The 57,671-nt window shown below is 55.2% G+C and carries 43 protein-coding genes and 1 pseudogene (2 of these 44 cut by a window edge); 9 read left to right on the top strand and 35 right to left on the bottom strand.

Features of this window, described 5'->3' with window-relative positions:
• From BLQ24_RS02750 to tgt, 4 genes are all read right to left on the bottom strand, one after another.
• Positions 1-160 carry the beginning of a GyrI-like domain-containing protein gene (locus BLQ24_RS02750; RefSeq protein WP_090162416.1) on the bottom strand. Its footprint begins 479 nt before the window's first position, so only the first 160 of its 639 coding nucleotides appear in the window; its start codon is at positions 158-160; its stop codon lies off the left edge, out of view.
• Between the two features lie 5 nt (positions 161-165).
• Positions 166-1,077, bottom strand: coding sequence for a helix-turn-helix transcriptional regulator (locus tag BLQ24_RS02745; protein WP_090162414.1), 912 nt, complete (start codon positions 1,075-1,077; stop codon positions 166-168).
• Between the two features lie 167 nt (positions 1,078-1,244).
• A complete protein-coding gene (gene rlmD, locus BLQ24_RS02740; protein WP_090162412.1) occupies positions 1,245-2,558 on the bottom strand; it encodes a 23S rRNA (uracil(1939)-C(5))-methyltransferase RlmD in 1,314 nt (437 codons plus the stop codon).
• A 17-nt stretch (positions 2,559-2,575) separates the two neighbouring features.
• Positions 2,576-3,703, bottom strand: a complete 1,128-nt coding sequence (gene tgt, locus BLQ24_RS02735) for a tRNA guanosine(34) transglycosylase Tgt (RefSeq protein ID WP_242869568.1) — start codon at positions 3,701-3,703, stop codon at positions 2,576-2,578.
• Positions 3,704-3,899: 196 nt separating this feature from the next.
• Here tgt and BLQ24_RS02730 point away from each other — a divergent pair, with 196 nt between their 5' ends.
• The 4 genes from BLQ24_RS02730 (at position 3,900) to BLQ24_RS02715 (ending at position 8,665) form a co-directional block, all read left to right on the top strand.
• Positions 3,900-4,628 carry a response regulator transcription factor gene (locus BLQ24_RS02730; RefSeq protein WP_090162456.1) on the top strand — a complete coding sequence of 243 codons (729 nt, stop codon included), beginning with the start codon at positions 3,900-3,902 and terminating at the stop codon, positions 4,626-4,628.
• An 11-nt stretch (positions 4,629-4,639) separates the two neighbouring features.
• Positions 4,640-5,686, top strand: a complete 1,047-nt coding sequence (locus BLQ24_RS02725) for a sensor histidine kinase (protein WP_090162406.1) — start codon at positions 4,640-4,642, stop codon at positions 5,684-5,686.
• A gap of 164 nt (positions 5,687-5,850) precedes the next feature.
• Positions 5,851-6,624, top strand: a complete 774-nt coding sequence (locus tag BLQ24_RS02720; protein ID WP_090162404.1) for an ABC transporter ATP-binding protein — start codon at positions 5,851-5,853, stop codon at positions 6,622-6,624.
• A complete protein-coding gene (locus BLQ24_RS02715; RefSeq protein ID WP_090162402.1) occupies positions 6,611-8,665 on the top strand; it encodes an FtsX-like permease family protein in 2,055 nt (684 codons plus the stop codon). Before BLQ24_RS02720 ends, BLQ24_RS02715 begins: the two co-directional genes overlap by 14 nt.
• 83 nt (positions 8,666-8,748) lie before the next feature.
• On the opposite strand, the gene BLQ24_RS02710 is transcribed toward BLQ24_RS02715, so the two are convergent.
• The 5 genes from BLQ24_RS02710 to ruvC all read right to left on the bottom strand — a co-directional run bounded on the left by BLQ24_RS02710 (position 8,749) and on the right by ruvC (position 13,494).
• Entirely contained in the window at positions 8,749-9,858 is a 1,110-nt protein-coding gene (locus BLQ24_RS02710; RefSeq protein WP_090162400.1) for a hypothetical protein, read from the bottom strand.
• Between the two features lie 189 nt (positions 9,859-10,047).
• Complete coding sequence (gene queA / locus BLQ24_RS02705; protein ID WP_090162398.1) at positions 10,048-11,094, bottom strand: tRNA preQ1(34) S-adenosylmethionine ribosyltransferase-isomerase QueA; 1,047 nt, start codon at positions 11,092-11,094, stop codon at positions 10,048-10,050.
• Between the two features lie 49 nt (positions 11,095-11,143).
• Positions 11,144-12,190, bottom strand: a complete 1,047-nt coding sequence (gene ruvB, locus BLQ24_RS02700; RefSeq protein ID WP_090162396.1) for a Holliday junction branch migration DNA helicase RuvB — start codon at positions 12,188-12,190, stop codon at positions 11,144-11,146.
• A 12-nt stretch (positions 12,191-12,202) separates the two neighbouring features.
• Complete coding sequence (gene ruvA / locus BLQ24_RS02695; RefSeq protein WP_090162393.1) at positions 12,203-12,799, bottom strand: Holliday junction branch migration protein RuvA; 597 nt, start codon at positions 12,797-12,799, stop codon at positions 12,203-12,205.
• A 119-nt stretch (positions 12,800-12,918) separates the two neighbouring features.
• Positions 12,919-13,494 (bottom strand): crossover junction endodeoxyribonuclease RuvC, encoded by a 576-nt coding sequence (ruvC, locus tag BLQ24_RS02690; RefSeq protein WP_090162391.1) that lies wholly within the window; start codon positions 13,492-13,494, stop codon positions 12,919-12,921.
• Between the two features lie 229 nt (positions 13,495-13,723).
• Between ruvC and BLQ24_RS02685 the strand changes: the two genes are divergently transcribed.
• Both BLQ24_RS02685 and recN read left to right on the top strand, forming a co-directional pair.
• The gene (locus tag BLQ24_RS02685) at positions 13,724-14,191 is read left to right on the top strand and encodes an arginine repressor (RefSeq protein ID WP_090162389.1); all 468 of its coding nucleotides are present in this window, start codon (positions 13,724-13,726) and stop codon (positions 14,189-14,191) included.
• Between the two features lie 4 nt (positions 14,192-14,195).
• Positions 14,196-15,842: a DNA repair protein RecN gene (recN, locus tag BLQ24_RS02680; protein WP_090162387.1), complete on the top strand. Its 1,647-nt coding sequence runs from the start codon at positions 14,196-14,198 to the stop codon at positions 15,840-15,842.
• Positions 15,843-15,853: 11 nt separating this feature from the next.
• On the opposite strand, the gene holA is transcribed toward recN, so the two are convergent.
• From holA to BLQ24_RS02660, 4 genes are all read right to left on the bottom strand, one after another.
• Positions 15,854-16,909 (bottom strand): DNA polymerase III subunit delta, encoded by a 1,056-nt coding sequence (gene holA, locus BLQ24_RS02675; RefSeq protein ID WP_090162384.1) that lies wholly within the window; start codon positions 16,907-16,909, stop codon positions 15,854-15,856.
• A 2-nt stretch (positions 16,910-16,911) separates the two neighbouring features.
• Positions 16,912-19,893, bottom strand: coding sequence for a putative bifunctional diguanylate cyclase/phosphodiesterase (locus BLQ24_RS02670; protein WP_090162382.1), 2,982 nt, complete (start codon positions 19,891-19,893; stop codon positions 16,912-16,914).
• A 133-nt stretch (positions 19,894-20,026) separates the two neighbouring features.
• The gene (locus BLQ24_RS02665; protein WP_090162380.1) at positions 20,027-22,372 is read right to left on the bottom strand and encodes a DNA internalization-related competence protein ComEC/Rec2; all 2,346 of its coding nucleotides are present in this window, start codon (positions 22,370-22,372) and stop codon (positions 20,027-20,029) included.
• A gap of 107 nt (positions 22,373-22,479) precedes the next feature.
• Positions 22,480-23,421, bottom strand: coding sequence for an alpha-hydroxy-acid oxidizing protein (locus BLQ24_RS02660; RefSeq protein WP_090162379.1), 942 nt, complete (start codon positions 23,419-23,421; stop codon positions 22,480-22,482).
• A 356-nt stretch (positions 23,422-23,777) separates the two neighbouring features.
• On the opposite strand from BLQ24_RS02660, the gene BLQ24_RS02655 reads away from it, so the two are divergent.
• Entirely contained in the window at positions 23,778-26,810 is a 3,033-nt protein-coding gene (locus BLQ24_RS02655; RefSeq protein ID WP_090162377.1) for a transglycosylase domain-containing protein, read from the top strand.
• A 100-nt stretch (positions 26,811-26,910) separates the two neighbouring features.
• Here BLQ24_RS02655 and rpe read toward each other — a convergent pair whose 3' ends face one another.
• The 12 genes from rpe to BLQ24_RS02595 all read right to left on the bottom strand — a co-directional run bounded on the left by rpe (position 26,911) and on the right by BLQ24_RS02595 (position 39,038).
• Positions 26,911-27,564: a ribulose-phosphate 3-epimerase gene (rpe, locus tag BLQ24_RS02650; protein ID WP_090162375.1), complete on the bottom strand. Its 654-nt coding sequence runs from the start codon at positions 27,562-27,564 to the stop codon at positions 26,911-26,913.
• A gap of 84 nt (positions 27,565-27,648) precedes the next feature.
• Positions 27,649-28,518, bottom strand: coding sequence for a ribosome small subunit-dependent GTPase A (gene rsgA, locus BLQ24_RS02645; protein WP_090162373.1), 870 nt, complete (start codon positions 28,516-28,518; stop codon positions 27,649-27,651).
• 44 nt (positions 28,519-28,562) lie between these two features.
• Positions 28,563-30,362: a Stk1 family PASTA domain-containing Ser/Thr kinase gene (gene pknB, locus BLQ24_RS02640; protein WP_090162371.1), complete on the bottom strand. Its 1,800-nt coding sequence runs from the start codon at positions 30,360-30,362 to the stop codon at positions 28,563-28,565.
• A complete protein-coding gene (locus BLQ24_RS02635) occupies positions 30,355-31,110 on the bottom strand; it encodes a Stp1/IreP family PP2C-type Ser/Thr phosphatase (RefSeq protein ID WP_143004226.1) in 756 nt (251 codons plus the stop codon). The genes pknB and BLQ24_RS02635 overlap by 8 nt, the downstream gene beginning before the upstream one ends.
• 3 nt (positions 31,111-31,113) lie before the next feature.
• Positions 31,114-32,415, bottom strand: a complete 1,302-nt coding sequence (gene rsmB / locus BLQ24_RS02630; RefSeq protein WP_090162367.1) for a 16S rRNA (cytosine(967)-C(5))-methyltransferase RsmB — start codon at positions 32,413-32,415, stop codon at positions 31,114-31,116.
• A gap of 25 nt (positions 32,416-32,440) precedes the next feature.
• Positions 32,441-33,151, bottom strand: a complete 711-nt coding sequence (locus tag BLQ24_RS02625; RefSeq protein ID WP_090162365.1) for a zinc metallopeptidase — start codon at positions 33,149-33,151, stop codon at positions 32,441-32,443.
• 2 nt (positions 33,152-33,153) lie between these two features.
• A complete protein-coding gene (locus BLQ24_RS02620; protein ID WP_163427423.1) occupies positions 33,154-33,687 on the bottom strand; it encodes a PaaI family thioesterase in 534 nt (177 codons plus the stop codon).
• A gap of 41 nt (positions 33,688-33,728) precedes the next feature.
• Positions 33,729-34,712: a methionyl-tRNA formyltransferase gene (gene fmt, locus BLQ24_RS02615; RefSeq protein ID WP_090162361.1), complete on the bottom strand. Its 984-nt coding sequence runs from the start codon at positions 34,710-34,712 to the stop codon at positions 33,729-33,731.
• Between the two features lie 3 nt (positions 34,713-34,715).
• Entirely contained in the window at positions 34,716-35,210 is a 495-nt protein-coding gene (gene def / locus BLQ24_RS02610; RefSeq protein ID WP_090162359.1) for a peptide deformylase, read from the bottom strand.
• Between the two features lie 47 nt (positions 35,211-35,257).
• On the bottom strand, positions 35,258-37,267 hold the full coding sequence (gene priA, locus BLQ24_RS02605; protein ID WP_090162357.1) for a replication restart helicase PriA: 2,010 nt from the start codon (positions 37,265-37,267) through the stop codon (positions 35,258-35,260).
• An 87-nt stretch (positions 37,268-37,354) separates the two neighbouring features.
• Positions 37,355-38,365, bottom strand: a complete 1,011-nt coding sequence (asnA, locus tag BLQ24_RS02600) for an aspartate--ammonia ligase (RefSeq protein WP_090162355.1) — start codon at positions 38,363-38,365, stop codon at positions 37,355-37,357.
• A 106-nt stretch (positions 38,366-38,471) separates the two neighbouring features.
• A complete protein-coding gene (locus BLQ24_RS02595; protein ID WP_242869567.1) occupies positions 38,472-39,038 on the bottom strand; it encodes an epoxyqueuosine reductase QueH in 567 nt (188 codons plus the stop codon).
• Between the two features lie 84 nt (positions 39,039-39,122).
• Between BLQ24_RS02595 and mnmL the strand changes: the two genes are divergently transcribed.
• On the top strand, positions 39,123-40,166 hold the full coding sequence (gene mnmL, locus BLQ24_RS02590) for a tRNA modification radical SAM protein MnmL/YtqA (protein ID WP_336433254.1): 1,044 nt from the start codon (positions 39,123-39,125) through the stop codon (positions 40,164-40,166).
• Here the strand turns inward: mnmL and BLQ24_RS02585 are convergent.
• The 3 genes from BLQ24_RS02585 to BLQ24_RS02575 form a co-directional block, all read right to left on the bottom strand.
• Positions 40,112-42,820 (bottom strand): EAL domain-containing protein, encoded by a 2,709-nt coding sequence (locus BLQ24_RS02585; protein ID WP_176755849.1) that lies wholly within the window; start codon positions 42,818-42,820, stop codon positions 40,112-40,114. The genes mnmL and BLQ24_RS02585 overlap by 55 nt on opposite strands.
• A gap of 156 nt (positions 42,821-42,976) precedes the next feature.
• Complete coding sequence (locus tag BLQ24_RS02580) at positions 42,977-44,650, bottom strand: cadherin-like beta sandwich domain-containing protein (protein ID WP_090162351.1); 1,674 nt, start codon at positions 44,648-44,650, stop codon at positions 42,977-42,979.
• Positions 44,651-44,918: 268 nt separating this feature from the next.
• Positions 44,919-45,557 carry a thymidine kinase gene (locus BLQ24_RS02575; protein ID WP_090162349.1) on the bottom strand — a complete coding sequence of 213 codons (639 nt, stop codon included), beginning with the start codon at positions 45,555-45,557 and terminating at the stop codon, positions 44,919-44,921.
• 253 nt (positions 45,558-45,810) lie between these two features.
• Between BLQ24_RS02575 and BLQ24_RS02570 the strand changes: the two genes are divergently transcribed.
• Positions 45,811-46,707 (top strand): 4Fe-4S cluster-binding domain-containing protein, encoded by an 897-nt coding sequence (locus tag BLQ24_RS02570; RefSeq protein WP_090162347.1) that lies wholly within the window; start codon positions 45,811-45,813, stop codon positions 46,705-46,707.
• Positions 46,708-46,841: 134 nt separating this feature from the next.
• Here BLQ24_RS02570 and thiM read toward each other — a convergent pair whose 3' ends face one another.
• The 7 genes and pseudogenes from thiM to BLQ24_RS02535 form a co-directional block, all read right to left on the bottom strand.
• Positions 46,842-47,675 carry a hydroxyethylthiazole kinase gene (thiM, locus tag BLQ24_RS02565; RefSeq protein WP_090162450.1) on the bottom strand — a complete coding sequence of 278 codons (834 nt, stop codon included), beginning with the start codon at positions 47,673-47,675 and terminating at the stop codon, positions 46,842-46,844.
• Between the two features lie 158 nt (positions 47,676-47,833).
• Positions 47,834-49,666, bottom strand: coding sequence for an ATP-dependent helicase (locus BLQ24_RS02560; protein ID WP_090162345.1), 1,833 nt, complete (start codon positions 49,664-49,666; stop codon positions 47,834-47,836).
• Positions 49,663-50,823, bottom strand: a complete 1,161-nt coding sequence (locus tag BLQ24_RS02555; RefSeq protein WP_090162343.1) for an iron-containing alcohol dehydrogenase — start codon at positions 50,821-50,823, stop codon at positions 49,663-49,665. The genes BLQ24_RS02560 and BLQ24_RS02555 overlap by 4 nt, the downstream gene beginning before the upstream one ends.
• Positions 50,824-50,850: 27 nt before the next feature.
• Entirely contained in the window at positions 50,851-51,477 is a 627-nt protein-coding gene (locus BLQ24_RS02550) for a class I SAM-dependent methyltransferase (protein ID WP_173327691.1), read from the bottom strand.
• 164 nt (positions 51,478-51,641) lie between these two features.
• A pseudogene (gene clpB, locus BLQ24_RS02545) lies at positions 51,642-54,233 on the bottom strand (ATP-dependent chaperone ClpB).
• Between the two features lie 155 nt (positions 54,234-54,388).
• Positions 54,389-56,590: a Tex family protein gene (locus BLQ24_RS02540; RefSeq protein WP_090162336.1), complete on the bottom strand. Its 2,202-nt coding sequence runs from the start codon at positions 56,588-56,590 to the stop codon at positions 54,389-54,391.
• Between the two features lie 76 nt (positions 56,591-56,666).
• Positions 56,667-57,671, bottom strand: partial view of an ATP-dependent helicase gene (locus BLQ24_RS02535; protein ID WP_090162334.1) — the 3' portion only. 1,149 nt of this gene lie beyond the right edge of the window; only the last 1,005 of its 2,154 coding nucleotides appear in the window; the start codon falls outside the window, past its right edge; it ends in the stop codon at positions 56,667-56,669.

Raw genomic sequence — 57,671 nt, 5'->3', positions numbered from 1 at the left:
CGTACAGAAGACCTATCGCCTGTTTGTACTCGCCTTCCTCATCATTAGGATCCCCGCTGCCGCGTACCGCGATAAAATTCATTTCCGGCACAGTTACTATTGAAGGTGTTCCTTTCGGCATATAGAATTCTCGGTATTCTTTTTTGAAATCAAATGCCATAAATGTTAATCCTCCTCATAAAGCTGTAATGTCTCCTCTGCATTTCTGCGGATAATATCCCGCGCTTCTGCCGGCTCCAGCACTTCAGCCTTCGCTCCGAAAGTCATGAGCCAGGTCACAAGGTTTTCCATATCCGTGTAGTCCGCTGTAAAGAGCAGTCTTCCATCATCCGCTTCTGTAAAGCAATCAGGTCCGAAGTCTTCGATCAGACGCCATTTCATATCCGGTGAAAAAAACGCCTTAACCTTAATCTCACCCGGAAATATTTTTTCAGCTGAAAGATCCGGCATAGGTGCATCTCGACAGACAAATTCTTTATCCGTTTCTGTAACGCGATCCATGCGATTCAGCTTAAACAATCTGTAATCCTTACGATCCATACACCAGCCCCAAAGGTACCAGCTTGACCATCGAAATACCAGATAATAAGGTTCAACCGTCCGCTCGCTGTCACCGGACGGAGCATAATACCGAAACCGGACCATGTGCCTGTCTCCGATCGCATCCTGTATCGTTTCTATCTTCGGCGCCAGCGAATCCCGATACCACGATGACAGATCGATCAAAATGGAATCCCGTCCGCTGATGAACTCAGAAGATCCCGCCTGTATTTTTTCCATCAGCTGACCGTAATAACTGCTCCCGCTCACGCTGTCCAGGCTTCTCAGTCCTGCAAGGATCATCTGCATGTCCCTTGATGTCAGGATCGTCCTGTCCATCCGGTATCCGTCCATAATACTGATCCCGCCGCCAGTGCCCTGAACTGTACGAACAGGAATACCGGCCTTGCAAAGGTCCTCAATATCTCGGTTAATCGTTCTGCGAGACACTTCAAACCTTTCTGCCAGTTCCGGAGCTGTTGTCTTGTCTTCCTGCAATAAGATTGACAATATTCCTATCAGCCTGTCTATCTTCATGTTCTCTTACGCTCCATTTATATACTAACGCATATAACACGACATCTGTATGTCATGTTTATTATATCAGAGCAATGCAATTTCAGCAAAAGGAAAACCTGTGGAAATCCCATATCACGGTTCATTCCACAGGTCTTTTCACATACTCTTCAAACTTTAGTAGTCTGTCAAAGGTCTTTCTCTGAACTCTTGATCCTGTAATAATCCTCAGCATCAACGCTAATCTCAACACAGTCCTTCGGCTTCGCATTTTTCTTGCTCAAGAGACATACTGTCTCCACGTGCCGCGTCATCGGGAAGTTATCGAACGGCTTCACGTAGGACACGGTATACCCCAGCTCCTGATACTGGGCCAGATTCTGAACCAGCGTCTTCGGGTTGCAGGAGATGTAGACGATCTGGTCCACGCCGTAGCCGGCGATCTTCTCCACGGCTTCCCGGGACATGCCGACCCGGGGCGGGTCCACCACGATGACATCCGGCTTTTCCTCCCGTTCCTCCAGAACCCGGAAGACGTCGCCGCAGACGAATTCGCAATTGGTGAGTCTGTTCAGGGCGGCGTTGGTGCGGGCCGCCTCCACGCTTTCCGGGACGATCTCCACGCCGAGAACGTGTTTGGCGGAACGGGCCAGAACCTGGGTGATTGTTCCTGTGCCGCAGTAGAGGTCGAAGACGTTTTTTCCGTCGACATCGTCGATCAGGGACAGGGCGTGGGCGTACAGCCGCTCCACCGCTTCGATGTTCGTCTGGAAGAAAGCGTACTCATGGACGGTGAAATGGAGGCCCATGATCCGTTCGTTGTAATAGTCTTTTCCGAACAGGGTTTTCATGTCATCACACTTCACCGCATCGGCCATGCTGTCGTTGAAGGTGTGCAGGATGCCGACGATCCGGTCCTCCAGCTCCAGGGAAAGCAGGCCGGAAACCCAGGCCTCCTCGTCGAATCCCGGCTCGCTGGTGGAGGTGACGATGTTCAGCAATAATTCGTTCGTATGAACGCCTCTGCGGATCACCAGGTTGCGGAGAAGCCCTTCATGGGATTTTTTGTCATACTTCACATAGCCCCGGGTACGGCAGAACGCCAGAGTATAGTCCAGGATCCGGTTGAAATCCGGGGAAACCAGCTGGCACTGGTCGGTGGTGACCACGGACATGAACATTTTCCGCCGGTGCATCCCCAGGGTCATAGGGCCCCCCTTCACCAGGTCGCCGAAGGTGTACTCCATTTTGTTCCGGTAGGCCAGCCGGGAGTGCTCCGGGCATCCCTCGATGGGAGCGAAGTCAGCAGGCTGAATTCCCGCCTTTTCGAAGAGGGTGCGGGTCTCGCTCTCCTTCGCCTTGAGCTGTTGTTCATACGGCTCTCCCTGATAGATGCATCCGCCGCAGAAGCGGGAATGGGGACAGCGGCCGTCCTGGAAAATCTCCGCTCCGGTTTCATTAATATCCAGGGGCGGTCTGCGTTTTTTCTTCGTATGTGACATAGATTCCTCCGGGTTCGTTAGTCGTTGATACCGTATTTTTCGTAGAATTCCTGCTTGTATTCCAGGAACCGGTCTTCTTCGATGGCTTTCCGCATTTCCTGCATCATGTGGATCAGGAAATGGAGATTGTGCTCCGACAGCAGCATGGCGGACATCAGTTCGCCGGCCTTCAGGGTGTGCCTGATGTAGGCTTTCGTGTAATGGCGACAGGCATAGCAGTCGCACTCTTCGTCCAGGGGGGTGAAGTCCCGGGCGAATTTCGCATTTTTCAGGTTGATCCGGCCGTGGGATGTCATCGCCACACCGTGGCGGGCGATCCGGGTCGGCTCCACACAGTCAAACATGTCCAGTCCCCGCTCCACACCTTCGAAGATGTAATCCGGTGTACCGACTCCCATCAGGTAACGCGGCTTCTCCGCCGGCAGCAGGTCCACGCAGTAATCCAGGACTTCCAGCATTTTCGCCTTCGGTTCTCCGACCGAAAGTCCGCCGATGGAGTATCCCTGCAGATCCATATCCACAATCCGGGCTGCGCTCTCCCGGCGAAGATCCTCGTACATGCCTCCCTGCATAATACCGAACAAAGCCTGTTTCTCCGGACTGGTCTGGGCATCCTGACAGCGCTTCAGCCAGCGGCAGGTCCGCAGCATGGAATCTTCGATATACGAATGATCCGCCGGATACGGTGCGCATTCATCGAAAGCCATCATGATATCCGAGCCCAGAGCCTCCTGGATCTCGATGGCCTTTTCCGGTGTCAGAATATGACGGGATCCGTCGATATGGCTCTGGAACCGGACCCCTTCCTCCGTGATTTTTCGCAGTTTCCCCAGGGAAAAAACCTGGAATCCGCCGCTGTCCGTAAGGATCGCCCGGTTCCAGTTCATGAACTTGTGAAGTCCTCCCGCTTCCCGGATCAGTTCGTGACCCGGCCGGAGATACAGATGGTATGTGTTGGACAGAATAATTTCCGCCCCCATGTCCCGCACCTGTTCCGGACGCATGGCTTTCACCGCCGCCTGGGTTCCCACCGGCATGAAAACCGGGGTCTGGATATCCCCGTGAGGGGTGTGCACGACGCCCCGGCGGGCGCCGGTTTTCTTGTCCCGGTGCAGTAATTCGTATGTAACAGCTAATTTGCTCATTGATTCTCTCCTGTTTTCTCTCTTTTGCATTGCAACCAGTCTATTATAACAGAGTTCTGCATGAGATATGATGGAATTCTGCAAGTTTCTGACCGCTGTGGTAGAATGTGTTTTGTAGGACAAAAAATAACGAAGCAGGCGGCCGCCGGAGGGGCGTACTAATATGAATGATCCAGGATATCACAATCCTGCAGCCATGCAGGGATCTTCAGAGCCGGTGCACAACCGGATTCTGATCACCGAAGACGATCCGGTGATTGCAGAAGCAACTTCCCGTCACCTCAGGACCTGGGGGTGGGAAACATACTGTACCGAGGACTTCAGCGATGTGCTGGGGGAAGTGAATCGGTTCCGCCCGGATCTGATTCTCATGGATGTTTCCCTTCCCTTTTTCAACGGATACCACTGGTGCCAGGAAATCCGGAAGGTTTCCCGGGTGCCGGTGATCTTCATCAGTTCCTATTCTGATAATATGAATATCGTCATGGCGATGAATATGGGCGGGGATGATTTCATCGCGAAACCCTTCGATCTGAACGTGCTGACGGCGAAGATCCAGGCGCTTCTCAGGAGAACCTACGATTTCGGCGCACCGGCAGAAGAAAACCGGCTGTCTGCGGGCGGGGCGGTACTGGATCTGAAGGACGCTTCCGCATTCATTAACGGGACCCGGCTGGAACTGACCAAGAACGAATTCCGGATTATGGAATGCCTGATGAAATCCCCCGGCAGGGTGATCAGCCGTGATCAGATCATGATGGCGCTCTGGGAGACGGATTCCTTCATTGACGATAACACACTCACAGTGAATGTGGCCAGACTGAGAAAGAAGCTTTCTGCGGCGGGCCTGAACGGGTTCATTCTGACGAAGAAAGGTCTCGGCTACTATATTCCGGGGGATAAACCGGAGAATTCTGAATCATGAGGTGAGAAATTATGGAAAAGCTGCGGATTGTTCCGTATCTGAAACAGTTTTCTATGCAGGGGATCACCTGGGCCGTCACTTCAGGGATTTTCCTGCTGCTTGGTGCACTGGAGAATCTGGACCCTGCCGTCTGGCGGTACGCTCTGCTGTTAAGCGGAACTCTGCTTGTTCTTTCTATTTTCACCCAGTGTTCCCGGGAGCGCAGGAAGACGGAAGCGGTGACGGAATGCCGGCTCCAGGCGCCGGAAATCACCGCCCCCCTTCCCGTCCCCTCTTCACCTTCAGAGCAGCAGGAACAGCAGCTCATTGCCGCTCTGCAACAGAGTCTGTTCGAACAGGAAAGCAGGACGAAGAACCAGCAGGACGAAATGCTGAACTACTACACCATGTGGGTACATCAGATCAAGACGCCGATCGCAGCACTGGATCTTCTGATTCAGGGAAGTGACTCCGAGGCTTCTTCAGACATGGACCTGGAGCTCCGGCGGATCCGGCAGTATGTGGAAATGGTGCTGAGTTATCAGCGGCTGGGATCTGAGCAGACGGACTTCCTCTTTCAGAATACGGATCTGGACCGGGTGATCCGCACCTGCATCAAGAAGCAGTCTGTATTCTTCATCCGCAAGCATCTGTCCCTGGACTTCCGGCCCACAGGAAGAACAATCAATACGGACCGGAAATGGCTGTCCTTTGCCCTGGAACAGATTCTCTCCAATGCGTTGAAGTACACCCGGGAAGGTGGAGGGATCCGGATTGCAGAGGCTCCCCCGGAGAAGACGCTGCCGCCGGCGGACCGGCCGGCCGAAAATGGTTTCTCCCTCGTCATCGAAGACAACGGCATCGGCATCCGGGAGGAAGATCTTCCCCGGATTTTCGACCGGGGATTCACCGGAAGAAATGGAAGAGAGCATCAGAAGGCGACCGGGATCGGGCTCTATCTGACCGCAGAGACGCTGAAGCGCCTTGGATGTGGGATCTCCGCAGAGTCGGAGCCCGGAAGGGGAACCCGCATATTCGTCTATTTTCCGGAAAGCAGACGGGGAACGATGCTGGAATAGCCCGGGAACCTTACAGCAATGTAAGGTTCTCTTCGTTTTTTGTAAGGCAGATCTAAGGCGCATCCCGTTCCTTCCTGTTAGGATAAGGGTGTCAATGGGAAGTATGCAGCCCCGCAGGGGGCCATGCTGAATGCAAACATACGAAAACAGGAAAGGAGCGCCTGATGGCATTACTGGAAGTAAATAATCTGAAGAAAACTTACAGCACAAGATTCGGAGGGAACAAGGTGGAGGCTCTGCGAAACGTCACCTTCTCCGCTGAAGAGGGAGAATTCACCGCAATCATGGGTGAGTCCGGATCAGGAAAAACCACCCTGCTGAATATCCTCGCTTCTCTGGACAGGCCGACAGGCGGTGAGGTTCTGCTGAACGGCCGGGATATCACCAAGATCACGGAGAAAGAGATGGCCGGTTTCCGCCGGGATCATCTCAGTTTCATATTCCAGGATTTCAATCTGCTGAACACGCTGACGCTGAAGGACAATATCCTTCTTCCTCTGGTTCTGCAGAAAACACCATACAAACAGATGATTTCCCGCCTGTCCCCTCTGGCGCAGAATCTGGGAATCAGCGAACTGCTGGACAAGTACCCGTATGAGGTCTCCGGCGGCCAGAAGCAGCGCGCAGCAGCAGCCAGAGCTCTGATCACCCGGCCGGAACTTCTGCTGGCAGACGAACCGACCGGTGCCCTGGACTCCCGCTCGGCGGACATCATGATGGAACTTCTGGCAAAGGTCAATGAACAGGGGCAGACCATCATCATGGTCACCCATTCCATCAAGGCGGCGAGTTATGCGAAACGAGTCCTCTTCATCAAGGACGGTCAGGTATTCCACCAGATCTTCCGGGGAAACCGGAGCAATGAGGAGATGTTCTCCATGATCGCACAGACACAGACAGTACTGATTAACGGAGGTGATCTGAATGACCGGCAGTAATCTTTCATGGACCCTCGCCCTCGGAAATATCCGGCGTGAGCGGAAATTCTTCGTCCCGTATATCCTCGCATCAACCGGAATTGTGATGATGTTCTATCTTCTCGTGTACATCTGGAAGGATCCGGGGCTGAAGAAGATTTCCACCGGAGAGACACTCTCCGCTCTCATGGGATTCGGAACGGTTGTGGTCGGCGTCTTCGCAGCCATCTTCCTGCTCTATATCAATAATTTCTTGATGAAGAGGAGGAATAAGGAGCTGGGCATTTACAATATTCTGGGCATGGAGAAGCGCCACATCGGACGGATCCTGCAGATGGAATCGCTGATCACCTCTGTTATTTCCATCACAGCAGGCATCCTGCTGGGCGTTGTTTTCAGCAAACTGGTGCAGATGATCATATTGAAGATTCTAGGCGCAACGGATCAGCTGACAGGAACCGTCAACCTGCAGGGAGTTCTCTACAGCGTGATCTTCTTCTCGGTGCTGTTCGAACTGATTCAGCTCCGCAACCGGTTCCGGGTGCAGTTCTCCAGACCGATTGAACTGCTGAAGGGATCTGATTCCGGCGAACGGGAGCCGAAAGGAAACATTTTCCTTGCGCTCACGGGTGCCGCTTTCCTGGTCGCAGGATACACTCTCGCACTTCGCGTTGACGATGTACTGAGCGGAATCAGTTTCTTCTTCATTGCCGTGATCCTGGTCATTGTCGGCACATATCTGCTGTTCACCAGCGTCAGCGTTGTGGTTCTGAAGCTGCTGAAGAAGAGCACGAATTATTATTATAAGCCGGGGCATTTCACCTCCGTCTCCGGAATGCTGTTCCGAATGAAACAGAATGCCGTGGGTATGGCCAACATCTGTATCCTGGCGACGATGGTTCTGGTGATTATTTCCACCACCGTCTGTCTGAACACCGGCATCGACAAGACGATCCAGAACCTCACACCGATGAAGGCCTCCCTTTCCGGGACCATGAGCGGAATCAGCAAAGAAAATGGTCTGAAACTGATATCCCCTGCTTCCCAGAGCGAAGTCAGACAGCTGGCGAAGAAGACTGCCGAAGAGAAGAATTCCCGGATCCAGGATGTGATGGTCTATACCGCCTACTGTCCTCAGGTAAGATATCATTCGAAAAATAATACGATATCCTACCATCTGAGATACAGTACGAAATCCTATACGGGCAGTCTGATGATCATTGACGAACAGCAGTACAAAGCGATCACAGGAAAAGATCTGCATCTTTCCGGGAGAGAAGTACTAGCGCATACGCCGAGCCGTGCGAATCAGGTGAGAATCAATGGAAAAGCCTTCAAAGCACGCTGCACAACAGAGAACTTCCTTCCGACCACCGCTTCCCGCACACAGGGAGGAGTCATTGTTGTGAAGGACCGGAATGTAATACAGAGAATCGCAGCGCAGGATCCGGCTCCAACATGCACCCTGTACCGCGCCGTCACCTTCACTGCATCCGGTTCGGAAGCTGTGAACCGCTCCATCGGAAACAGTCTGAACACACAGCTGAACAGAGAAATGCAATCCTACGCATCCAAAGCGAAGCATGCCGAAGGCCCTGCCTTCTTCGGTTCCTGTTCCACGTACACGGAAATTCACTCCATGCTGAAGGGATTCACCAACGGGTTCCTGTTCCTGGGCATCTTTCTCGGACTGCTGTTCACCCTTGCTGCGGCGCTGATCATCTACTACAAGCAGGTTTCAGAAGGATATTATGACAAGAACAACTTCGCCATCATGCAGCAGGTGGGTATGAGCCAGGCGGAAGTCAAGAGGAGCATCCGTTCCCAGGTCATGTTCGTGTTCTTCACGCCGATCATCGTAGCGGCCTGTCACATGAGCGGAGCATTCAACATGATGAACCACATCCTGCAGCTGTTCGGCCTCCAGGACACCTGGCTGTTTCTGAAGTGCTCCGGCATCACCTTCCTCCTGTTCACACTGCTCTATCTGATCGTCTACCTGGTGACTTCCAGAGAATACTACAAGATTGTATCCTGGAAAGCCGGAGAACGGCTGGATTAACAGTTCATGCGGTAACCGTATCGAAACGCCCCCGGGTCATATCCCGGGGGCGTGTATTCGTTCTGATTGTGTTTATCCTTTCTCTAATTAATCGCCTTTTTACATCCGAAATTTCCTTCGCTGTCGTCGAACTTTAACTCGGTATAATACAGTGTCTTGTTCAGGACCTCAGCACTGCCGGCCCCGTCAAAGACACGTTCGGCTTTGTCTAATGCCCCGCCTGTGTTCGATACTGTAACGATTCCGCCCTGATCATACCCGCTTTGCATGATGAAGCAGACTTTGCCGTTAACCAGCACCGCTCTCGTTGTGGATACCACGAGGTTGCTGAATGCGGATTCTTCCACTTTCTTCTGCGTCGTCAGCCTGTAAATGCGGCCTCTGCTGTTTACACGGTAGATCGTAAGCCCGGCGCTGCTGTTCTTTCTGAAAACCGCATTTCGATTGTTATTGCCGCCGATAACGTCTTTGATCTTTCTGCAAAGTATGGTCTTTCTTCCATCCTTATCCATGCAGACGAGATTTTTCACACCGCTTGTATAGTACATGTAGTTTTTCGATGTAACGATGGAATGCGCTGTGAAGGTGCTGACTCTTCCTGTATCAAGATCATAGCATTTGTTTGTGTAATACAATTTGCCCCGGAACAATTTCACGCACGCGCTGTCTCTGCTTTTTCCCTTCTTCACACTGAACAGCTTGACGACATTTGTTCCATTGATTCTGTACACTGCCCCGGTATCCCATCTTCGTGTGATGATGTCAGTGCCATAGCCGCCGATGATATCACCGCATTTCCTAACAACCAGCTTCTTTTCTCCCGTATGAATATCTGCCGACCAGATTTCCTGGGGTTCAGCGCCATTTTTATAAAAATAGGGATTCAAAGGAGTCAATGAATAATATGCCGTTTTCCCCCTCATGTAGAAGCTCATCCGAAAATCATTCGAATTGAAATCATTGTAATCTTTGATATCAAAGATTACATTCTGCGTTCCGGAAGTATCATTTGAAACGAGATTGTTAACTGAGAATACCGTCTGACCGAAATCATTCTTATACACATTATGTGCGACAGGATAGGTCGTCTGGGAAGCTGCAAATACATCCACCGGACCGGTAAAGCAAAATGTGAATACCGCACACACGAAGAGCACAGCAAAACGGATCTTTCGCAAATTGATTTCTTTCATTCCAATCCCCTCCTTCTTTCTCATTCGCCGCTCTTTTATTGCATATTTTACCATACGCAAGATAAGTTGTCATGCTGTTCAAATTATTATATCCATGAATACTCCCCCGTATATACAGCCTATAGAATAACAAAACGGGACGGTTAATAAGCCGCCCCGTTCTGTGTCAAACACATCCTTGCCGAAAAATTAGAAAATCGCCATTGCATCCCCGTAAGAGAAGAACCGGTATTTCTCCTTCACCGCCTCGTTGTATGCCTCCAGGATCTTCTCCCGGTTATAGAGAGAAGAAACCAGCATGATTAGCGTGGATTTCGGCAGATGGAAATTGGTGATCAATGCGTTCACGATTTTCCACTCATATCCCGGATAAATGAAGATGCCGGTACTGTCGTGGCCGGCCTTCACCCGGTATTCTCCGCACTCTTCGTCCCGGTACGCAGCGCTTTCCAGCGTCCTCGTGGAAGTGGTACCGACGGAGATAATCCGTCCCCCTTCCCGAATCGTCCGGTTGATGGTTTCCGCCGCCTCTTCCGAAATGGTATATTCTTCGAAGTGCATGTGATGCTCTTCGATATTCTCGCATTTCACCGGCCGGAAGGTGCCGATGCCCACGTGCAAAGTCACATAGACCAGTTTCACACCCTTTTCCTGCGCTTTCGCCAGCAGCTCCTTCGTGAAATGCAGTCCGGCAGTCGGTGCCGCCACGGAGCCGTTGTGGTGCGCATACACCGTCTGGTACATATCCGCATCTTCTTTCGTGCTCTCCCGCTCGATATACGGCGGCAGCGGCATCTTGCCCAGTTCCTCCAGCCGTTCCATAAATATGCCGTCGTAGTGGAATGTGACGATCCGGGTGCCGTCCTTTCCATACCCGTCAATCGTAGCCTCCAGAGCACCTTCCCCGAAGACAACCCGGTCTCCCGGCTTCAGCCGGCGTCCCGGACGGACCAGCGTTTCCCAGGTGTCATCGTGCATGCGCTTGGACAAAAGGAACTCGATGTGCGCTCCCGTCCCCGCCTTCGTCCCGAAGAGGCGGGCCGGAATTACCCTGGAGTCATTCATGACCAGACAGTCTCCCGGCCCCAGATAATCCAGAATGTCATAAAAATGCTTGTGTTCAATGGTTCCCTTCTCCCGGTTCAGCACCATGAGACGGCAGCTGTCCCGCTGTTCTTCCGGTTTCTGGGCAATCAGTTCTTTCGGCAATTCGTAATCAAACTCTTCAATATTCATGTTTTTCCTTCATCTGTCTCTTCATTCATCGGCTCGCCACTGATCAGCCTCATCCCTCATCGGCCTCGTCATGGTCAATCCTTCCGACGTTCTCCTCCGGATACGGTATCCCCATATGCTCGTATGCCCGGACTGTGGCCATCCGGCCCTTCTGTGTGCGGTACAGCAGCCCCTGCTGAATCAGATACGGTTCGTATGCGTCTTCGATCGTAACCCGGTCTTCCCCGATGGACGCAGCGATGGTATCGATCCCCACAGGACCGCCGCCGAACTTCTCTATTATAGTGGATAGGATCTCCCGGTCAAGTCTTTCCAGGCCCAGTTCGTCCACCCCCAGCGCCGCCAGGCTTTCCTCTGTGATCTTCCGGCTGATGCGGCCGTCCCCTTTCACCATAGAGAAATCCCGAACCCGCTTCAGCATCCGGTTGGCGATCCGGGGCGTTCCCCGGGAGCGCTTCGCCATTTCCAGAATGGCATCGTCATCTGCCTCCAGTCCCATGACACCGGCAGACCGGCGAATGATCCGGGCCAGCTCATCCGGCCGGTACATTTCGAACTTCGCCAGAACGCCGAACCGGTCCCGGAGGGGCGCACTCAGGCTTCCGGCCCGGGTGGTGGCGCCGATGAGGGTGAATTTCGCAATGTCCAGACGGATCGACCGGGCGGAAGGGCCCTTCCCGATGATGATGTCCAGGGCATAGTCCTCCATGGCGGAGTAGAGCACTTCTTCCACCGCCCGGTTCAGCCGGTGGATTTCATCGATAAACAGCACATCGTTGTCGTTCAGATTCGTCAGCACCGCCGCCAGATCCCCGGCCCGTCCGATGGCCGGACCGGAGGTCACCTTGATATCCACCCCCAGCTCGTTGGCGATGATTCCGGCCAGGGTCGTCTTCCCCAGTCCCGGGGGCCCGTAGAACAGAACATGGTCCAGCGGTTCTCCCCGCATCTTCGCCGCTTCGATGAAAATGCCGAGATTTTCCTTCACCTTCTGCTGTCCCAGAAAATCCGACAGACGCTGGGGACGCAGCGTTTTCTCCCGGAGTTCCTCCTCCTCGGTCGCCTGTGCCGATGTAATACGTTCTTCTGTATCCATTTCTCCTCCCGCCTATAGCATGTGACGGAGAGCCTGCTTGATATAGCCTTCGCTGTCCAGTCCTTCGTCTGTTACCTTCTCCAACGCCTGTGCGGCTTCCGTGCGGCTGTACCCCAGGGAGACCAGAGCCTGGGCGGCGATCTCCTTTTCCTCATTCCGGGCAGAAGGCGCCGGCTTCGATTCCCCTTCCTCGTCCGTCGGCAGATAGTCCACCTTGTCCTTCAGTTCCAGAATGACCCGCTGGGCGGTGCGCTTTCCCACACCGTTCGCCCGGGAAATCATCTTCTCATCTTCCGTTGCGATCGCCTTCTTCAGTTCGTTCACCGGCAGAATGCTCATGATAGCCATGCCTGCTTTCGCCCCGATACCGTTCACCGTGATCAGCATGCGGAACATATTCAGTTCATCCAGGCTGCTGAAACCGTACAGGCTCATATCATCCTCCCGTACGGTCATCAGCGTGTAGACCTTCACTTCTTCCCCTTCGAAGTGGCCGTACAGGGGCGAGTTGGCAGGAATCGTCACCAGAAATCCGATGCCGGATGCCGTTTCAATCACCACCGTCCCGTCCATCTGAGGGTAGAATTTTCCTCTGATAAATCTGATCATATGGATCCTCTTCTAAATCTTCATCTATATATTCTTCGGTACGATCCCCCGCACGGATCTTCCGCCGCCGATCTTCCGGTATTCATCTGCCGTGTGCCGGTACCCGGGCGTATGAGACCTCAGATTCCCTTTCGGATTTTCAATCCGTGCCAGGTATCCCCTCCGTCTCCGGTCCCCCGGGAGGTGCCCCGAAGGGCTCTTCGGATCTGCTGCATCTGTTTCCGGCTGGCAGCGGCGTGACCGTGGCAGATCGCCGCCGCCACAGCATCCGCCGTGTCATCCGGTTTCGGAACCTCCTCCAGATTCAGAATGGCCTTCACCATGGCCTGCACCTGTTTCTTATCTGCTCTGCCGTAGCCGACCAGCGCCTGCTTAATCTGCAGGGGTGTATATTCATTCACTTCCAGTCCGGCATTCACACAGGCGAGAATGGCCACCCCTCTGGCCTCACCCACGTGAATAACGGTCTTCGCATTGGTATTAAAGAACAATTCTTCAATGGAGCATTCTTCCGGACGGTATTTCGTAATCACGCTGCAAAGCTCCGTGTACAGGTGCTGAAGACGAAGAGGCATCTCCGTCCCTGCGTCGGTGGTGATCGCACCATAATCCACCGGTGTGAAATGATTCCCGTCCTTGTCAATCACGGCCCATCCCATGATCGCATATCCCGGGTCGATTCCGAGAATTCTCATATACTCCCACTCCTGCCATTTCTCTGTAATACGTGCACAATAGTATATCATAAGAACATTTGTTTGTCCACCGGATCCGGGGCAGGCGGAGCATGACGAAATAAGATTATAAACGATTATAATTATTTATTCATTTTTCAGGCAAAACATGCTATAATATCGTCAACATTATGAACCTGCCGGTGCGGCCTTGCCCAATGCCGGCAAACAGGAAAGGAAACAGAATACCATGCGTTATTCCAGACAGAATAAGATCCTTGAATTGATCGGAAAATACGAGATTGAGACCCAGGACAAGCTCGCCTCCCTTCTCCGGGAAGAGGGCTTCGAGGTGACCCAGGCCACCATTTCCAGAGATATTAAGGAGCTGCAGCTCATCAAGGTCCTGACGCCTTCCGGAAAGTATAAATATGCAGTCAGTAAGCGTTCCGATGCGCCGATCACGGACCGTTTCATGAAGATTTTCCGGGAGACCGTTATCTCCACCACATCCGTGAACAATCTGATCCTGATCAAGACCCTGTCCGGCTGCGGCAGCGCAGCGGCGGAGGCGGTGGATAACATCGGCGTTCCGTACATTGTCGGCACCATCGCCGGAGACAATACGATGCTGGTGGTTGTGGACAGCGAGGAACATGTGCAGGAACTGCTTACGACCTTTAACAACATGATCTCGGCGAAGAAACAGGAAGCTTAGCATTATGATCGATCACATCAGTATCAGTGATTTCGCTATCATCCGGAATACGGAAATCGATTTCGAAGACGGACTGAATATCATCACCGGCGAGACCGGTTCCGGAAAATCCATCGTCATTGAAGCAGTCAGCCTGGCTCTGGGGAGCCGGGCTGATTCCGGTTATGTCCGGCACGGGGCGAAGAAGGCCCGGGTTCAGCTCCAGGCAGACCTGGACGGCGAGGAAGTTATTCTCTCCCGGGAAGTCTCTGCCGCAGGGAAGAATCTCTGCCGGGTCAACGGTGAACTGGTGACCCGGGGGCGGATCGCAGAGGAAGCCCGGAAGATCGCCGATATCCACGGTCAGTACGACAATGTTTCTCTACTGGATCCGGAGCGGCATCTGACTCTGGTGGATCAGTTTCACAAGGCAGAGATCCGCCCTTATCTGGATGCGTTCCGGGAAGCCTATCACGCTTACCGGGAAATCCGTCTGAAGCTGGAGAAGCTGGTGAAGGACGAAAGGGAAAACCGGCGGAAAATTGATTTTTATACCTTCGAACTGAAGGAAATCAATGAGGCCGACCTCCGGCCGGAGGAGGAAGAAGGACTGAGTGACCGGCTGTCGGTATTGAAAAACAGTGAGAAAATTTTTGCTGCGGCGGGAGCGGCTTCTTCCCTTCTGACGGACGGGGAAAATGACGTTTTGTCCCTGCTGGGAGAAGCAGAACGTTCGCTGGGCAGCATCAGCAGTTACTCCGCAGAACTTACGGAAATCCATGAAGGGGTCAGCGGGGCATACTATGAGCTGCAGGACCTGGCGGAACGGATCCGGCGCATCGCCGACGGCAGTGATTTCGATCCTTCCGAAGTGGATCAGGTGATCAGCCGGCTGGAGCAGATTGACCGGCTGAAGAAGAAGTACGGCGCGGATATTCCGGAGATTCTGGCCTACCGGGACCGCATCGCCGGAGAACTTTCTCTGATTGAGAATTTCGATGAAGAGAAGGAGAAACTGGAGAAAGAGACGAAGGAACGGCTGGCGGCGCTGAAGGAGAAGGCGGAGGACCTGACGCTGTTCCGGACGAAGACCGCCCGGGAACTCTCTGCCGCCATCGAGGCGGAGCTCCATGACCTGAACTTCAAAGATGCGAAGCTCGTGCTTCAGATCCGGAAGGCTCCGGCCATCACCCAGAACGGGCAGGACGAATGTGAAATCATGATCAGCACGAACCCGGGAGAGCCCCTGAAGCCGCTGGCGAAAACCGCCTCCGGGGGAGAAATATCCCGCATCATGCTGGCCATCAAAAATGTGACCGGGGACTACGACAATGTGCCCACGTTGATCTTCGATGAGATCGATGCCGGCATCAGCGGCATCACCGCCAGCGTGGTGGCCCGGAAACTGAAGGAAATCAGCCGGGAGCATCAGATCATCTGCATCACCCACCTGCCGCAGATTGCCGCTGCCGGGGATGTGAACTTCCGGATTTACAAGGACACGGAGAACGGGGCCACCTTCACCCATGTGGAAAAGCTTTCCGAAGAAGGCCGGCGGGATGAAATCGCCCGGTTGCTGGGGGGAGACAGCATCACGGACACCACCAGAAAGAGTGCCGAGGAGCTGATCGCCCATATGCACGAATCCGCCCGCATGCACGGAACGAAATAGATCTCCGGTTTTCAGATCTTTGCAATGAACAGTTCCAGCGCCGTCCGCTCGTCCAGCAGGCCGGTGACGATCTGTACATTAACTTCGTAGATGTCCGAGAGCATGTGCCGGAGTTTTTCTGCAGAGTAACGCCGGGCATACTGCATGGCTTTCTTCACCCGGTATTCATTCAGGCCGGTGTACCGGCTGATCTGTCCCGGAGACGTCATTTCCCGGCGGTTCATGAACTGCCGGACGATATACATCACCTCCATCTGTGAGATGATGGAGCCCGCAATCTGCATCCCGGCAGTGCCGGCACTGATCTCGTTATGCAGAATGGAAAACGCCGAGGACTTGTCGTTCCCGCTGATGCCGTCCAGCAGGTTGAAGATGAACTTGTCCCGGTCCCCTTCCACCGAGGACTCGATGGCTTCCGCCGTGACTCTGCCGCCGGGGCAGAGGGCGATGATTTTCGTCAGGTCGTTGACGAAGTGATCCAGGCGGTATTCGCTGTCCTTGTTGAAGTAGCCGGTGCTCTGAATCAGCCGGTGCATGTCCCGGGTGCTGATGCCCAGGCCCCGGGCCTGAAAGCGTTTGTTGGCAAAAGCCATCAGTTCCTGTTCGTTCAGCGCATCGAACTGGTAAGAAGTGCCGTATTTCTTCAAGGCACGCATCAGTTTCGTATTCCCGTTGGTTTTCGTGGAAGCGAAAATCAGCATGGTGCAGTCCGGCGGGTTCTTCACGAATTCGATCAGAGAAGCGATGCCGCTCTCCGTGTACCCGGCCGGCACCCCTGCAGCCTGCATGGGAGCGAAGTCCCGGACAACCACCACCCGTTTTTCAGACAGCATCGGCAGCGTCCGGCAGGCGGTCATAATGTCCTCCGGCGGGATGACGTCATCCTGCATCATCACATAATCGATCATCTCCGTGGAAGGTTCGATGTATTTCTTCTTCACCTGCCCGATGGCCCAGCGGATCAGGTAATCCTCCTGACCGTACAGCACAGTCACGTTTTTCAGTTCATTATTCTTCAATTCTTTCGTGAACACGCGAAAACCGCGGTCCGCCTTTTTCTTTATCATTTTCACTCTTCTCCGTCGGTGTCTTCCTCTTCCGCCAGTGCAGGAGACATTCCCCCCGCCTCGGTCAGGGATCCGATCAGACCGGCAATTTTCCCGCTCCGGTAGATCGGGATCATATCGATGGTGACGAAATGCTGCCGGCCCCGGACAGTACAGCGCTGCAACCGGTTATGAATCCGTTCTCCGGTGCGGAGCAGATTCTCTTCCTCCTCTTCCATGGCGCGTTCTTCCACATACCACTTCATTTCTTCTGCGGTTTTTCCGATGATATTCCGGGCCGACCGGAGCCCGAAGAAATTCAGAAATCCCTGACTGGCCCCCAGAAACCGGTGATTACGGTCCTTCCAGAAGATCCTGTCCGTTGAATTCATCACCCAGTTTCTCCAGAGCACGGCATCAGAGATATCCTGTGCCGGGTTCACATTACTGAGCGGCAGATTGTTCTTTTTGTAAAAATCCCGTACGAAACTGCGCCTCGTCTCTTCGTCCGGCCCCGCCTGAAATGTGACGTACAGGAACTTCCGGAAATCTGTCCTTGGAATCGGAAGAATCATATGATGCAGCCACTGATATTCTCCGCTGTCCGAAATGCTTCGAAAATACCCGGAAAGGATCTTTTCTGGAATCATGCGGAGCCGCCGGCGCAGGGTGGACACATTCATGAATGCACGATACGCCTTCTGGTCCGGAATGTACACGAACCGGTCCGTCCAGGTCCGGAAGACAGTCCGGATATTCCGGGTCTTCCAGTTCAGCCCGATCGGCTGCTCAGAGAGGGAGGATTTCAAACTGTACACCACATCCTCATCATAATCAATGACAGCCGCATCATTACAGACGTAGTACAGATTCTGCAGGAAATCTGCCTTCTTCTGTTCATCTGCCTGACGGTTGATTTCTACGTACCGCAGATTCATCCGGTAGAGGCAGTATGATTCATGCCGGGTCACGGTACTTCCGGTCAGCAGCATATAATGGTCCCCGGAAGGATACGTCACCGACTGGAGACCGGAACGTGCCCGGAGCAGCTGATCTGCAAACTGACGATGCAGGGTGTGCAGCGGATTGTTCTTCGTGTTGATCTGGTCCTCCCAGTCCCTCACACTGCTCACATGATCCCGTTTCAGCACCCGGCGGTATGCCTTGTTGGCGAACAGAATCTTCATGGTGATGCCGTCATCCTCCACGATGCAGAGCGGTTCATCCGTCTGCAGATCAATCCGGCTCATTTTCTCATAGTAACGGCGCCATCCCGGCATCTCCTTCGTGACCCGGATCTTCCGAAAATGTTCATCTATTTCCGAGAGCGGCATGGGCTTTCCGAAGTAGTATCCCTGCAGTTTTTCACAGCCGATGCTGCGGAGAAACCGATACTGCTCCTCGGTTTCCACTCCCTCCGCCAGCGTCTGAATGCCGATCTGCTTCGCCATCCGGACTGTGGAGCGGATGATGGACCGGGCCTTCTCAGAATCACTGGACAGAAAACTCATGTCAATTTTCAATTCATCGAAAGAATAGTCCTTCAGAATCCCCAGGGAAGATGATCCTGTTCCGAAATCGTCCATCCAGACCTGATAGCCCAGCTGATGGAAACGCTCGATCCCGCTGCCGATTTCCGACACATTCTCTGCGAAGGCACTTTCTGTGATCTCGATATTGATGATGTCCCGGGGAACCTCGTACTTCTCCGCCAGACATTCTATCCGGTCTGCTGCATCGCTGTGACAGAAATCTGTTCGGGACAGATTCACCGACACCGGAACAATCGACCGGCGGGATTCTCTGAGACTCTGAAAATCCCGGCAAACCTGTTCGAACACATACAGATCCATCTGGAAAATCTGGTTGATCTCTTCCAGTACCGGAATGAAATGATTCGGGAGAATCATACCATGAACCGGATCAATCCATCTGACCAGTGCCTCCGCACCGCAGAAACTTCCGGTCAGACTCCGGATCACAGGTTGATAATACACCTGAATCCATCCTTCTTCCATAGCACGGTGAAAATTCCGGATGATATACTCCCGGAGCGATGCCTGTTCCATAATTTCCCGGTCGAACCAGGCATAATCAGAAATTAACGTGTTCTCCAGCGAGTCGCAGGCCTGTTTCGCCCTGCGACAGGCCTGCGTGAAATCGGTCATGCCGAATGCGGTGTCATAGATTCCCACTTTCAGCGGAAGACTGTTTCCGAAATTCAGTTTCCGGGTTTCCGCAAACAGCTGCTTCAGCTTTCCTTCCACCCCTTCCCGGTCCGTCAGAACGACGAAATGATCACTTTCCTGGCGGGCGGAAAAATCCATCCCGAATGTAGTGCGGAGAAGCCCGCCCAGCCCCCGGATCAGCACATCCCCGGTTAAGAAACCGTGTCTGTTGTTGAAGAGTTTCAGGTGGCAGTAGTCCAGATACAGAACCACCGGACTAAATCCCTGTTCCTTCATTTCCCTAACCCGTTCGGAACCGTTCTGCAGTAAGTCGGCCATGTTCGGAAGCCCCGTCAGATCATCGAAGCGGTGCGTCCGGCCAAACCGGACCGCTTCAAGACGCTGCTCCAAGGTTTCCTTCAGACAACCGGACCGGTCTTCTTCCCCCTCCGCAGAAGCCGATTCATCCATGCAGGACACCAGGGCGATGCCGGCTTCGGACGGCGTGATATGCCTCCCGACCGCATGAATGAGATGATCATCCTTCCACAGGCGGCTCTGATAACGAAAAACGGTGTCAAACGCACCATTTCCGAAAATGAAACGATGAACGGTATCCTCCACCCTGGCGATATCCTCCGGATGAATGCCCCGGAACGGATCTGTGTTCAGCGCATCCAGCGCCTCCTCTGTGGTTGTATAGCCGAACATCTCCAGAAATGAACGGGAAACCGTCAGGGCTTCCATTCTGCGGTCGTCGTGTTGAAACGCAGCCACCGCAGCCGGCATCCGTTCAAGAATTTCTCTAATTTCCGGTGAGAACTGAAACAGCTTCATCTTCCCGCTGCCTTTCCGTGGATCCGGGACCCACTGTGCAACATCGCAATTTACTATTCTAATATTTAGTAACCATTATGATTATACTCCCCCTTTTTGTAGTGTCCAATACAATAACAAAAAATTACGCAGCTCACGCCCCTTTCCTCCGGTTAACGAAAACCCGGATCGAACCTGCGGGGCCCGTCTTAATTCCCACGGCCCCGTCCCGGTCCGTCCGGAAGTACGGAATATGATGCCGGTCCAGCCGTTTCAGCGTCTCCGGGGACGGATGACCGTATCCGTTGTTCTTCCCCACGCCGATCAGCACAAGCCGGGGCCGAACTGCGTCCAGAAATGCATCGGATGTGCTGAACCGGCTTCCATGGTGTCCCGCCTTCAGAATATCGCACTGCAGCCGGTCCGTCCCCCGGTATTTCGCCATCATCTCTTCCTCCCCCGGAAACCCCACATCGCCGGTGACCAGCACGGTAACACCCTTCACGTGAACCTTGAAGATCAGGCTGTTCCGGTTCTCGTCCTCCGAAGAGGGCTCCTGACGCTCCGGCCACAGCACTTCCGCCCAGGCATCCTCGCTGATCCGGATCCGGTCCCCGGCCTTTCCCCGGATCATCATTCTCCGGACCGGATAACACTCCTGCAGCTGTTTCAGTCCCAGATAGTGGTCCGTATGCAAATGAGTGGCACAGGCCAGATCCACCTTCGCTTCGCCGTTCTTCAGCAGAAAGGGCCGAAGCACTTTCCTGCCCACATCATACCCCTGCTTTCCGCCCCCGTCGAACAGAACACATCTGCCCCGGCTCCGGACCGCCAGGCAGTCCCCCTGTCCCACATCCACCATGATGAGGTCGGCATGGTCAAAGGGCGATGCGGACCAGGCGGCCGTCCACCCGGTAAACAGCAGCAGCGCAGCAATTCCCCCGGCCAGCACCCGCCAGCGTTTCCGGCTCACCAGAAGAAACCCGGACTCCGATACTGCGAAGAACGACCCGAGATAAAACAGCAGAATTACCCAGAGCGGCGGCGAAACCACCTCCCTGGTGAAGAGTCCCCCGGCCGAAAGTATCCGGTTCATCCGGATCATCAGGTCCGACAGACTGATGAGGGGAAGCGATGAAATCCGAAGCAGGACTCCCGCCGAAACCGACGTCTGTATCCCGCCGAAGAGCGTAACCGCCGTCGACACGGCCAGAGCCGAAAGTCCCGCCGGCACCAGAATCCCCAGCAGCCAAATCACCGGAATGTTCCAGAGAATCCCGGCAACCGGAATCACATTGAAGGTGTATGCCGTATAGGGGATCATTCCGATCTGAACCGCCAGCGCAGCGCCGACGCTCCGGGGCAGCCGACGCTCCAGCACCGGAGCGTACATACAGATGGACAACACTGCCAGAAATGACATCTGAAAGGAAGTGCCCAGCAGAACCCAGGGACATCGGATCACCAGAACGGCGGAAACCAGGGAAAGGGCTGTGAGCAGGTCATACCGCCGCTCCATCCGGTCCCCCAGCATCACCAGAAATACCAGCAGCACTGCCCGGGTGACGGAGACTGCCCAGAGTGTCAGGGTTCCGTACAGCAGCAGAATCATTATGAAAACGGCGGTCAGTCCCCTCTTCCGCCCCCTCTTCCAAAGACGTCGGTATACATCATACAAAATGCCGATATGCAGGCCGCTGACCGCCAGCACATGGGCTGTTCCGTTATTCCGGAAGTCCTGCATCAGGTCCTCGTCCATTCCCTTCGTGTCTCCGAACAAGGCCCCCCGGATCAGCTGCCGGACTTCCTCCGGGCACTTCAGAGAAAGAAGGAACCGCTCCCTGAACACCAGGATATGACGTTCCGCCCGGAACCATATTCCCGGAAGAATCCTCTGCTGCTGATTCTTCACCTGTCTGAACGACCGGACCCGCCCCGTGTGGCTGATACCCCGGGTTCTCAGATAATTCCTGTAATCGAAGCAGCGGGGATTTCCGGACGTCTCCGGCTCTTCCAGCACAGTCCAGAACCGGATGCGCCTGCCGGTCCACTCCCGGCTTCCCGGGTCCCGGCAGGTCAGTACTGCCCGGTCCGCCGGATACAGACCGGTCCGGTGAACCGGGTGCACCCCATCCGGCCGGTCCATGGTTCCCAGGTCCCACTGTTCAATCCGAACCAGAAGGCGAAAGGATCCGTTTCGCCCGGCCTCTGTACCCAGCACCGTCCCCGTGTACATCCTGCCGGAGGGGCTGTCCAGAGTGCGACCGGTCAGAAAAGAATTTCTTTGTCCGTACAGCAGCAGCGCCCCGGCAAGAAATGCGAGGCACACACCCATCATCATCCCCTGGGGAATCCGGAAATCCCGGCGGAAACGGCCCGAGCCGGCCATACATCCTGCGGCGAGCAGGAGAAGACAAAAAGAAGCCAGGCGTCCGTTCATATACATCAGAACGACGCCGGCTTCCATAGACAGCACCAGAATTGTGAGTTTTCTTCTCATGGAGACCTTTCCCGGCCCCGATCATCAGACAGACTGATTATACCACGGCAGGATGATTTCTTCCATATATTTCTATTTACTCCAGACTTATTATATTTTCTTCCACATTAATCAAAATAGAGAACGTCCGGATCGAAAGACCGGGTATCCCTCACGCCGGTATACATCATCAGCTCCGCCAGCTGCTCATTCATGCGGGTCATTTTCTGCACAACGCCGGCGGTGCCCTCCTTCAGCAGAGGACGCAGAATCCCTCTTCCCACGGAGACGGCATCGGCGCCCAGAGCAAGCAGTTTGTAAGCATCATACCCGTCATCCACACCGCAGTCTGCGAAGATAGTCATGCCGCTGTCCTTCAGCTCACTGCGTATGGCAGGAAGCACCCGGGCGGGCGCGATGCCGAACGGAATACGGCCGTGATGGTGGGAAACCACGATGCCCCGGCATTCGGCATCCCGGGCCTTCCGGGCGTCGGTCAGAGACAGCACGCCTTTGGCAATAAACGGGAGTGTGGTGGACGCCGCATACTGACGAAGATCTTCCTGCTTCACCGGACCCATGGGAATCCCGTCCACCACGTCATACCGCCCGTCAGTGCCGGCGATGTGGTCGATATCGATCCCGACGGCGAAAGCGCCGTTTTCTTCGGCGAACCGGATCTGGTCGAAGATGATCCGGTGATCCTGAAACGGCTTGATGATCCGCACGGTCCAGGCACCGGAATCCAGAATCTCCCGAAAATCCTCATCCGGTTCCATCCCAACCCAGTTCAGGCAGTTCATGGTGCGGGCGGCGTCGGCGTACTGGACCATGGGACGTTTTCCGTCTTCCCCGACCTTGTTCAAATGGGAGAAAGCCGGGGTCATGATCGGCGCGTCGAAGGTTTCTCCGAAAATCGTTGTTCTGAGGTCCGGCTCCACGGAATCGATGACCCGCATTTCCAGATGAATGCGGTCCAGATAGCTTCGGTTATGAAGGTTGGCGTCGTCCGCTTTTCCGCTGGTCACCGGGATCAGACCGGCAGGACCCGGCCACGGGCTTGTGTTCATTGTCAAATGTTTCCTCTCTTTCTCTTCTTCTGCCGGCAGGGGGCAAAGGTTATCCGGTTATACGTCCGCAAAATGGATCGATATACTTGAAACACAATGGTCTTGGCACCTTCATTCTGCTGCGGCGTGATCCACCTGCACACCCGGGCGGTGAACCCCAGTGCCAGCAAAAAAAAACACCGGAAGAACGGCTTTCATCGCTCCCATATATCGATCTCCTTTCGGAACAGAACTGCCCTGTATTCTGTCCGCTATTAAATTCTTAACTTCCCCTGACAGGTATGTTATAATACTAATACTTATAGACTGAATTTCCAACCGAAATTCTGTTCACAACGCAGAAACAGGAGAATGAAATGAGAAGCAGTAAATATAAGGTAACGGACGAGGAATTTTCTTCCCGCATCCGGGAAGAAGCTGCCGGGAACATGCCGGCAGACCAGAACCGGGGAGAAGATCAGAATCATCCTATTTTCGATGAAGAGCCCCAGTACGAGACCGGCGGCCGGCACAGTATGAAGGGCGGCGGTCACGGAGGCGGCCACAGCGGCGGCAGAAAACCGAAAAGGAAGATGAAAGGCTGGAAGCGGGTTCTTCTGACGATCCTGCTGATCTTCCTGATCCTGTTCCTGGGCGTCTTCGTGTATGCTGCGATTACCATCGCCAATGCGCCGAAGATTGACACCGGGAAGATCTATTCGATTCTGAACCAGAGTTCCACCATATATGATATGAACGGAAAGAAGGTCGAACAGCTCTACACCGGTTCCAAACGGACCAACGTGAAGTACGACAAGCTTCCAAAGAATCTGGTGAACGCCTACGTGGCGCTGGAAGACAAGACATTCTGGAAGCATCACGGATTCAACTATATTCGGATTCTCGGTGCGATCAAGGAATCGGTTCTCGGCGGAGGCAGTGTCAGCGGCACCAGTACCCTGACCCAGCAGCTGGCCCGAAACGTATTCCTGTCTGAATCCATGTACACCCACAGTATGAAGCGGAAGATCATCGAGGCGTGGTACACAGTGAAGCTGGAACGCAATCTGACGAAGCAGCAGATTGCAGAGGCGTACATGAACACCATCGCCCTGGGCTTCAATACCAACGGTGTCCAGGCCGCATCGGAAGCCTATTTCGGTAAGTCCGTGCAGAAGCTGAGCCTGGCTCAGATGGCCACCCTCGCCTCTCTGCCTCAGGCGCCGACCACCTATGCGCCGGTGCAGATGGTGAAGAGCGACGCCGTTTCCACCAAGGCGAAGAATATCCTGAAACGGACTTCGGACTACACCTATGTGTACAACGAAGCATGCGTGCCGCGCCGTAACCTGTGTCTGAAGCTCATGCAGGAACAGGGCTACATCACAGAGAAGGAATACAAGAAGGCAGTATCCACTTCCCTGCGCAGTGAGCTGAATCCGGACTACAGCAATACGAACGTGAAGTACTCTTACTTCACTGACTATGTTGTGGATCAGGTAACCTCTGACCTGGAGAAGAAATACAACATCTCCCATGCGGAAGCGCTGCAGAAGATCTATACCGGCGGCATGAAGATTCATACGACGCTGAACCAGCAGGCGCAGCGCACAGTGGAGCGGGAATTCAAGAACAGCGCCAACTTCCCGGTACCGACGAACATCCGGTATGACGGACAGGGCAACATTCTCAGTAACAAGGGAACCATTGTCATGTACGACTATAATGACTTCTTCGGCACGAACGGTGATTTCACCTTCAAGACCGATGAAGCCAAGGTGCAGAAGAACGGATCGATTCTGATCAAGGCGAATAAACGTCTGAAGATCTATCGTACCCAGGCGAACAATTCCATCGACTTCAGTATCGAATTCCCGACGATGTACGTCTTCCGGAACGGGCAGCTGTACTCCATCAACGGAGGAAATCTCAATATTCCGCAGAAGTACAAGTCCAGCGACGCCAGCGGAAACATCATTGTTTCCCGGAAATACCGGACAAAAGACGGAAAAGGAATTCTGAAAGTATCCCCGACGGGGACAATCACCATCACGAAGAAGGGGTACACCCTGAATCAGCGGAACATCCAGCCGCAGGCAGCCATGACCATCATCGAGAATTCCACCGGTGAAGTGAAGGCGATGGTAGGCGGCCGGGACGGACAGGGACGCATGCTGTACAACCGTGCCACCAGCACCAGGCAGCCGGGATCGTCCATCAAGCCGCTGGCGGTCTACTCCGCAGCCCTGGAACAGAGTGCAGAAGAAGCGGAGAAAGGCGTAGCCCACACCTTCACGAATTACGGCATTGATCAGCAGGGAACCAGCGGCTGGGGCAACTACATCACCGCCGGCTCCACGGTGTATGATGAGCGCACCACCAACAACGGAACAACCTGGCCGCAGAACTCCGGCGGCGGTTACTCCGGATACCAGACGCTCCGGACTGCCCTCCGGGGATCCATCAATACCTGCGCATACAAGATTTTCATGCAGGTAGGTGCAACCTATTCCGCCAACATGGTGAAGAAATACGGGATCACCACACTGGATACGAAAGGAAACGTCAGCGATCTGAATGCAGCGGCTCTGGCTCTGGGCGGTATGACGAAGGGTGTCTCGACACTGGAAATGGCCAATGCCTACACCACATTCCCGAATAACGGGACGAAGACGAAGAAGCCGATCTGCTACACGAGCATCCGGGACAGTGACGGAAAGACCATTCTGAAGGCTGACCGCAGCCGGACCAGGGTTCTGAAGCAGGGCGTCGCCTGGATCATGACAGATCTGCTGAAAGGCGTTGTCAGCGGCGGTACCGGTACGGCGGCAGCAGTTCCGGGCGTTACCGTTGCCGGTAAGACCGGTACCACCAGTGACGAATTCGACCTCTGGTTCGACGGTTTTACACCGAACTACACCGGTGCCCTCTGGATGGGCAATGACGTGAATATCACCCTGTCCGGCATGAGTTCCTACTCTGCCAGACTCTGGGGGCGGATTATGAGTCAGATCCCGGAGGCGAAGAAAGGCACATTCAAGTCCATGCCTTCCGATGTGGAAATCCACGGATCGGAGTACTATGAGACTGGCACCTACGGCGGATCCACAGGATACGCCGGATCGACCAACGGATCTTACTCCACCCAGAACGGACAGGAGAATACGACGACACCAAACGGAAACACACAGAATAACAACACGCAGAATGGAACCACGGGAGGAACCACAGGCGGTACCGGCGGTACCACTGGGGGAACCACAGGCGGTACGACAGGAGGAAACACCGGCGGCACCACCGGGGGAACCACCGGCGGTACAACGGGAGGAACCACAGGCGGTACCGGCGGTACTACCGGGGGAACCACAGGCGGTACCGGAAGTGCCGGCGGAAATAACGGCCGGCAGTAACCGGACGATGAGAAAAGCAAGAAGCCGCACGAAGCAAAATGAATGCTTCGTGCGGCTGTTTTTTTGATTCGTCTCATCCGGACCTAACGGCAATCCGAACTTAGCGGCAGTATTCTTTCAGTTCCGCAACCCGTTTCTCCAGGTCCTCGGCACCAAATACGGCGGAACCGGCCACGATAATGTCTACACCGGTCTCTGCCACATCCGGAATGGTCTTCAGATTGACGCCCCCATCGATCTCAATGCGGAATTTCAGATTGTTTTTCTCCCGGATATCCGCCAGTTTACGGATCTTCCGCAGGGTGGAATGGATAAGGCTCTGGCCTCCGAATCCCGGGTTCACAGACATGATCAAAACCAGATCCACGTCCTCCAGAATGTTCTCCAGTGAGCTGACCGGGGTCGCCGGATTCAGGGAAACCCCTGCCCCGACGCCGTAGGACCTGATGTGCTGAATCGTGCGGTGCAGGTGCTTACAGGCTTCCTGATGAACGGTGATATATTCGGTTTTCTCTGTGACGAAATCGCCCAGATAACTGTCCGGGTTTTCAATCATCAAATGTACGTCGTAGGGGGCCGTTTCCAGGCTGTCCAGGGACTTCATGACGGAAGCGCCGAAACTGATATTCGGTACGAAGTGGCCGTCCATGACATCCACATGGATGAGATCGGCGCCTGCTTTTGTTACATCTTCCACCTGCTCTCCCAGTCTTGCGAAATCCGCTGAAAGGATGGATGGTGCCAGCTGAATCATTGTGTTTACCTCCTGCTTTTCTGTGATGAATCTTTCGGTGCCGGACGTTCACCGGCCGGAAATTCTGTACTTGCCACTTATTGCTTACCACCTGCGGTTGTTCTCCAGTTCACGGTATATTCGGACATAGGAGTCGTACCGATCCCGGCATATGGTCCCGTTTCGAACCGCTTCCTTCACGCTGCAGTCCGGTTCCCCGATATGGTGGCAGTCGTCGAAGCGGCAGTTTCCGGCTTCCTTCCGGATCTCCGGATAGTAGTCTGCCAGGTCCTCCGGCTCCACATCTTTCAAATCGAAGGAAGTGAATCCCGGCGTGTCGAAAATCAGTGTCTGGTGGTCCGGCAGTTCGAAAATTTCCACATGACGGGTGGTGTTCCGCCCCCGCCTGGTCTTCCGGCTGACACTGCCGGTTTCCATTCCCGCATCCGGTGCCAGCAAATTCGTTATCGTGGATTTTCCCACGCCGGAAGGTCCGGCAAACGCCACTTTCTTTCCGGCGATAAGCTCTGTCAGATGGTCGCCGCCCATTTTCCGGTCTGCACTAACTGCCACGAACGGACAGCAGCCGGCGTAACGGGCACGGACTTCCTCCACGAAATGATCTTTCACCAGATCACACTTGTTCATACACAGTATTTTCTCTGTGCCCTGCTTTTCGGCCATGATCAGGAACTTGTCGATGATATCGAAGTTCGGTTTCGGGTGTCTGGCGGCAAAGACAATGACAATGACGTCCACATTGACGATCGGCGGCCGGCTGAACGCATTCTTTCGGGGCAGAATAGCATTGACCACACCGTCTCCGTCCTCCAGAACTTCTATTTCCACTTCGTCTCCTACCATGGGGGAGATTCCGTCCCTGCGGAAAATTCCTCTTCCCCGGGTCCGGATCACCCCCCGGTCTGTCCGGACATAGTAGAAGCCGCCGATTCCCTTCGTTATCAGTCCCCGCATATTGTCATCATCCTCATCTGCTGACCCTCCTGTTCTCAGACGGATCAGTCCTCATCGTCACCGCTGTCGCCCTGATTGGACGGATTCTGGGGATCATCCGGTCCGCCGCCGCCCTTATCTCCGGTATTATCACTGTCACCGGATCCCTTGCTGATCTTGATGGCGACAGACGTCCCCTTCTCCAGCTCGGTGCCAGCGCTGTACTGCTGCCACATGACATAACCTTCTTCGTATACATTACTCTCATCATAATGCACACTGCCGGTGGTAAGGCCGGCGGAAGTGAGTTTCTCCTTCGCCTGGGAATAGGTCAGTCCGGTGAGACTCGGCACCGAGACCTTCTCCGTTTTTGCTCCGGAGCAGACCGTCAGATTGATTGTGGAACCCTTCTCCACCTGGGAACCCTCGGCCGGATCCTGGGACATGATCTGATTTTCCTTGTAGTCATCACTCTTGTCATAGGTGATGTTCACATTGAATCCCTGGCTTTCCAGATTCTGAGCCAGTCCGGAAGAATAATACTGTCCCACCAGGTTCGGGACGGTGATGAGCTTCGCCTTTTTCTTCCCGCCGCTGACATCCAGGGTCACAACCGTACCCTTCTTCACTTCTGTGCCGCCGTCCGGATCCTGGTCAACCACAGAACCCTTCGCAATCTTCGAACTGGAAACCGTGTTGCCCCGGCGCACTTCCAGCCCCCGGGCCTCCAGTACCTTCACCGCCGTCTCGTACTTTCTGCCGGTGACATCCGGCACCTTCACCGTGGAACTGAACAGCCCCGCCTTCGTGAGCCCGAAGGCCCCGATGCCGATCAGTGCAGCTGCTGCCAGTGCAATCAGAATCGGTTTTTTGTATCGGCCGATGCCGCCCCGGCGCTTCTTTTTCTTCTTCGGTTTCTCGTACGGGTCTTCATCGTAATCGTCGTACGCCGGGCGCCGGGCGTTTCTTTCCCGGTTCACAGCCCCGGATGAAGCATTCGAAGATTCCATGTAGCCGTTGTTATCATAAATTCCGTCCCCCACCATGCTGGAGACAAATTCAACACTGTTCAGATCCTGCAGCATTTCATCTGCACTCTTATATCGGTTGGACTGGAACTTATCGGTGGCCCGCATGACGATCTTCTCCAGCGAAGGCGGAATTCCCTTCACCAGCAGGGACGGCCGCGGCACATCGTTGTTGATGTGCATCAGTGCCACCTGAACCGGGTTATCCCCATCGAACGGAACCCGGCCGGTGAGCATTTCGTACATGATGATGCCCAGCGAATAGATATCCGAACGCTCGTCCACATAGGAACCTCTCGCCTGCTCCGGGGAAAAATAGTGCACAGATCCGATGATTTTCGAAGTCTCGGTCAGAGTGGAGTCACTGATGGCCTTGGCGATACCGAAATCCCCCAGCTTCGCAATGCCGCTCTTCGTCATCATGATATTGTGGGGTTTGATATCTCTGTGAATGATATTGTTCTTGTGTGCAATACTCAGGGCCTGGGCCACCTGTTTCGTGATCCGCACCACTTCCCGGTAGTCCATCGGCGCCTTCTGGGCGATATATTCGCTGAGGGGCATGCCGTCAATCAGCTCCATGACAATGAAGTAGATATTCCCTTCATGTCCAACGTCATAGACACTGACAATGTTCGGATGCTGCAGCCCTGCCGCCGCCTGGGATTCTTTCCGGAAACTGTCCACAAACTGAGCGTCCTTCGTGAATTCCGGACGCAGAATTTTCACCGCCACAAACCGGTTCAGCAGACGGTCCTTGGCCTTGTACACCACGGCCATGCCGCCTTCTCCGATTCGCCCGATCAGTTCATATCTTCCAACTAATAATTTACTCATGGATATCGTCCTCCGCAATTTCCGCACAGATCAGTGTGATGTTGTCATTGGACCCTTTCAGAGAGGCCAGTTTCGTAAGTTCCCGGCAGGTTTCTTCCAGTGTTCTGCCACAGGTTACCTCAGCGGCGATCTGTTCCCTCCGGAGTGTGTCATATAGTCCATCCGTACAGAGCAGGAGGACATCCCCCGGCACAACGGTTTCCCGGAAATAATCCACCTCCACATTGTGGTCTGCACCCACGGCCCGGGTGATCATGTTCTTGTTTTCGTGAACTTTCGCTTCTTCTTCCGTGATGATGCCGGCCATGACCAGTGTATTCACGTAAGTGTGATCCACTGTAATCTGCTCCAGACTTCCGTCGTGATACAGGTAAGCCCGGCTGTCCCCCACATTGGCAATATGCAAAGTATTGCCGGTGAGCCGGGCGATGACCAGGGTGGTGGCCATACCCCGGCAGCGGTCGCTGCTCTCTGCCTTCCGGATCACAACGTCATTCACCGTCCGGATCATCTCGTCGAAATACTCTTCCGTATCGGCACCGCTTCTGTCATCCAGAGGATGTTCCTCCACATATTTCCGGATCTCCTTCACCGCCGTACTGCTGGCAATTTCTCCGGACCGGTTCCCGCCGACCCCGTCCGCCACGGCAAACAGCTTCTGCTGATCCAATATGAGGTAGGCATCCTCGTTGTTTTCCCTTCTGCCCCGTTCTGTTCTGGCTGCGTAGTGCATTGCCTGTCTCCTCACTGTCTACTCCGGTTCGATCCCGTCTTCTTCCCGTTTCATGACACAGTAATAGAATCCGTCTGTATCGTGCTCGTCCGGAAGAAGCTGTCTCTCCGTAACCCGCAAAAATGCGGGGTGTTCCTTCAGAAATCTTCGGGAAATGTCTTCATTCTCCCGGTGATGAATCGTGCATGTGCTGTACATGAGAAAGCCCCCGGGCTTCACACAGACAGCAGCCGCCTGGAGTATATTATACTGCACTTTCGTCAGGGACGCTCCCTCATCCGGAATTTTTCTATATTTGATCTCCGGCTTTTTTCGAAGGACGCCCAGGCCGCTGCAGGGAACGTCACAGATTACCCGGTCGGCCTTTCCCCGGTATTCTTCCATCACACGGGTGGCGTCGTGGACCCCTGTCTGAACAATAGAGAACCCCAATCGCTCCGCTTCCTGACCAATCAGCCCGGCCCGGTGTTCATACAGATCAAAGGCCCGGACCGTCCCGGCATTATGCATCAGTTCCGCCGCCGTCATGGATTTTCCCCCCGGCGCCGCGCACACATCCAGGATCAATTCTCCCGGCCGTGGGGCCAGAGCCTCCACCGCCGATGCCGATGCTTCATCCTGAACGAAGAAACACCCTTCCCGGAACAGCTCCCCGTCCAGAATATCGCTGCCCTTCACGTGCAGAATCCGCGGGCTGACCTCCCCTTTCACGGTCTCACAGCCAGCCTCCTCCAGCTGCCGTCGGAGTGCAGCAGAACTCATTTTCGTGCGATTGACGCAGATCGTCAGATCCGGTGTCCGGCAGGACGCTGCCATAACAGAGGCCGCCTTCTCGATTCCCATCTGTTCTGTCCACAGAGCAGTGATCCACGGATCGAAGGAGTACATGGCGGACAGCCTTTCCACCGGATCCGGAAGAGTTTCCGGCCCCGGCAGTTCATTCCGCCGGCGAAGGAAATTCCGCAGAACGCCGTTCACGAACCGGTCCCGGCCCCGGCAGTACTTCTTCGCCAGCCGCACCGATTCATCCAGCGCTGCATAGTCCGGCACGCTGTCCATATAAGCGATCTGATATGCCCCCATCCGCAGAATCGTCAGCACATCCGGTTTCAATTTCCGGAATCCCTTGGAAACAAGCTGGTTCAGATAATGATCCAGGGTATACTTCCAGCGCAGTGTGCCGTAGGTCAGTTCCCGGACGAAGGCCGGCTGATCCGGCCGGTTCTTCCGAATCTGGTGATTCAACTCGATATTGGAATAGGCCTCCTCTGTCTCGATCTTCAGCAGTGTCAGATAGGCCGTTTTTCGATTGATGTCCATGGTATTTTTTGTCCTTACTTCCCGGTTAATCACGGTTTCCCCGGATCAGCAGAATCCGCAGGAGATTGGCCACCGCCACCGCCAGTGCTGCCACATAGGTCATGGCCGCCGCTTTCAGCACTTTCCGGCATCCCGCCAGATCAGAAGGCGCCACCAGACCGTATTCTCCGATCAGGTTCACCGCCCGCCGGCTGGCATTCAGTTCCACCGGAAGAGTGATCAGATGAAACAGCACCACCACGGCGAAACAGATCACGCCCAGGTTGAAGAGCATGTCTCCCATGGCACTTTGGTTTGTGGCAAAAATCATCCCCAGTCCGATCATAATCAGGATCCAGGAAATGCTGGAGGCGAAATTGACCACCGGTACGATACCGTTCCGCACGATCAGCGGCACATAATGTCTCGCATGCTGTACGGCGTGACCGGCTTCATGGCAGGCCACCCCCACGGCGGCGATGGAATCCGCCCCGTAAACGTCATCGGACAGATGCAGGGACCGGGTCCGGGGATCGTAGTAATCGGTCAGGGAACCGGCCACCCGATGGATGGTCACATCGTTGAGCCCGCTGGCATCCAGGACCCGGCGTGCCGCCATGGCGCCGGTCAGGCCGGTACTGTTTCGGATTTCCGAATAACGCCGGAATGTACTCTTCACCTTCGCCTGTGCCCATACGGTCAGTAAAATGGCTGGCAGAAGAATGATCATTGTATAATCGTAACCCCAATATAGCATAGCTACCTCCTGTCGCTTTCACGCCCTTCCGTTGTGCCCGCTGCCGCTGAACCTGAGAACGGCTCCGCTTCGAATTCTTTCGGCGTGATTCCTGTTCTGTAATAGGTTGCTGCGCAGGTGGAACAGACCTTCCCGCTCTCCGGGTTGATGATGCGGGCTGTGGCATTCACAAGGCGGTTTCCCACATGCTCGTAATGCACTTCCACCGAAAACGCCTCCCCCCTCATCGGACGATGATAGGTCACATTCAGATTCACCGTGGTCGGAAAGGTCCGGGTCAGCGCCACGGCCCCCATGCCGCAGGCAGTATCGAAAACGGATGCCGCCGCGCCCCCGTGCACTTCTCCGTAGGGATTCAGAAACAGTTCCGCCGGCCGGAAGAGATAGGTGACATCCAGTTTCTCCGGATCGAAGTCCACACAGGTCAGTCCGAGTCTGGCATTCAGCCGGTCGGGCTGCATCCGGCCGTGGGACTCCAGCATCTTCATCAGCTTCATCATTTCTTCCCGGCTCATTGGATTCTGTCCGTTTTCCATTCCGTTCCCTTTCTTATAACGCATTATTTGATGATTCACTCTCACTCGTTCTGTTTCTTCCGGTCCTCCGGCATTTCTTCCGGCGGCTCAGGCCGCAGCATCGTTCCGGCCGGCACCCGGTGCCCCCGCAGATAATCCGCAGCCGCCATGCGCTTCTTCCCCGGTGCCTGCAGCTCCGTGATCCGAAGGATTCCCTCTCCGCAGGCCACATCGATACCGGAGACCGATGCGTCCATAACCGTACCCGGCGCCTGTTTCACCGAAACTTCCGTGCCCGGCATGCATTCTGCTTTCCAGATCTTGATCCGCTTTCCGTCATGCTCCAGCCAGCAGCCCGGCCACGGGTCGAAAGCCCGGATCCGGCAGCCGATATCCCTGGCACAGTCTGTGAAGTCCACGAATCCGTCTTTCTTCGTGATCTTACCGCAGGTGGTCGCTTCGGCTTCGTTCTGTTTCGTGTATACGGCAGTGCCCTCTGCGATGGATGGCAGCGTCCGGACCAGAAGTTCCGCCCCCATATGGGACAGTTTCTCCGAAAGCTGCTCACAGTCCATTCCGCCGATCTCGGTTTCCGCCGTCGCAATCATATCTCCGTCATCCAGTCCCGGTCCCATCTTCATGATGGTGACACCGGTGGTGCTAAAACCCTCCAGGATTGCATGCTGAATCGGCGATGCCCCCCGGAGCTTCGGCAGGATGGATCCGTGGACGTTGAAACAGCCCAGTTTCGGGATATCCAGAACATCCTGCTTCAGAATCTGGCCGTAGGCCACCACGATGACGGCATCCGGGGCATAATCCCTGAGGCTCTGCTTCGCAGCCTCATCCTTGGAAAGACGCTCCGGCTGAAGAACCGGAATTCCCCGGGAAACCGCCAGCTCCTTCACCGGCGAGAATGTGACCCGCCCCCGGTTTCTCCGGCGGTCCGGCTGGGTCACTGCGAAGCCGATCTCATGACCGGCGTCAATGAGAGCCTGGAGCACCGGCACTGCGAAGTCCGGCGTTCCCATGAAAATCAGCCGCATACTCTATTCCTCCTCTGCTTCTTCTGTTTCTTCGGACTCCTCTCCGGCCTTGTACATCGTCTGTGCCTTGTCCGTATACATGATGCCGTCCAGGTGATCGTATTCATGGCACATCACCTTTGCATCCCATCCTTCAAACTGATAGGTCTGCTTCACACCGTCCCGGTCCAGGGCCTCCATGGTGATCCGCTCCGGACGCTCCACGTCGCCGTAATATCCCGGCACGCTCAGACAGCCCTCCGGGCCCACCTGGGAACCTTCCTTCGAGGTAATCACCGGATTAATCATATAGTAGACCCGGTCCGGTTCCGGTTCCGCCACAAACATGCGGCGCAGCATGCCGACCTGGGGTCCCGCCAGGCCCACACCTTCTGCGTCCCGCATGGTATCCACCATATCATCCAGCACTTCCCGGATGTGGTCCGTGACGTTCTTCACTTCACGGCATTCCTTCCGCAGAATCGGATCTCCCTCTGTCACAATATTTCTCAAAGCCATAGCAGTCTCCTTTCTTCAGAAACGGACAGATCATCCCCGGGTTTCCCTCAGACCATGCTGTAGGGATTGACATCGATGGTGATCTGACAGGCCGTTCCGGCCTCCACCAGTTTCTGTCTGAAGTATCGTAAATAATATATATACTGATTGCGATTTCCCCGTGGACATTTGATGAGGATATCGTGGCGGTAGCTGTTCTGCCCCTTGAAATTCGGGTCCGGCTTCGGGCCAAGAATCCGTCGGGCATTCGGCAGTTTCGCCTTCTCCAGCCAGGCGGCACACCGCCCTGCCGTGTCCACCGCCAGACTTTCCTCCTCCGACGTAAACAGCACCTGGATCAGGTCTGTAAACGGCGGGTACTGCATCAGTTTTCGTATCAGTATTTCTTCCCGGAAAAACGCCTCATAATCATGCCGGGCCGCCGCACGCAGTGCGAAGTTGTCCGGCGTGTAGGACTGGACAATGACCCTGCCCTGCTCTTCCCCTCTTCCGGCCCGTCCGGCCACCTGGGTGACCAGCTGAAAGGTCCGTTCTGCAGACCGGTAATCCGGGATATTCAGGCTGACATCCGCCGCCAGTACCCCCACCAGTCCCACGTTCCGAAAGTCCAGTCCCTTGGCCACCAGCTGGGTGCCGATGAGAATCTCTGTCCTGCCCTTCGCGAAGGAAGTCATGAGTTTCCGGATTTCCCGGGTATTCTTCGCTGTGTCCAGGTCCAGACGGGCCGACAGATGATCCGGGAACGCCTGTTTCACCAGTTCCTCGATCTGTTCCGTCCCCCTTCCGGCGAACCGGATTTCCCGGCTGCCGCAGGCCGGACAGACCCGGGGCACCGGAAACTTCTTTCCGCAGTAGTGACAGATCAGCGCATTCTTCCGTTTGTGATATACCAGGGAGATGCCGCACTCCGGGCATTTCATGGCCTCGCCGCAGGAGCGGCAGGAGATGAACGTGGCGTAACCCCGGCGGTTCAGAAACAAAATGATCTGTTTCCCGGCGCTCAGACTCCGCTGCATCTCCTGATACAGACGGCTGCTGAAAATGCCGTTGTTTCCCGCCCGGAGTTCCTCCCGCATGTCCACCAGTTCCACCTCCGGAAGCGGTGTGGCGTTATACCGGCGGTTCATCTCAATCAATTCGTAGATGCCCTCTTTCGCCCTCTGGTAAGACACCACCGAAGGTGTGGCGCTGCCCAGGATCATCACACCGTTCTCCGCCATGAGCCGTTTCGCCGCCACATCCACGGTTTCATACTTCGGGGTCTGATCGGACTTATAGGTGCTTTCGTGTTCCTCATCCATGATGATGAGGCCGATGTGAGGGAGCGGGGCGAAGACCCCGATCCGGGCACCGATGGCAATGCGGGCCTCCCCGCTCCGAAGCCGGTTCCATTCGTCATACCGTTCCCTGAGAGTGAGCCGGCTGTGGAGTACGGCGATTTCCTGTTTTCCGAACCGGCCGATCAGTCTCCGGATGATCTGATCCGTCAGTGCGATTTCCGGCACCAGAATGATGACGGACCGGCCTTCCTCCAGAGTTCTCCGGATCGCCTGCATGTAGACTTCCGTCTTCCCGCTGCCGGTGACGCCCTTCAGCAGAAAAATCTTTCGTTCCCGCTTTCTGACCGCATCCCCGATCCGGCGGACCGCCTGCTGCTGTTCTTCCGTCAGCCGGTGAATTTCCTGCACTTCCCCCACCGCATCCTTGTAAGGCTCCTTCTTCTTTCCCCGGGCGGAGCCCCGTTTCGGGGGAAGAAAACAGTGTACGGCATCCACATATGTGATGCCGTAGCGCTGCCGCATCCATGCGGCGGTTTCCACCATTTCTTCTGTCATGGACAGGTCCGGATCCACTTCCGCCACGGACCGGATCTTTCCTGCCAGTTCCGGGGCCGGCGTTACGCCGGTCCGGAAGACGTATCCGGTTTTCAGAGCCTTCCCTCTTCCGAAGGGGACTTTCACGATCGTCCCCGGCGCCAGATCCCGGTCCGTCTGATAGGTGAACAGATCATCGGTATGGCGGCTCTTGTTTTCGATCACCAGGTCCACATAACCCATGCTGCTCACCCCCTTGTATGCGTTATCCCTGCTGCACCGGTGCCTGACCGGCTGCCCGGATGGCCTTTGTCCTGCGACGCCGGAAACTTACAGCAGGTCGATGCCGTTTTCTGCGCACTTCTGAATCATCTCCTCCGGCCAGACGCTGACCTGTACCTCGCCGATATGGGCTTTCCGGAGGAAATACATGCAGAGTCGGCTCTGGCCGATGCCGCCGCCGATGGAATACGGCAGCTGGTTCAGCAGAATGGACTGATGGAACGGAAGGTTCCGCCGGTCCTCTGCGCCGGCCAGCTTCAGCTGACGGTCCATGGCGTCCGCATCCACACGAATTCCCATGGAGGAGAGTTCGAATGCGATGTCCAGCACGTCGTTCCAGAGAAGGATATCTCCGTTCAGTTCCCAGTCGTCGTAGTCCGGCGATCTGCCGTCATGAGGCTTGCCGGAGGCCAGGTCTCCGCCGATTTTCTCGATGAAGACGGCCCGTTTCTCCCGGCAGATCTCGTTCTCCCTCTCCTTCGGCGTCAGTTCCGGATATCTGTCCTCCAGCTCCTGGGAGGTGATGAAAAAGATTTCGTTCGGAATTTCATTCTGGATGTTGCGATAAAGCCGGTTCACGTAGTCGCTCAGATTGCGGATGGCGTTGTAAATCGTTTCCACAGTGTGATGCAGGTATTCCGTGGTCCGTTCTTCCTTCGTGATGACCTTCTCCCAGTCCCACTGGTCCACGTAAACCGAGTGCAGGTTATCCAGCTCCTCATCTCTTCTGATCGCATTCATATCGGTGTAGATGCCGTGCTCCGGCTCCACCTCGTACTTACCCAGTGCATACCGTTTCCACTTCGCCAGGGATTGAACGATTTCCACCTTTCTTTCGTCCATGTCCTTCAGCGTGAACTCCACCCGGCGCTCCACACCGTTCAGATTATCGTTCATGCCGGATGCCGGATCCACGAACAGCGGCGCAGAGACACGTCTCAGCTGCAGGCCGTAGGCCAGCTCCGCCTGGAAATAGTCCTTGATTTTCTTGATCGCACGCTGGGTTTCCACCGGGCTGAGAATTGACTGATATCCCTCCGGAATGATGAGGTTGCTCATTTTCGTTACTTCCTTTCTTCCTTCTTCCTTGTTTCTTCTGTTCCCGTCCTGCCTGTCCGTTCTCTCCGTGTTCCTGCATTTCGGGCCGACGGACTCTGCACTGACACTACACTCTTCTGGAAAACTCACACCCGCAGAAATTCTGACGGTACAGGCCGTATTCCTTCGAAAGGGCGACGCTGCGCTGGAAACCGGCTTTCTTCTTGAAATCGATATCCAGGAATTCCACCCCCTCTGTTTCCCGGGCAATATCTTTCCCGATGCCGGAAATCAGCGGATAGTCCTTGTGTGGACTGACCGTCAGCGTGGTGGTGAACAGCGGAAAGCCGTGTTCCTTCGCATAGCGGGCCGATTCCTCCAGACGCTGGCGGAAACAGACCGTACAGCGGGCGCCCCCTTCCGGTTCCTGTTCCAGGCCCCGAACCCGGCGGAAGTATTCCTCCGTATCCCGGTCCCCGTCGGCGAAGCGGATCCGGTCCTCCGGCGCTTCGTGCTGCCGGTTCATGGCCTCGATGAACCGGATCTGGCTCTCCCGGCGCTTCATATATTCCTCTGTGTCCGTAATACACGGATTGTAGTAAAAAACTGTGATTTCGTAATCCGGAAACAGTCTTTCGATGCATGCTGTGCTGCAGGGTCCGCAGCAACTGTGCAGAAGCAGTTTCTCCTTCAAAATATCTCCTCCCAAGGTTGATTTTTTCTGACTAACTATTATATCATAACGGAAGTTTGAAGAAAAGAAGGAGTTGAAAGCACCATGTCTGACATGAAATACAATCCGCCGGGCCGAAGCCCGGCGGAAATCTGGAACCAGGAAGACAGCATCGACCCGGAACTGATCCGGTCCCGGGGCATTCTGCGAAAGACCCCCACCGGCGATGTGGCTGCAGAACGTATGAACACCATCAGTGCATGGCTCAGGCAGCGTTTCGGCCGGAAGATGATCAAGCTCGCTCTGGACGGCGGTTTCACCTGTCCGAACCGGGACGGCACCCGGGGAACCGGCGGCTGTCTGTTCTGCAGCAGCACCGGAAGCGGGGAATTCTCCTCTGACATTTCCGGTCAGATCGATCTGCTCTCGTCGAAATGGCCCCGGGCCGGTTATCTGGGATACTTCCAGAACCACACGAACACCTATGCGCCGGCGGCGGAACTCCGGCACAAATTCGGCGCCGTGCTGGCCGAACCCAGGATTCAGGGACTGGTGATCGCCACCCGTCCGGACTGTCTGCCGGAGGACGTGCTGGATTACCTGGAAGAGCTGAACCGCACCTGTTTCGTGTGGGTGGAGCTGGGGCTGCAGACCATCCACGAACGCACCGCCCGGCGGATCAACCGCTGCTACGAACTGTCGGAATATGACAGCGCCATGAAGGAGCTCCGAAAGCGGAACATTCATGTGGTCACCCACCTGATTCTGGGACTTCCCGGGGAAGACCGGACGGATATGACCGAATCTCTGGACCATGTCATCCGCCAGGGCACATGGGGGCTGAAGCTTCACATGCTGAATGTGATGAAGGGAACCCGGCTGGCATCAGAGTATCCGGGCTACCAGCCCTTCCCTTCCATAGAAGAGTATGTGGATCTGGTCTGTGATCTGGTGGAAAGAACGCCGCCGGAAGTCACGATCCACCGGCTGACGGCAGATTGTCCCCGTCCCCTGCTGATCGCACCTCCCTGGTCCTATGAAAAGCGCACCATTCTGAACGGCATCAATGCGGAACTGGTCCGGCGGGGAACCTGTCAGGGCTGTCGCTTCGGGTTCCCCACCACATATTCATGCAGCAGCACGAAATAGAATGTTCTGTCCCGGTCTCCGAAGATGCGGAAGATCCGGATATACAGGTCTATATGCTTCCCGTCCGGGCGGATGACCGAAAACGGGGTGCCCCATCCGTTTTCCGCATCCTCTTCTGCCCGCATCATGCCGTACAGCATGCCGCTCAGGGACTCATTGATTCTGTCCAGTGTTCCGGGGTCCGGCTTCCCGTCATGGATGGAAAGCCCCATCAATTCACTGTACGCCTGATTGATCTGCAGAATCCGGATTCTGTTTCCCTGCCGCTCATAAATCGCAGCGGCGCCCAGAACATGATTCAGCAGACGGTTCGTCAGCAGCCCTTCATCCACGGCATTCCGGATATTCAGCATGCTGATCCGTTCCCGGTAGATCCGGTACTTCCCGTCATCCACCACCCCCTCGGTGCGAATCAGACGGACGAATTGTTTCAGCGGAACCGGGCGGTAGAAATAGTTGCCCTGACCGTAATGACATTCGATTTTCCTCAGGCGTTCTGCCTGTTCCGGCGTCTCGATGCCGACCACACACATGTACTTTCCCTGGATATGGGAGATAGCGATCTGCTCATCCACAATGCTGAGGTCGGGATCCATGAGTGCCTCCTGCTGAAAACGGGCCGGATCCAGTGTCAAAGCGTCCGCCTTAACTTCCCGGAGTTCAATGCCCGGGACATTCCTTTCTCCGAAATGATCCAGCAGCACTCGGAATCCCTCCCGATGCAGCCCTTCGATCATCCGATCCATCGCCCTCTTCTCTTTCACATAATCGCCATACCGGATCTCAATATGAAACAAATTTCCCGGCAGTCGGTATTTCCGGCGCAGTGCCGCCAGCCTTTCCAGGTAATTCCTCTCCAGAAAACCCGGAACAGACGTGTTCAGCACTGCCGGAACTGGTTCAACCCCCTGATCCAAAAGCTCTCTCTGCATAAGGAAAACCTGCTTCCAGACCCAGCTGTCCAGGGTAACTAAAAAACCGTTCTCTTCCATCTCCGGCAGGAAGGAATCCGGTTCCATCATTCTCCCCTGATGTTCCCAGCGAATCAATGCCTCTCCGGAAATCACCCGTCCCTGTTCCAGACTGACCCGGGGCTGCATACAGACGAAAAATTCCCCGTTCATCAGACATTCCTGCAGATTGATATTCCGGCTGGACAGCATGTAATGACGGTGTTCCTCATGCCAGCGTTTCTTCTCCTCATACATGGCATGATCCGCCTCTTCCAGGAGAGGGCCGAGCCCGTCCCGGACATCCGTATTCCAGATCGCCCCCAGGGACACGGAAAGATTCTCCCGGCGGAAATCCAGCCGCACTTCATCCACCAGACGTCGGAATGATGCACTGTCCATATCACTCATGAGCAGCAGAAATTCATCCCCGCCCATGCGGAACACATTACTGAACTGCTTCCAGGGCACATGACGGAGGAGAATTTCAGAGGTCCGGATAATCAGCTGATCTCCGGCCAGATGTCCCTTCGAATCATTCACCTCTTTCAAACCGTTAATATCGCAGAAAATCATGCCCACAGACTGATCCTTCGACAGACGATCCACCATATGATTCAGTGCATGCCGGTTCATTGCTTCGGTGAGGTCATCCCGGAAAGAAACCTGCCGGATATTCCGGTCGTTGTCCCGGTGACGCAGCAAGGCACCGATGAAAGTTGCCGCCACCTCGAACAGACTCATGGTACGGTTCACCGCATCCGTTCTCACGTTCTCGAAACAGACAAATCCCCGGTACTCCTCCACGAACACCGGCAGAACCACGCAGCGCCGGACGCCACGTTCGAAGAGAATACGCCCTTCCTCCGGGTGCTCCCTGGCATAGACATCCGTATCCCGGACCAGAATGATGTGCTGATCCATGAGGCGGGACTTCCAGTACTTCCTGTATATTTCCCCGCTGATCCATTCCGCTCTTCTTCCTGTCCGGGTCCCATCTCCCCACGCATAGGTCACTGAGATACCGCCGTACTGCCGGCTCTCGCAGATGCAGGCCCGGGTCGCACCGACCTGCTCCCCCACGATCCCCAGAAATGTCCGAATCGACTGTTCCGGATCCCGCTGCCCCAGTGCCCTGAGAGCGGCGTGATTCAGCACCGATTCATAGCCCAGGCTGACCCGGAGCCGCTCCACATTATTCCGGAGGTAGAGTATGGATGTGATCACCGGTATCAGTTTCCGTATGAGGGAGGACAAGATCTCCGAATCATCCTCCGGCGTATTATCCACGCCGAAGAAGCCTGTCATCTCCCTGTTATGAACAATCGGCGCCAGGATCATACGATCCGTCTTCCGGAACAGCAGAATCTCTTCCACCATGGGCTCCTGACTCCCGAAAAGCGCCGGGTCCGGAAGCAAAACGACCTGCTTCTCCAGAAGAATCTTCCGGAAAGACCGGGACACCGGCACATCCTGAAGGGAACTCCGATAAGATGCCGCTCCATCGGCGCACCACTCATAGGTGTTGTCTGCATTGCCTCTCGGATTGATTTCAAAGATGTACATCCGTTCGGACCGAAACAGCGCACCAACCTTCTCCAGTAGTCCGGAGATTGCTGCCTGCTGATCGTTCTCCAGCATCAGATCAACGATAATCTCATTCAGTTTCCTGTAGTCTTCCTGCAGGATTCTCTTCTTCGACATAATAATCACCGCACATTTTCCAGCAAAAAAAGAATCGGGACAGAATCCCCCTCCGGCAGTAACACCGAAACAGGAACCCTGCCCCATTCATTCGTTCTTTCTCGTAATCTTTCAATTCCATTATATACCTGATCCGGAGAATAGTCACCCACGAAATCAGTTCTTTCGCACCACTGTGATCCGGTACGTTCTGGTTATCCCGGATGAAGACTTACACTTCACGTACAAAGTGTTCGTTCCCGGCGCAATGCGGAGTGTTCCGGTTCCGGTGACCTTCGCAGCGGTCCGGCTGGCCGGCGCTGCCGAAATTTTCACAGAATCCGCAGAAGCCGGCACCGTCGTCTTGAAACTCGTATGATAATTCAGCGCACCCGCCGAAATCTTCGCATACTTTTTCGTTCCTGCCTGCAGTGTCAGGGTCTTGAGATAGTTATTGTTATCCTTCGCCGAGGACGTGGACGGTTTCCCGGAGGTGGCAAGCGGCATATTCCGGTACACCGGAATGAAAAACTCAATCGCACTGTCCAGGATCCCGTACTGCCGGTAATTGGAGGCAATCGTCTGGGCCATGCTCTCCCCCGCATAGACACAGGTCATATACTCGTGGGTGCTGACATTGCTCAGTCCGTTCAGCACGTTGAAGTGTTCAAGATAGGCATTATCCTGCCGGTTGTTGATATATCCGTTCCGCAGGAACCGGGCACCTTCCACAATTGCCTTCTGAAGCGAGTTCCATCCGGCAGACTTCGCGTAAGCCAGTCCGTTCATGGCGCCGCCTCCTGCCGCATCACTTGCCCCGATGTTATACGCATTATAATAACCCACATAGGGAGAGGTCTTCCCGCTGATCATTTTCGTTCCGGTTCCCAGCTCGTTATAGGATTTGGAGGCAAGATACACGGAACTGATATCATATTTCTTCCCGCCGGACACAAAATAATTGGAATTCGCCTTCCGATACAGGATGGAATTATTCTTCACCACTTTCCGCACCATGGTCAGGTTCTGATAGCTGTGGTAGCCATTGCTCTCGAACATGAAAATGCCCGACTCCGTCAGCCAGTTGCGGGGATCCATATAATACTTCACCGCCTTCGGTGAAGCAGCCACGAAGGAAGAGCCGTCCTTTCCCACATACTGGTTCGTCAGGTAATTGTAATCTCCCTGCTGTACGGACTTGAACGAATCCGGGAAACTGTACCAGGTGAGATTCCGGTTGGTGTATGCGGTCTGCGCCGCCGCCGCCTGCTTCCAGTCCAGATTCGTCGCCACCGGAGTGAACTTCCAGTTCGGATGCAGCAGATGCAGCTTCGCCAGATACGGCAGATAGGTTGACGGAAATCCCGCCTTTGTCACATAAGACGGACGCTGGGCAGAGATCACATCCACCGAAGCATTCTTCGCCGCAGCCCGGGAGGAAAGCAGCTTCCCCTCCGATCCGGCCTCTGCAGCCGCCGCCACGGATTTCCCGTTCTGTGCGCCGGCCGGAACACCTCCGGTCGCCGGCTTCATCTCGCTGACCTGATCAGCCCGGACGTACCCGGTTCCCTGTCCGGTGCGTACCCGGTACCAGATGCCCCGTCCGTTATTGATCTTCCCGTTGGCTTCGCCGCAGACAAAAAGCACCTGGTGTGCCCGGACGCTGTACTGTGCTGCCGCATCGGTCCCGGCCGCCCGCCGTACCGTCAGCTTCTTCACAGCAGTAACCTTCCCGTACGGTGCCTCCGTCACCCCTGCATACGCCGCATCGGCATATCCGAAAGCTGTAACCAGCACCGTCAGACCGACCAGAAGTCCGGCGGCGCACCGTTTCAGCACGTTCACCCTCATATTTACCCCTTCCAAATTATTGTTAACTAAACTTTTCTTAAAACGAATACCGCACATGAAATCCCGATGCATTTATTTTAGCACAGGAAACCGCAGTATGTAAATCGGATTTCCCGGTTCTTTTTTCAGACACGGAAGAACGCCCTCCCATAATCCTTTGTCAAAATGCGTTTCGATAATATATTAATGTAAACTTACCATAATGTGACGTACCTTCCAAAAAAAATAACAGGCGCCGGTTTTCACCGACGCCGCTTCCCTTCAGGGATTATTCTTCTGTCTTTTTCTTCATAACCTCTTCCAGATAAGTCTGTCCCGGCAGGATCAGCTCCGGCCCCACCCGTCCGTCATTGTAGTGTTTCCGGCACAGAGATACATACATCTCGTTACCGCCGATCACGATCTGTTTGCCGTGCTTCACGATCTTCCCGTCCTTCACCCGGGCCACCATCGTCGCTTTCCGTCCGCACCAGCAGATGGTCTTGATCTCCTCGATCTTGTCCGCATAGACCAGCATGTAATAGGACCCTTCGAAGAGTTCGTTCCGGAAATCATTCTTCAGGCCGTACGCCAGAACTGGTACATTGAAGCTGTCCACGATCTCCACCAGTTCCTCCACATGATGTTTTTTCAGAAACTGGCACTCGTCAATCAGAACACAGTCAATGTCCTTTCTGGAACTCTCCCGCATGAACAGTTCCAGAATATTCGTGTCGTCCCGCACAATCAGCGCTTCCCGCCGGGCGCCGATCCGGGACGTGACATAACCGGTGCCGAACCGGTCATCCACACCGGGTACCAGAACCAGGACATTCTTCCCCCGTTCTTCGTAGTTATATGCGACCTTGATCACTTCAATGGATTTACCCGCATTCATTGTACTGTAGCGGTAATATAACTGTGCCATTTCCTCACTCCGTGACAATCCGGTCCGATGGGCCGGTTCTCTCTTCTGCACCCGGCGGCGCCTGCCGATTCGAAAAAACGTATCTATTATCATATAATAGGTTGGAAAGTATTGCAACGGGCTCTGCCCCGTGCATTCAGACTCTAAAGTACAAAAGCAGAAAAGATGCTTTGAAACCAATTGTAATCATGAACTATTTATTATATAATGATCTGTGAAAAATTATAGTATATGAAAGGATTAAGAAGACACTATGCATAATCCATATAAGACAAGAGAGGGCGGCGCGACAGTTACCGTTTTTGCGCCGTATGACTGCGGAAATCACTGCCCGTTTTGCATTAACAAAGGCGAATATTCCGATACCACCGGGTTCAGTGAAGAGAAGATAATACAGTCCATCAGGACCATGAACGAGATCACACCGGACTGCGATTTCGTGTTTACAGGCGGAGAACCGTTCTCCCACAGAGACTCGCTGCAGCGGATGCTGGATGAGATTCCGAACACACACCGGGTCTTCATCAACACCACGCTTCCTGTGTTCGACGGACAGTCGGAACAGGATCTGATTGACTTCACGGAGAAGAACAAGGACAAGATCACCTGCATTAACTGCTCCCGTCATCTTGTAAAATATGTGGAGGAATCCCCGGATGAACTGCTGAGCAAGCTGAAAGTTCCTACCCGGGTCAACTGTGTCCTCTACAAGGAATATCCTACTGAGCGTCTGCCGGAATACCTGGAGCGCTGGACGAAATACAACATTCCGGTTCAGTTCCGCTTCGACTATACTGCCACCACGCCGGAAAACCTGTATGACCGGGAAGGCGACAACATCCTGCGGGATCTGAATCACATCGCCGGTTATACCGGACTGGACGGTTGCCGGATGCGCTGCGGATTCCACTTCAATTATGAAGGACTGGAACTGACCTATCACAAGACTCTGCCTTACAGCACAATTGTTGAAACTGACGAGAACGGCAAGACCTGGGATATTCTCTATGACATTATCATCAAGCAGAACGGTGAAATCCGTTCCGACTGGGATGAGACCGTTCTGGACGTGGAGGGCTACAGAAATGTGGTCTTCGAACCTTATGATCTGAAGATCCTGGAGGGTGACCTGAAGCACATAGCATTCTGATCCGTTCCCTCTGATCAATTAGACCGGATATGACAGGGCTGCTGCCCGGACGATGAAAAATCGTCCGGACAGCAGCCCCGTTTCTTTGTCCCGATCAGGCAGGATCTGTATACACCCGCCCGCTCTCACTTCAATTATAATTCTTCCACTTCGAACGGATTGTTCGCAATCTCCTCCGGCGTGGCACGATAGAGTTCATCCAGAAAACGCACCTGGAAGCTTCCCGGTCCCGGAACATCCTTTTCTGCCCGGGCGCCTGCCAGATTATAAACATTCGCCGCAGTCAGCGCCGCCGTGAACGGGTCAGCCGAGGTGGCATAGACGGCAGTGACGCCGCCCAGGGAGCAGCCTGTTCCCGTGATCATCGGCATGAACAAAGAACCGCCGTGGGATCTGACTGCCATGTGACCGTCGGTCACCAGATCTGTCTCGCCGGATACCGCTACAGCGCCGCCGGTGTACCGTGCGATCTGTACAGCGGCATCCTTCGCCGCTTCCACGGTGTCAGTGGAGTCCACACCCCGAACCGCCCCGGTTTCTCCCTGTTCTTCCAGTCCCCAGAGTTTTGCCAGAGAGATGATTTCCGAGGCATTCCCCCGGACAATCGTCGGTTTATATTCTTTGAAATCATACAGAAGCTGGGTCCGCATGCTGCCCAGGCCGATGGCAACCGGGTCCAGCACCCATGCCTTCCCTGCATCGTGAAGCGTCTTCGCCGCCCGGGGAAGGGTTTCCGAATAGACCGGAAACAGCGTTCCCACATTGATGTACAGTGCATTTCCCGCCAGGGCCAGTCCCTCTGCCTCGTCCGGCAGATAAACCATGGCTGCGCTGCCGCCTACGGCAAGCTGTGCATTGGCAACGAAATTGATGGTCACTGTATTCGTGATGGATCCGGCCATCGGATTCTCGGCCTTCACCCGGTTAACACAGTCCACAATGTTCTGTTTGATTTCTTTCTGATTCATGTTCTTCACGCGCTCCTTTCTGCATGAAAAAAGCGCACACAAAGCAGTGCTGTACCCATGGTGGTGCACCCCTTCATGAACGCCTGTCCAATCAATTCCGAGTCAAGTATAGTATTCTGACACTCTTCTGTCAACCATTCTTCCGGCCGCTGTCCAGTTCAACCTTTGGCTGAAGGTACATCCGGAATTCCGGCTCCGGAGCGCCTGGGGAAGTCTGCGGAATGATCTGTCCGGAGCTCTTCCAGGAACGGCTGCCGGAAATCATCATATGCGGCCAGGTCCAGTTCATCCCGGGCCCTTGTGACGCCGACATAAAAAATTCTGCGTTCCTCCTCCGGATCCCCGTCCTTGGCCGGCAGAATATCCTCCACCGCATCGATGAGAATCACCCTTTCATATTCCAGTCCCTTCGCACTGTGAATCGTGCTGAGCACCACTCGGCTGTCCGCCTCGTTCCGGTGATGAAGGATCCGCTGCTCCAGTTCTTCGATTTTCTCCAGAAAAGCGGCGAGGGACTCCCCCTTCTCCGTCAGCGCCCGGAGCAGGAAGATCTTCTCACTTTTTCCATACTGATAATTCATCGTCCCGGAAATCCGCCGGAACGCATCCATGGAAGAGTCCCCGCTGCGGATGATCCGGAATTCTGTTTCCAGATCGATGATTTTTTCTTTCTGGGACCGGGCCATCCGTTTCGAGCCGGACAGCTCCTCCAGCACAGAACCGGCTCTGCCCCCTGCAACTTCCCGTTCCGCCTCCAGCAGAGCCTGCTTCGGAATCCGGGCGCCGAACTTATAATAGATGCGGTCCAGAGCATCGAAATCCCGGGGATCCATGGCGAAGCGGAGTATGGCGAGCGCATCCTGCACAATTTTGTCATGAAAGAACATGGTGTCCAGTCCCCGCACGCTGTAGGGAATCCCCGCTTCTTCCAGGGCAAAAACCACCGGGACTGCGCTGTCGTTATTCCGGTAGAGCACCGCTGTCTTCGGTCCGCCGCCCCGGAGCATCTCCGTGATCTGCCGGTACTGATCCAGACGGGACCGAAACCGGAGAATCCGGGCGGTCCCGGAATCGCTGCGCACCGCCCGCATGGCTTTCGGATAACGCTTCTGGTTCTGACCGATGATCCGGGCGGATACACCCACGATCGCCCTGGAAGACCGGTAGTTCCTCTCCAGGTAAAGCACCCTGCCCCGGGGATAGTATTCCCGGAAGGAGAGCAGCGCCTCGGGCCAGGCCGCCCGGAATCCGTAGATCGACTGATCCTCGTCCCCCACCATGAACAGATTCCCCTCCGGTCCGGTCAGAAGCCGGATGACTTCATGCTGAAGCTTCGAGGTGTCCTGGGCTTCATCCACCAGAATGTAGCGGTATTTTTCACGGAAATACCGGAGCAGGCCGGGGACCTTCCTCAGAAGCTGCCATGCGAAAAGGATCTGGTCATCATAGTCCATGTAATGGTGCTCTTTCATCCACCGGGTATAGGCATCGAACACCGGCTTCACCTTCGTCTCTCCCGAGAGAAGTGCCCCGATTTCTTCCTCGTTCAGCATCCGGTTCTTCGCATAGGTAATCTGCCGGGCCATATCTCCCACTTCCGATTCTGAAGGGAACGGAATGTGGGAAATGCGCTGCAGCAGCTGCCGGATCAGGGGCAGCGTTTCCGTCAGATCTTCCGGCTTCGACCGGTGATAACGCCGGGCGTAGAAGGTGAGAACGCTGTAGCAGAAACTGTTGATGGTGCAGAAACGGATCGGCACGGCGTCCGCTTCTGCCCGGGTCAGCTCCAGGAACCTCGCTTTCATGTCGTTGGCGGCGGCGTTGGTATAGGTGATGACCAGAATAGAAGACGGATCAATCCCCTGCTTCATGACCATATGCCGAAGCCGGGCCACCAGTGTGGTGGTTTTCCCGCTGCCCGGCACAGCCAGAAGCAGAACCTGACCCGTCGCCTCGATTGCTTTCTGCTGTTGTTCCGATAGTTTCATCATTCACATTCCCGCAGGATTTCTTCCATCTCGTCTGCAGTGAGTTGTCTGGCGCAGCCCCGGGAGAGATGCGCAGTACGGGCAATCTCATGACAGTAAGAGGATACATCCAGCCCCATCTCCGAGAAACGGAGGGGCAGTTCCATCTCCCGGATGAACTCCTCCAAAGCACGGATGCCGGCGGCTGCCAGTTCCGCCTCTGTTCGCCCTTCTTCCGGAACACCCATGACCCGGAGGGCGAAACGGGCGAAGCGGGACGGACATCCCGCCCAGATGTGCCGGTACATCACCGGAAGAATCACGGCCAGTCCCAGCCCGTGGCTGCAATCCGTGTAAGCGCCCAGCTGATGTTCGATCTGATGGCCCTGGAAATCCGTGGTTTTCCCCAGTTTCAGGATCCCTGTCTCCGCCATGGCAGAAGCCCACATGAGTTCTCCCCGCACATTCACATCCTCCGGATCCTCCTTCATCTTCCGCATATTACGGATAATACTCCGCATAACTGCCTCGTTCATGTCATCCGAAAGAATATTCTCATCCGGTTTCCCGAAGTAGGTTTCCATGCAGTGACTCAGGGAATCGAACGCACAGGACATGGCATTCTGCGGCGGGAGGGTCAGCGTCAGAGACGGATCCATGATGACGAAATCCGCATGGCAGCCGTATCCGCTCTCCTTCCGGTGCTCCGCCTCGTTGGTGATCACCGCCTCATTGTTCATTTCCGAACCGGTGCCGGCGGCCGTCAGTACCGCTCCCATGGGAATCCATTCCCGGGCAGTGATCTGACGGCAGAATTCCATCTCCCAGATATCCTCTTCGGTGCGGGCCTGGGCTGCCAGTGCTTTCGAGCAGTCCAGCACCGAGCCGCCCCCGGCGGCAAGGATGAAATCCACTTGCTGCTCCCGGGCGAGCCGGGCGCCCTCCCGCACCTTCTCCAGGGTCGGGTTCGGCATAATCCCGGAGAATTCCACAATCTCCTTTCCCGTCTCCCGGAGAATCTTCACCAGCCGGTCATAGAGACCGGACCGTTTCAGCGAATGACCGCCATAGGTCAGCATCACCCGGCGGCATTCCTCCGGCAGAAGCTTCGGCAGATATTTCTCCGGTCCTCCGGTTCCGAAACAGACTTTCACATGGTTTTCATAGACGAAATCCTTCAATGGCCCCTCCTGTACACTCACTGTCCGCTATTTTCTGCCGCACACGGCCAGCATCTTTCCGTCCGGCCCCACATCGTAGGACACATCGCTGAATCCGGCGGTTTCCAGCAGATCCGCCAGTTCGGAAGGTCGGTATATCTTCATCGGGATACCGTACCGGGAAGACCAGTCCGTGGTGCCGGGATCGCTGGCCTCGTTCAGAATCAGGATCTCTCCTCCCGGACGGAGAACCCGGCGGATTTCCTCCAGACCCGCTACGGCCCGGGGCCAGAAATAAACTGTTTCCACACAGGTTGCAGCGTCGAACATATCGTCATCAAATGGAAGTTCGGCCACATCCGCCCGGGTCAGACGGAGCCTGGAGCCCAGAGCTTCCGCATTAACCCTGCCGGCCAGTGTGATGCTCTCCTCCGCATAATCGATGCCGTCCACCATGCTGTTTTCAGACAGGGTCAGCAGATCGCGGATGGTACCGCCGCCGCCGCACCCGGCATCCAGAATGTGCATCTCCGGTACCCAGTGAATATGGGGCAGACCCCAGTTTCTCAGCGGCTCGTGGGAACGGTTCATACGCTTCAGCATATCGATTCCCGCCTGCCCTTCCGGGCGTCCCGGATTCTCGGCCTTTTTCTTCATATCCTCTGATTGATTCATCGTATTTCCTCGCATTTTCCATTTTCGCCGCGCGCCCCCGGGATCATTCGGGAGCGCGCCGCAAAAAATAATCCACAGCGCAATGCGCCATGGACTATTATAATCTGTATGAACCTTGTACAGTGTACTTTATATGGTACACATCCTGCAGGGAAACCGTCGGACTATACGCAGCGGAACGTCAGTCCCTCTGCCCCGGCATCCACAGAAATACCGGATCCGTCGGAAATCTCCCCGGAGATAATCATCCGAGCCAGCTGATTTTCCACCGCAGTCTGCAGATACCGTTTCACCGGCCGTGCGCCGTAATTCGGATCGTAGGACTGTTCCGCAATATACTGCTTCGCACTGTCTGTGATGGTCAGTTTCATGTCCCGCTGCGCCAGACGCTTCTCCAGTGCATCCATATCCAGATCGATGATCTTCTTCACCTGCTCGATGGTCAGCGGACTGAACACCACGATGTCGTCAACCCGGTTCAGGAATTCCGGCTTGAAGTAGCTGCGCAGGGATTTCACAACCCGTTCCTTCACTGCATCGTCGATCTTCCCGTCTTCCCGGATGTTGTCAATCAGATCGCTGCTGCCGATATTCGAGGTCATGATCACCACCGTGTTCTTGAAGTCCACGGTTCTGCCCTGATTATCCGTCAGCCTGCCGTCATCCAGCAGCTGCAGCAGGATATTGAATACATCCGGATGGGCCTTCTCGATCTCATCGAACAGAATGACACTGTACGGGTGACGCCGCACGGCCTCGGTCAGCTGACCGCCTTCATCGTATCCCACATATCCCGGAGGGGCACCTACCAGTCTGGAAACGGAATGTTTCTCCATATATTCGGACATATCGATACGGATCAGGTTCTTCTCGGAGTCGAACAATGCTTCCGACAGCGTCTTCGCCAGCTCTGTCTTCCCGACACCCGTCGGTCCCAGGAAAATGAAGGATCCGATCGGACGGTTCTCGTCCTTCAGCCCGGCCCGGGCCCGGAGAATCGCATCCGATACCGCATCCACACCTTCATCCTGTCCCACCACACGGTGATGCAGAATCTCAGGCAGATTCAGCAGTTTCTCCCGTTCGGTCTCCACCAGCTTGGCTACCGGGATACCGGTTCACTGGGAAACAACTTCCGCAATCTCGTTCTCGCCCACTTCCACATTCAGCAGGCTGCTGTCCCGGCCGTGCTCTGCGGCTTCCTTCGATGCCTCGATCTTCTTCTCCAGTTCCGGAATGGTGCCGTTCTGCAGTTCTGCCGCCCGGTTATAGTCGTAACTGCGCTTCGCCTGTTCCAGATCGAAACGGGCCTGATCCAGCTGCTCCCGGAGCTCCTTCGTGTCTTCAATCTCCTGCTTCTCGCCTTCCCACTGGGCATTCATGGCCTTCTGCCGGTCTTTCAGCTGGGCCAGCTCCTTCTCCAGTGCATCCAGACGGGTCTTGGACCCCTTGTCTGTCTCCTTGGACAGGGACTGCCGCTCGATCTCCATCTGGGTGATCTTCCGGCTGATCTCGTCCAGTTCCATCGGCTTACTGTCAATCTGTGTCCGGATGCGGGCCGCCGCCTCATCCATCAGATCGATGGCCTTGTCCGGCAGGAAACGGTCGGAAATGTACCGGTCAGACAGAGTGGCACAGGCGATGAGTGCGCTGTCTGTGATATTCACCTTGTGATGACGCTCGAATGTATCCCGAAGTCCCCGCAGGATCGAAATCGTATCCTCCACGGACGGTTCTCCCACCATCACCTTCTGGAAACGACGCTCCAGTGCCTTGTCCTTCTCCATGTATTTCCGGTATTCGTCCAGCGTGGTGGCGCCGATACAATGCAGTTCTCCCCGGGCCAGTTTCGGCTTCAGCAGATTGCCCGCATCCATGGAACCTTCGGTCCGGCCGGCGCCCACGATGTTGTGGATCTCATCGATAAACAGGATGATCTTTCCGTCGGATTTCTCGATTTCATTCAGAACAGTCTTCAGCCTTTCCTCGAACTCACCCCGGAACTTCGCACCGGCAATCAGTGCGCCCATGTCCAGTTCGAAAATCGTCTTGTCCTTCAGGTTCTCCGGCACATCTCCGCTGAGAATCCGCTGGGCCAGTCCTTCCACCACGGCGGTCTTCCCGACCCCCGGCTCACCGATCAGAACCGGATTATTCTTCGTCCTCCGGGACAATATCTGAATCAGATGGCGGATTTCCTCATCCCGGCCGATAACCGGATCCAGCTTGTTCTCTTTGGCCAGATCCACCAGATCTCTGCCGTACTTCTCCAGCGCATCATAATTATCCTCCGGGTTCTCACTGGTCACCCGCTGGTTGCCCCGCACCTTCGTCAGCTCCTCCAGGAACTTCTGCTTCGTTATGCCGTGCCGGCCAAAAATCTCTGCAGAAGGCGTCCGCTTCTCTCCCAGCAGAGCCAGATACAGGTGCTCCACGGAAGTATAGTCGTCCCGGAAATTCTTCGTCTCCTTCTCCGCATCATTCAGCAGCTTCTCAGCCCGCCGGCTGAAGTATGCGTTCTGGGCCGAACCGGACACCTTCGGCAGCCTGCCGAGGGCCTCTTCCAGTTCCCGGATGATCTGTCCCGGGTCCGCCCCCATATTCTTCACCAGCTTCGGGATCAGGCCGTCCCTCTGCTGCATCAGCGCCAGGTGCAGATGCTCGCCGTCAATCTCCTGCTGTCCGTTCTGGACCGCCAGACTCTGAGCATCCACGACAGCCTGCCTGGCATTCTGTGTGTACTTCTCGAAATTCATTGTCTCACCTCTCTTAGTGCATCCCGCAAAGCTTTCCCTTCATCAGAAGCACGGAACCGGCCGGGCCTCTTTCCCGTCCCACCGTTCCCGCTATCAATCATATACCCGGGATTTTCGAAAGTAAAGACAATTTTAGCACTCTTTTTCATAGAGTGCTAACAATTCTTCCCGGCACCCTTCTCTGACCGCATGGTGAGAGAAATTATTTTCCGTCCGAAGTCCACCGAAAGCACCCGGACCTCCACAATATCACCGACCTTCACCACATCCAGGGGATGCTTCACATAGCGGTCCGCCAGCTGGGAAATATGCACCAGCCCGTCCTGATGCACGCCGATATCCACGAAAGCCCCGAAGTCCACAATATTCCGCACCGTGCCCTTCAGCCGCATGCCCGGTTTCAGATCTTCGAGAGACAGCACGTCACTGCGGAGAATCGGCTTCTCAATCTCATCCCGGGGATCCCTTCCCGGCTTCTCCAGTTCCTCCAGAATATCCCGAAGAGTATAGAGCCCTGCTCCGGTATCCCGGGAAAGTTTCTCCAGCGCCGGATCCTTCCGGGAAAGTCCGGCGGCCGAAGAAGCGCCTCTCGATACACGGCGGACGATATCCGTGGTTCTTCCCTCCCGGATGTCTTCCTCCCGGTATCCCAGATCCCTGAGAAGGACTCTGGCCGCACCATAACTCTCCGGATGAACCCCGGTCATATCCAGCGGTTCTTCTCCGTTCCGGATCCGGAGGAATCCCGCACACTGCTGGAAGGCCTTCGGCCCCAGTTTCGGCACTTTCAGAAGATCCCTGCGGCACCGGAACGCACCGTTTTCGTCCCGGTATTTCACAATATTCTTCGCCACATTCTTCGAAATACCGGAAACGTATTCCAGAAGGGACACAGACGCTGTGTTCAGATCCACCCCGACCCGGTTCACACAGTCCTCCACCACGCCGTTCAGCGCTTCTCCCAGTTTCTTCTGATCCATATCATGCTGGTACTGTCCCACGCCGATGGACTTCGGGTCGATTTTCACCAGTTCCGCCAGCGGATCCTGAAGCCGCTTCGCCAAAGAGGCGGCACCCCGTCCTTCCACATCCAGTTCCGGATACTCCTCCGAAGCCAGTTTACTGGCGGAATACACGGAGGCCCCCGCCTCATTCACGATGACGTACTGCACCGGAAGCCCGGATTTCCGAATAAAATCTGCCACGATCTTCTCAGATTCCCGGGATGCGGTTCCGTTTCCGACAGCGATCAGATCCAGATGATACTGCCGAACCCACCGGCTCAGGAGCTGCTCTGCCTCCCGGACCCGGTTATACGGCTCCGTAGGCCGGACAACCGCAGTATCCAGAACCTTTCCGGTGGCATCCACCGCTGCCAGTTTACAGCCGTTCCGGAATCCCGGATCCCAGCCCAGCACACCGTGTCCCGCCACCGGCGGCTGCATCAGCAGCTGCTTCAGATTCTCCCGGAATACGCCGATTGCTCCCTCCCGGGCCTTCTCCGTCAGAGCGTTCCGTATTTCCTTCTCTACCGAAGGCTGAATCAGCCGGTGAAACGCGTCAGCAGCCGCCAGTTTCCGCTGCTCCTCCACTTTCGGATTACGGTCCGCTTTCAGAGACTTCTCCAGATGCCGCAGAATCTTCTCTTCCGGCATCTCCACCTTCACAGACAGCACCTTCTCCTTCTCCCCCCGGTTCAGCGCCAGCACCCGGTGACCCGGGATTTTCGAAACCGCTTCCCGGTAGTCATAGTACATTTCATAGGGCGTCGGCTCCCCGGCGCTGCCGGAAGAGACGATGACCCCGTCCCGCATCACGGCGCCCCGGATCCATTCCCGGATCTTCGGATCATCCGAAAGATCCCCGGCGATGATGTCCCTGGCCAGGCTCAGGGCAGCCTCCGGAGTCTCCACACCCTTCTCCGGGTTCACATACTTCCGGGCTTCTCCTGCCGCATCCCGGGCATCGGAGGACAAAATATAACCGGCCAGTCCGCTCATTCCCTTCTCCCTGGCGATCATGGCCCGGGTTCTCCGCTTCGGCTTATACGGACGGTACAGATCCTTCAGTTTCACGGCCGTTTTCACTTCTTCAATGGCCTTGCGCAGGGAATCCGTCAGCTTCCCCTGCTCCCGGATCGAAGCCAGAACCGTCTCCTTCCGCTCTTCCAGCGCATTCAGATACTTCAGGCGTTCCTCGAAAACTCTGAGTTTCTCGTCGTCCAGCCCTCCGGTCTGATCCTTCCGGTACCGGGCGATGAACGGAATCGTCGCTCCTTCCTCCATCAGACGGATGACCGCCTCCGCCTGCTCCTCCCGGATGCCCAGTTCTTCGGATAACATCGATATGATACGCATTCCACACTCTCTTTCTTCATATAATTCTTGGCGGAGAAACCCACAGGCTTGCCTGTGGGTATTAATGAGTCTCTGTCTAAAGGATCTCCATCTTCACACGGAAGGAAATCGAACGGGGCGTGTCCATGCCCCGGAACTGAATCTGATAGCACTTCTGTTTCTCGTCTGCCGAGAGAATCTCTCCTTCCCCGAAGACCCGGTGCTTCACCCTCTGTCCCGGTTCCAGAATCACCCGCCGGGCGTCTTCTTCCAGCTGTTTCCGGGAACTGTCGATATAATGGGAAGCTTCTTCCACCAGCCGTTCCTTCGGCCGGTTCTCCCATTCCATCAGATCCGGATCGATGTCCAGCAGAAACCGGGACGGGAACCTGGGTGACCCGTCGAAGTTCCGCCCCGCCGCTTCAGACAGATACAGCCGCTGTTCCGCCCGGGTCATGGCCACGAAGGCCAGCCTGCGCTCTTCCTCCATCGCCTCCAGCGTGTTCGTCTTCTGGGACGGGAAGATTCCTTCATTCATGGCGCAGAGGAAAACATAAGGGAACTCCAGTCCCTTGGCGGCATGGACGGTCATGAATTTCACCCGGTTCCCCGTCTCCGCCACGTCCTGATTCGTATACAGTGCGATATGGGTCAGGTAGTTTTCCAGAGAAGCCTCTTCACCGCAGGTTGTCTCATACTCGAAAACAGACTGTTTCAGTTCCGCCAGATTATCCAGCCGCTGCTGACTGCCCTCGGTCCGGAGCGCCTCTTCATACCCGCTCTCGTCCAGCAGGGAGGAAAGCAGCTCCGAAATCGACGTGCCGGCATAGTCCCCGTTGTACCGTTCCACCAGATCCAGAAATTCCCGGGCCTTCGTTCCCCGGAAGATCGGATCTTCCCGGTACATGGACAGAGCGCTGAACAGAGTACATTCTTCCTCCTCCGCCTTCTGCTTCAGAAAGCGGATCCGTTTCTCTCCCAGATTTCGTTTCGGAACATTGCAGACCCGGAGGAAGGAAAGATCATCCCGGTAACAGATCATCCGAAGGTAGGCCAGTGCATCCTTGATTTCCATCCGGTCGAAGAACTGCACACCGCTGTA

This window comes from Eubacterium pyruvativorans, from assembly GCF_900102225.1.
Classification (GTDB): domain Bacteria; phylum Bacillota; class Clostridia; order Peptostreptococcales; family Anaerovoracaceae; genus Aminicella; species Aminicella pyruvativorans.
Note: the sequence above shows the minus strand (reverse complement) of the source record. Positions and strands in the feature narration are given on the sequence as shown.

Excerpts from the sequence above, each read along its gene's own strand:
- BLQ24_RS02745 (WP_090162414.1), bottom strand. The coding sequence starts at position 1,077 with ATGAAGATAGACAGGCTGATAGGAATATTGTCAATCTTATTGCAGGAA.
- BLQ24_RS02665 (WP_090162380.1), bottom strand. The coding sequence starts at position 22,372 with ATGAGAAGAAAACTCACAATTCTGGTGCTGTCTATGGAAGCCGGCGTC.
- asnA (WP_090162355.1), bottom strand. The coding sequence starts at position 38,365 with ATGAGCAACCTCATCATTCCGGAGGGATATCAGTCAATTCTCAGCCCG.
- BLQ24_RS02575 (WP_090162349.1), bottom strand. The coding sequence starts at position 45,557 with ATGGCACAGTTATATTACCGCTACAGTACAATGAATGCGGGTAAATCC.
- BLQ24_RS02550 (WP_173327691.1), bottom strand. The coding sequence starts at position 51,477 with ATGAATCAATCAGAGGATATGAAGAAAAAGGCCGAGAATCCGGGACGC.
- rsmB (WP_090162367.1), bottom strand. The coding sequence starts at position 32,415 with ATGGACATCAATCGAAAAACGGCCTATCTGACACTGCTGAAGATCGAG.
- BLQ24_RS02585 (WP_176755849.1), bottom strand. The coding sequence starts at position 42,820 with ATGTCGAAGAAGAGAATCCTGCAGGAAGACTACAGGAAACTGAATGAG.
- holA (WP_090162384.1), bottom strand. The coding sequence starts at position 16,909 with ATGATAAAGAAAAAGGCGGACCGCGGTTTTCGCGTGTTCACGAAAGAA.
- BLQ24_RS02715 (WP_090162402.1), top strand. The coding sequence starts at position 6,611 with ATGACCGGCAGTAATCTTTCATGGACCCTCGCCCTCGGAAATATCCGG.
- ruvB (WP_090162396.1), bottom strand. The coding sequence starts at position 12,190 with ATGGATACAGAAGAACGTATTACATCGGCACAGGCGACCGAGGAGGAG.
- recN (WP_090162387.1), top strand. The coding sequence starts at position 14,196 with ATGATCGATCACATCAGTATCAGTGATTTCGCTATCATCCGGAATACG.
- ruvC (WP_090162391.1), bottom strand. The coding sequence starts at position 13,494 with ATGAGAATTCTCGGAATCGACCCGGGATATGCGATCATGGGATGGGCC.
- rlmD (WP_090162412.1), bottom strand. The coding sequence starts at position 2,558 with ATGTCACATACGAAGAAAAAACGCAGACCGCCCCTGGATATTAATGAA.
- BLQ24_RS02560 (WP_090162345.1), bottom strand. The coding sequence starts at position 49,666 with ATGATGAAACTATCGGAACAACAGCAGAAAGCAATCGAGGCGACGGGT.
- queA (WP_090162398.1), bottom strand. The coding sequence starts at position 11,094 with ATGAATATTGAAGAGTTTGATTACGAATTGCCGAAAGAACTGATTGCC.
- rpe (WP_090162375.1), bottom strand. The coding sequence starts at position 27,564 with ATGATTCAGCTGGCACCATCCATCCTTTCAGCGGATTTCGCAAGACTG.
- priA (WP_090162357.1), bottom strand. The coding sequence starts at position 37,267 with ATGGGTTATGTGGACCTGGTGATCGAAAACAAGAGCCGCCATACCGAT.
- BLQ24_RS02725 (WP_090162406.1), top strand. The coding sequence starts at position 4,640 with ATGGAAAAGCTGCGGATTGTTCCGTATCTGAAACAGTTTTCTATGCAG.
- ruvA (WP_090162393.1), bottom strand. The coding sequence starts at position 12,799 with ATGATCAGATTTATCAGAGGAAAATTCTACCCTCAGATGGACGGGACG.
- BLQ24_RS02580 (WP_090162351.1), bottom strand. The coding sequence starts at position 44,650 with ATGAGGGTGAACGTGCTGAAACGGTGCGCCGCCGGACTTCTGGTCGGT.
- BLQ24_RS02720 (WP_090162404.1), top strand. The coding sequence starts at position 5,851 with ATGGCATTACTGGAAGTAAATAATCTGAAGAAAACTTACAGCACAAGA.
- BLQ24_RS02670 (WP_090162382.1), bottom strand. The coding sequence starts at position 19,893 with ATGAAGCTGTTTCAGTTCTCACCGGAAATTAGAGAAATTCTTGAACGG.
- BLQ24_RS02570 (WP_090162347.1), top strand. The coding sequence starts at position 45,811 with ATGCATAATCCATATAAGACAAGAGAGGGCGGCGCGACAGTTACCGTT.
- BLQ24_RS02540 (WP_090162336.1), bottom strand. The coding sequence starts at position 56,590 with ATGCGTATCATATCGATGTTATCCGAAGAACTGGGCATCCGGGAGGAG.
- fmt (WP_090162361.1), bottom strand. The coding sequence starts at position 34,712 with ATGCGGCTGATTTTCATGGGAACGCCGGACTTCGCAGTGCCGGTGCTC.
- BLQ24_RS02620 (WP_163427423.1), bottom strand. The coding sequence starts at position 33,687 with ATGGAAAACGGACAGAATCCAATGAGCCGGGAAGAAATGATGAAGCTG.
- tgt (WP_242869568.1), bottom strand. The coding sequence starts at position 3,703 with ATGAGCAAATTAGCTGTTACATACGAATTACTGCACCGGGACAAGAAA.
- thiM (WP_090162450.1), bottom strand. The coding sequence starts at position 47,675 with ATGAATCAGAAAGAAATCAAACAGAACATTGTGGACTGTGTTAACCGG.
- BLQ24_RS02710 (WP_090162400.1), bottom strand. The coding sequence starts at position 9,858 with ATGAAAGAAATCAATTTGCGAAAGATCCGTTTTGCTGTGCTCTTCGTG.
- BLQ24_RS02655 (WP_090162377.1), top strand. The coding sequence starts at position 23,778 with ATGAGAAGCAGTAAATATAAGGTAACGGACGAGGAATTTTCTTCCCGC.
- rsgA (WP_090162373.1), bottom strand. The coding sequence starts at position 28,518 with ATGCGGGGACTGATAACGAAGGGAATCGGCGGCTTCTACTATGTCCGG.
- BLQ24_RS02685 (WP_090162389.1), top strand. The coding sequence starts at position 13,724 with ATGCGTTATTCCAGACAGAATAAGATCCTTGAATTGATCGGAAAATAC.
- BLQ24_RS02660 (WP_090162379.1), bottom strand. The coding sequence starts at position 23,421 with ATGAACACAAGCCCGTGGCCGGGTCCTGCCGGTCTGATCCCGGTGACC.
- pknB (WP_090162371.1), bottom strand. The coding sequence starts at position 30,362 with ATGAGTAAATTATTAGTTGGAAGATATGAACTGATCGGGCGAATCGGA.
- mnmL (WP_336433254.1), top strand. The coding sequence starts at position 39,123 with ATGTCTGACATGAAATACAATCCGCCGGGCCGAAGCCCGGCGGAAATC.
- BLQ24_RS02730 (WP_090162456.1), top strand. The coding sequence starts at position 3,900 with ATGCAGGGATCTTCAGAGCCGGTGCACAACCGGATTCTGATCACCGAA.
- def (WP_090162359.1), bottom strand. The coding sequence starts at position 35,210 with ATGGCTTTGAGAAATATTGTGACAGAGGGAGATCCGATTCTGCGGAAG.
- BLQ24_RS02625 (WP_090162365.1), bottom strand. The coding sequence starts at position 33,151 with ATGCTATATTGGGGTTACGATTATACAATGATCATTCTTCTGCCAGCC.